Below are 55781 nucleotides of genomic sequence, written 5' to 3'. Positions count from 1 at the left end.
CCTTCCTGGGCCGCGGCTTCGCACTCAAGAAGAACCTCCGCTACTTCGAACGCACCATCCCGGTCCAGCGCCAGGAGCTGGGCGCCCTCGGCCAGCTCGGCGGCCGCGTCCTGGCCCGCGACCTGTGGGAAAACGTGGCCGGCATGCGCAAGGAAAAGGAACTGCTCGAACGCCGCCTGGTGCTTCCGCTCGCCGAAGCGGACCTGGCTGATGAATTCGGCGTGGTGCCGCCGCGCGCCGTCGTCCTGTTCGGCCCGCCCGGCACGGGTAAGACCACCTTCGCCAAGGCCATCGCGTCCCGGCTCGAATGGCCGTTCGTGGAAGTGTTCCCCTCCCGGCTGGCCGGCGATCCCCAGGGGCTTGCCGGCGCGCTCCGCGAAACCTTCCTGGAGATCGCCGAGCTGGAGCACGCCGTGGTGTTCATCGACGAGGTGGAGGAGATCGCGTCCCAGCGGGCCGGGGATCCGCCGTCGCCGCTGCAGGGCGTCACCAACGAGCTGCTGAAGATCATCCCCGCGTTCCGCGAACAGCCCGGCAGGCTCCTGGTCTGCGCCACGAACTTCATCCGCGCCCTGGACTCGGCGTTCCTGCGCCACGGCCGGTTCGACTACGTCATTCCCATTGGGCTGCCGGACCGGCAGGCGCGGGAGGCGATGTGGCAGCGGTTCATTCCCGCGGCCGTGGTGGACGCCGTTGACGTGGAGCTCCTGGTGGAACGCACGGAGGGCTTTTCGCCGGCGGACATTGAGTATGCCGCCCGCAGCGCGTCCCAGCGGGCCCTGGAGAAAGCAGTGTACGACGACGGCGGGCTGGCCTCGGGAGGCGACGTTTCGGTCCGGGAGGCGGTCCGGAAGGGTCCCTCAACCCAGGACTACCTCGACGCCATTGGTGATACCCGGACGACCGTGAGCGCCGAGGTGCAGGCGGACTTCCTGGAGGACATCGAAGCCCTGGGACGGGTGTAGCCTGCCGGCCTTCCGGCCGGGGCGTGGGGGACCTTTGCCTCTTTGCCCGGCTGCTGCGCACCGCCAAAGTGGTGCCCATGGCAAAGATCCTGATCCCGTACGGAACCTCGGAGGGCCAGACGGCCCGCATCGCCGACTACATCTCCGACGTGCTGCAGGCCCATGGCCACCAGGCCGACACACTGGACCTCAAGCACGCAGACCACGACCTCCCGGACGGCTATGACGCCGTCATGGTGGGCGCCTCGGTCCATGCCGGAAAACACGAAGGCTACGTGGCCGATTTTGTCCGCAGGAACCTGCCCGCCCTGCAGAATATGCCGGACGCCCTGTTCTCGGTCAGCCTCTCAGCCCATGGCGACCCGGAGGACGCGGAAAAGTACGTCGCGGAATTCGAGGACGGCACCGGCTGGCGGCCGGACAAGGTGGCGATGTTCGGCGGTGCACTCCTCTACACCCAGTACGGGTTCCTGAAGCGCACGATGATGAAGAAGATCGTCAGCAGCCAGGGCAGCCCGGATACCGATACCGGCCGGGACTACATCTATACGGAATGGGACGGCGTCCGCCGGTTCGCGGAGGAGTTCCTGGTCTACATGGAGCGGAATCCGGGTCCGGTGTCGTAGCGGAGGTTCTCGTAGTCAGTGTCGTCCGCCTCGTCCAGCTGCGCGTCGAATTCCTCCAGCAGCCAGGGATTGGCCCGCGCCAGGATCTTCCGGACCTCGTCCACCTCCACGGCGGCATAGAGCACGGGCCGGGCATCCCGGTACTTGGTCACCGGAGGCTTGTCCGGCCACTTCGCCGCCAGCGCCTCGACACGCTCAGGCAGCGAGTTATGCGCGTTGTCGGCGATCTTGACCAAGGCGGCGTCATGGTCCTCGGCGATCTCACGGATGCCGGACTGGTAATCGTCGGGGTTGCTGTGCAACCGGTTGGTGACGCGCTCAATGATGTCCACGGAGCGCTCAGGGACGCCCATCTCCAGCAGGGCCTGCCGTGTCATCGGCGTGTCCTCGGCAATGTCGTGAAGGTAGCCCGCGATCCGGATCTCGTCGTCGAAGTCCGCCAGGGCATCTCCGACGGCCAGGACGTGGTCCCGGTAGGGCCGCTTCAGCTTGTCCTTTTGCCGGTTGTGGGCCACCTCGGCGAGGACTTTGGCGGTTTCCACCGTGAATGTTGGCGTCCGGCCCTGGGCCGGAATCTGCTCGTCTGACATCCACCAAGCTTAGCCAGCCGGCGGACGCTCCATCCCTGGCCACACCCAGGGTTCGCGGGGCAACTGTGCCGGGTCGAGGGCGTGCAGGGCCTGGTCCAGTGTTCCGGCGGGCAATCCCAGGGACTCCAGCAGCAGGTTCCGCACCTCCCGGGCTGTTACGCCGGCTTGGCCAAGGTCCGCCAGCGTGACCGCGCCGTCGCGCTTGGCCAGCCGCACGCCGTCGCGGTTCACCACCAAGGGCACATGCACATATTCCGGTACGGGAATATTCAGGAGGGAGGCCAGGTAGGCCTGCCGGGGCGTGGACGGGAGCAGGTCGTCGCCGCGGACCACCTGGTCAATGCCCTGCGCGGCATCATCCACCACAACGGCAAGGTTGTAGGCGGTCACGCCGTCGTTCCGGCGCAGCACGAAATCATCCACGACGCCGGTGAACGTCCCGTGCATGACATCCTGCACCGTGTAGTCATCAACGTCGGCGCGCAGCCGGATGGCCGCCGGCCGGGTGGACCGTTTGTAGTCGAGCTCTGCCCGGTCCAGGTTGCGGCAGGTGCCGGGGTAGGCCCCCTGTGGAGCGTGCGGCGCGGACGGCGCCTCCTGGATTTCACGGCGGGTGCAGAAGCATTCGTAGGTCAGCCCCGCCGCTTGAAGCCGGTTGATCGCCTCGGCGTAAATGGGTCCGCGGCTGGTCTGTCGCACCACCTCCCCGTCCCAGGTGATGCCCACCGCCGCCAGGTCACGCAGCTGCACGGCTTCCGCACCGGCGCGGGCGCGGTCCAGGTCCTCCACCCGCAGCAGGAATCGGCGGCCGGTGGAGCGGGCGAAAAGCCAGGCGAGGATTGCGGTTCGAAGGTTCCCGACATGGAGTTCACCCGATGGGCTGGGGGCAAAGCGGCCGGCGGAAGTCATGGAACAACCCTAGACGGAAGCACACAAGAGCCCCTCAGCTACCGATGACTTCCGGGAACCGGGCGTCGGTAGCTCAGGGGCTCTTGCCGTGTTTGCAGAATGAGCGTGGTGTGAACAAGCCTCAATCAGCGGCAGCCTCCTTGCGGGAAACGGTGTCCAGGGGCCGGGTGGTGTGCCGGGGAACCTGTAGCCTGCGGGGAACCAGCGGTAGCTTTTGCCCTTGTTGCCACTATTTCAGCAGACACCCTACAGTTGGGACAACCACCAGTACTTCAGTTGGTCAGACTGACCAATCCATGGAGTTCCCAGCGACAGGAAATGATCAGATTGCAGGAACTGGACCACACCGACCGGCGCATCCTCAGCGCCCTTGACGAGGATCCCCGGGTTCCCATCATGGTGCTCGCGCAACGCCTGGGCCTTGCCCGGGGAACCGTCCAAAGCCGGCTGGAGCGGATGGCGGCATCCGGAGCCCTCCGCCCCAACAGCAGCCGGGTGCTCCCAGCGGCACTGGGCCGCGGCGTGGCCGCCGCCGTGAGCGCTGAACTGGACCAGAGCCACCTCAACGAGGCCATCGCGGCGCTGCGCGACATCCCGGAAGTGCTGGAATGCCATGCCCCTGCCGGGGACACCGACCTGCTGATCCGCGTGGTGGCCAAGAGCCCGGACGATCTGTACCGGGTGTCCGAGGAGATCCGGCTCTGCCCGGGCATTGTCCGTACCTCCACGAGCATGTTCCTTCGCGAGGTCATCCCATACCGGACCACCGGGCTCCTGAAAGGCCGGCCGGAATAGCCGGCGGCCCACAGGGAACCTCTCCCCATCGCCGCCCGCAGGCTGCCCGGCTAGGCTGGCACGGAAGAGCCAACAGGGGGACAACATGGCGGGGAACTTTTACGGCGCGGATGTGGCGCAGCTGCGGCAACTGGCCAAGGAGCTGTCAGCCGGCGCCAACCGGCTTAATGCCCTGGGGCAGCAGCTCGGCAGCAGCATCGGCTCCGGCCTTTGGAAAGGGCGCGACGGCGACAGGTTCCGCAGCGAGTGGACGGCATCGCACGCGAAACTGCTGAGGTCGGCCACGTCAGGGCTTGAATCAGCAGCCAGGACGCTCCTGGCCAATGCGGACGAACAAGAGAAGGCAAGCACCAGCGGTCCGGGCGGCGCCGGCGGGTCCGGAGCCGGCGGGGCTGGCGGGACCGGCGGGGCAAGCGCGCAGGACCTGACGGATATCCTCACCGCCATGACGCCTGCCGAGCGGCGCGCCTACCTGTAAAGCGACGAGTTCCGCCGGTGGGCCCAGGCAAACCCTGAAGCTGCCAAAGCCGCCATGGATGCCGCCGCGGACTCGGGCCTCATCAGCAAGAGCTCCAAGGGGTACCAGGACTTCCTCAACGACTACTGGAACGGGCAGGCGATGCTGGCGATGGGCATCGATCCAGCCGACTGGGACACGTCCAAGGGCACGGAATACAACTGGGAGACCATCGCCAAGGTCTATGACTTCTACGGCCGCGCCTACCTTGCCAATCCCGATCTGCAGTGGGCAGGCATGGCCAACATGATTGGCCCGTCCTTCGCCGGCGGTTTCCGGGACATGGCCATGCTGCGGGACCTGGCCCAGCAAATCACCGACAACCCCGCCTCTGACATCCCGCTCCCGGTCCTTGACCAGCTGGAACAGCTCGCAGGCATGACGGACGACGAAATCCGTTTTTATGAGACCAGCATGCTGGACATGAACAAGGAAATCTTCCTGGACCAAGCCCGCCAGCGCCAGGCGTACATGGACGGCGGCATCGCGGAGATCAACCGTCTTCGCGACTCGGGCGCCATCGACCAGGCCACGGCCAACGCGTGGGCGCAGATCGATTCCGGCGATCCCAGCCAGGTTCGCGAGGGCAACACCACACTCCTCTACCGCGAACAAAACGAAATCATCGCGGACGACTACGACGCCATGCGCAGCCACCCCGGAGGCGAAGCGGTTACGTACATGGTCACGCTCGCCGGGGAACCATCCATCCCGGGAGCCAGGAGCTACCCCGAGGTGTTTCCCTACACCTTCAGCGTGGAAAGCCCGGGGCCGGAAAACATCCCCTTCACCAGCTGGGACAATCCCGCCCAGTTCCGCACCGACTTCACCACCGGCTTCCCGGACGGAAACATCGCCAACGCGGACCAGCGCTGGAACCTCATCAGGCAGGACACCCTCCCCGCCTACCAGCACCTTCTGGCCACGGACCCCGAGGGTGCTGCACAGATTATCGGTTCCGATTTCAACGGGAGGGTGGCCCAATACCGGCCCACCAACAATATTCCCGGTATCATGGACCGGTTCCTTGACGGCTTCGACGCGGAGGTCCACCAGTGACTGCCACCCACCGCATCGCCGCACCCGGGCGGTGTGCCGCCGTCGCCAGTGCCCTGATGTCCCTCCTTGTCCTGACCGGCTGCCAGGCCGCCGCGCCGGCTCCGGCCGATCCCACCACCGCCACTTCATCTTCTGCAGGGAGCACCGTGAAAACCTCTTCGTTCTCCACACTTGACGCCGCCGGTGTGGAAAGCATCCGCAACAGCCGGACGGCCCGCCTGGACATGAGTTCGGGGCGCCTTGAGAAGGAGGCAGTGCGGGTCACCAAGGACAGCTACGGCCCGGAGATCAACACCCGGGACTTAGGCAAGATCAGCCTCAGCATCCTGGCGCCCAGCGGTGAGATCACGGCCGAAACGGACCGGATCCGTTTCAACACCACGGACTCGCGCACGGATTTCAGCGAGGTGACCTACTTCCTCACCGCCGGCTCACCCGAGGAGTACTTCGAGCTGATCAGGGACGGCGTGCAGCGGTACGGGATAGCTGCGGATGCGGCCGAGGAATGGATCAGCAGCACCCAGGCGGACCCCGGCTCCAAGAGCGACTTCTCCATCACGCCCGGGACCGGCACCGGGCTGGTGGTGAACTACGATCTCCGCTACGACGGCAGCAAGGACACCCAGGTGATCATCGTCCACGTCCTCCCCGCACCCTGACCCGCCGGGCCACGCCTAGACCGGCGGTCCGGCGTTGGACTTCAGGTTCTTCATGACGAGTGTTGAAGTCAGCCGCTCGACGCCGGGCAGCGATGTGAGTTCGGTGTCATAGAAGCGCTGGTAGGCGGGCAGGTCCGCCGCGATGACCTTGAGCAGGTAGTCCGGGGATCCGAACAGCCGCTGGGCCTCCACGATGTTCGGGTTGTCCGCCACCCGGTTCTCGAAGATCTCCATCGTGGGCCGGTCCACCTGCCGGAGCGTGACGAAGACGATTGCCTCAAATCCCAGGCCCACCGCGGCGGGGTCAACGTCCGCCTTATACCCGCGGATGACTCCGGACTGCTCCAGGTCCCGCAGCCGCCGATGGCAGGGCGCCACGGTCAGGCCCACCTTCGAGGCGAGGGCGGTGGCGGTCATCCGGCCATCTTCCTGAAGGTGTCGCAAAATATTTCTGTCGATGTTGTCCAGCACGCAATAAACATACTGCCTCTGCTGCGAGGCGGGCGAAAAAGGGACAGCACTTTTGGTGCCATTCTTCCTATGGTTGCTCCTGAGAGACGTTCGACAGGAGAAACCGATGAATCCGCAGCTGTTCCTGGCCTTCCTGGTGGTGGCCGCAGCCCTGGCCTGCACGCCTGGAGTGGACTGGGCGTACACCATCGCGGCCGGACTCCGGCAGCGCAGTTTCGTGCCCGCGGTGGCCGGGCTCTGCGGCGGCTACGTCCTGCACACCGCCCTGCTCGTGGCCGGCCTGGCCGCCGTGCTGGCCGGCATGCCCGGCGTCCTTGGCTGGATAACCCTGGCCGGCGCGGGGTACCTGCTGTGGCTCGGGGTGGGAACCCTGCGCTCCTGGCGCGGTGCGAGCTTCAGTGCGGATGCCGCCGTCGGGCCGGGAACCCAGCTGCGCACCTTCCTGCAGGGCATGGGCACCAGCGGTATCAACCCCAAGGGCCTGCTCTTCTATGTGGCCCTCATTCCGCAGTTCGTCAGCGCCGATGCGTCGCTGCCCGTGCCGGTGCAGTCGGGCCTCCTGGGCATGACGTTCGTGGCGCTGGCGGGCCTGGTCTATACGGTGGTGGCCCTGCTGTCGCGCACGCTGCTGCAGAGCAGGCCCGGCGCAGCGCGCGCGGTAACCCTGGCCAGCGGCATCATCATGGTGGTCCTGGGGACTGTGCTGCTCGGCGAGCAACTGTTGCCCTTCCTGGCCAACCACTCATAGGCCAACGGGTCCTAATCCCCGCTGAGTTCCCTCCAGTCCTGCTCCCAGATCCGGCGCATTTCCTCATCCTTGCGGATGGGCGCCGGAGCCTCCAGCTCCCGCTGGGGTTCAGGGTCACCGCGCCGGCGTCCCCAGTCGCGCGGATTCAGCGAGCGTCGGCTCGATTCCAAGACCAGCAGCGCCCGGTCCGTCAAGGCGTCATTGCGCAGCGCAAGGTGCGTCTTGCGGCGGCGCAGGACCTCGGCGATCGCCTGGTGGGCCGCGTCCAGCCGGCCTTCCCTCCGCAGGGCACGGGCACGGACCAGCAGCAGGGCAGCGGAGAGGTCGTCCGCGTTCAGCAGTCCCTCCGTCCAGTCGATGACCGTGCGGCTTCGGCCCAGGCTGAGGGCAAGGGAGCAGCGGGCCAGGGCCATGGGAAGCGACGGCGGCAGCCCGGTCAGCGAGTCGAGCGCAGCCTCGGTGCGGCCGGTCTCGCGCAGCGAGTGGGCCAGGGCCAGGAACACCGATTCCTCGCTGAACAGGACGGGGATCTCCACCCGCTCAGCCAGCTCGATCCGCGTGACGATCCTGGTGAGGTAGGTGGAGGAGTACCTGTTGGCTTCATCGTCGTTCCTGGTGGTGAGCCCCCGCTGAAGGAGCTCGGAAGCACGCAGATAGCCGCCGTGTTTGTACACCAGCAGCCCGGCCATCAGGTAGCAGAGCCCGGCCCATCCGGGGTAGGCGCGCGCCAGGGTGATCAGCCGTTCCGGCTCGCGGCTGGTGAAGACGGCTTCGTGGACCGCTTTGGCAGGCTTGGGCATCAGCCGCTTGAGCCGGGGCACCTCGCCGTCGATGGACAGCAATGCGGGGTTCCGCCCACCCAGGACACCGGTCAGCAGGCCACCCACTCCCCCGGCGAGATCACGGACCGGAGTGCGCAGCTGTGCCTGTCCGAAAGGGGTGAGATCGCGGCTGTCCCAGTAGATCGGTGCAGTCTCCCCGGCGCTCATCCTTAAATGCTAACCGTGAGTTCAGAGCCCCCTCCCCAGTCCGGGCCCCAGGGCAGTCAGTTCCTGGCCATGAACCATTCGGTAAAGGCGGAGGCCCGGCCGGACCCGTCAAACCTGATGACCCACAGGTTGTCATACGTGGGGCGGCCGCCCGAGTAGGCGGTGACGCCCTGGACAAAGGCGGTGTTGCCGTCGCATCCGAGCAGCTCCCAGCTGAATGTCCAGTCGGCCGGCTCGTCGCGTGCGGCGAGCCAGCCTTCGACGATCCCCTCGTCGCCCCGCCAGGGTTCCGGATCGTGGGGACGGGTTTCATAGACCGCGTCAGGGGTGAACAGGGCGCGGATGTCATCGGCGCTGTTGCTGTTCCAGGCCGACTGGTACTTTTCCATCCAGGCGTGGACAAGATCCTCTGCCGACGCACGGCCTTTTGCTGAAGCTGGCTGGGTCATACCTAGGTTGTACCCGCGCCGCAGTGCCCGCGCAACGGCGTCACCCGTTGGCGGCTGCTATCCACACGCCGATCACCCAGGTGCTGGCAGCAAGGCAGGCGAGCCCGAATTCAGCGAGCATACCCACGCCGGTGGCCTTCAGGGCGGCCCAGCTGGACCTCGCCGCCGTCGTAAAGTTCCGCGTGCGGAGGAACTCGCTGGCCAGCAGGCCGGCAGCAAAGCCCACGAAGAGCCCCACCACGGGGATGATGAACATCCCCACGACTCCCGCAACCAAGGCCACCACGATGCTGCGGCTGGGAATGGCGTGCTGCTTGAGTTTCCTGCCGGTCAGGACGGCACCTGCCGTCATTCCCGCGGCGACGAAAATCATGGCCACCGCAAACACCACCCAGCCCGCCGTCCCGGCACCGCCCCAGATGGCCCACGCCAGCAGGCTGACACCGATCAGCACGCTCCCGGGCAGGACGGGAATGATCGTGCCGGCCACCCCCACCAGGATCGCCAGGCCGCACAGGATGGTCACCACGGTCTCGGAGCTCATGATGCCCAGTCTAGGTGGCCCGGTTCAGCGCCTTAACGCCCGACGGCGGTGCCTCCTTCGGGGAAGGAGGCACCGCCGTCGTGGTTCCGGAGGAAAGGAGTCCTACTCCGCTTCCACCGCTGCGGCGACGGCGGCGGTAACCGCCGGGGCCACGCGCGGGTCCAGCGGGCTGGGGACGATGTAGTCCGCCGACAGGTCCTCGGCGGCAAGCTCGGCAATGGCACGGGCCGCGGCCAGCTTCATGGCCGGCGTGATGCGGCGGGCCCCTGCGTCGAGCGCACCGCGGAAGATGCCCGGGAACGCCAGGACGTTGTTGATCTGGTTGGGGAAGTCGCTGCGGCCCGTGGCCACGACGGCGGCGTACTTCACGGCAACCTCGGGCAGGACTTCGGGGTCCGGGTTGGAGAGGGCGAAGACGATGGCGTCCTGGTTCATGGTGGCCAGGTGTGCCTCGTCCAGCTTGGAGGAGGAGACGCCGATGAACACGTCGGCTCCAGCGAGGGCTTCGGCGGGGCCGCCGGTGATGCCGCGGGGGTTGCTGCGGCCGGCGATGTCCGCCTTCTTGCTTCCGGGGCTGGCGGCCAGGTCCTCCCGGCCGCTGTTGATGACGCCCCGGGAGTCCAGCAGGACCACGTCGGTGATACCGGCTGCGAGGAGGATTTCGGCGACGGCGATTCCTGCCGCGCCGGCGCCGGACACCACAACCTTCAGCCCTTCCAGGCCGCGGCCGGTCACCTTGGCTGCGTTGGTGAGCGCGGCAAGGGCAACGACGGCGGTGCCGTGCTGGTCATCATGCATGACCGGGCAGTCCAGGGCTTCGATCAGCTTTTCCTCAAGCTCGAAGCAGCGCGGAGCCGAGATGTCTTCAAGGTTGACGGCGCCGAAGCTGGGGCGCAGGCGGACCAGCGTTTCGACGATCTCGTCCACGTCGGTGGTGTTGAGGACCAGCGGGATGGAGTCAAGGTCGCCAAAGGTCTTGAACAGGGCGGACTTGCCTTCCATGACGGGCAGCGAGGCGCTGGCACCGATGTTGCCCAGGCCCAGGACGGCCGTGCCGTCGCTGACAACGACCACCAGGCGCTCGGCCCAGGTCAGCGTGCGGGCGAGTTCGGGCTTGGCGTGGATGGCGCGGCTGACCTCGGCGACACCCGGGGTGTAGGCGATGGACAGGTCCCGCTTGTTGGACAGCGGAACAGTGCTGGTGACGGACAGCTTGCCGCCCTGGTGGGCGCTGAAGATCTCGTCTTCGGTCAGGGCAGTGGCTGCTGAGTTGTCGGCGGCGGTAATTGCGTCAATGGACACGTCGTTGTCTCCTGGTGCTTGCCGTGGGCGCACGGCACATGGGACTGGAACCCGGCAGCGGGCCCAGCAGGGAAAAGTAGTGCGACAGGAAACCCAGGGGTGGCGGGTCCGTGGGAACGCCGGGGATGTTTCCGCCCTGCCGCTCCTGTGCCTCCATGGTAGGCAGTCCCGAACTGCCCGGATGGCACCTCTTGACAGCCCCGGCGTCTGAAAAAACGTTTTGGCAGCGGTTTATGTGGTCCGCATCACGTAATTATGGCGGATTTAATCAGGTTTTGGTCTAGACCAGTTACGCCGATCGATTCACTGTTAACGCGGCCTCGGCTCCCGGGGACAGCCGTCCGCAGGCCTTTTTGAGGTCTTCCTCCGCTTCAAAGAGCGACAGGCGGCGGTTCCGCACGGACTGGACCAGACCAGTGACCGTCAGGAGGAGGACCCGTGCTCCCACGGCGTCACCGCAGGCGCCCGCCACGAGCTTTTCGCTGAGTGCGTCGATCTCGCGCAGGAGGTCCGTGGTGTCTTTGTCCGGCAGGTACACGCCCCTGCTGAGGCATTGCTCCACCGCGGGCTGCATGACGCGCATATGGAAGATTTCCATCAGCAGGCCGGAAAGAGCGCGGCCCCGGAAGCGCGGGGACGAGCCGCGTGAACCTGCCTGCAGCTCGTCCAGCTGCTGCCGGTACAGCGCCAGCATCAGATGGGTGGGGGACGGAAAGTAGCGGTAGAGCGTGCCCAGCGGCACGTCTGCTTTTTCTGCGACCTGGGAGAGTTCCACGGCATCAAGCCCCGTGCGGGCAAACCCGGCAGCGGTATCAAGGATCCGTGCGTAGCGGAGGCGCTGGCGTGGAGCGGAAGGCCTGGCGGCCATGGGCGGATGGTCTGAAAAAGTCTCGGGCATCAGCATTCCGGGGTTGTGTCGTAGGGACTGCGGCCAGGAGCGCCCCCACTTCCGTACCGCCCTGCAGCCCGGTTCAACTATACGGCACAGGCACGTGACCTAATTAGTCAGCGGCCTTATCTTCAGGCCCCCAAGGGGTCAGTCGACGCCCCGGATCTTCACCACAAAGACCGCGCCCAGCAGTCCAATTGCCGCAGCGGTGAGGAACAGTGTGCGGTAGCCGCCCCAGTAGTTCACGGCCAGGAGCGCCAAAGCCGGAGCAACCACCTGCGGCAGCGAGTTGGCCACGTTGATGACGCCCATATCCTTGCCCCGGCTGACGGCGAAGGGCAGGACCTGGGTCAGCAGGGCAAAGTCCACGGCCAGGTAGGCGCCAAACCCGATGCCCAGGACCGCGGCACCGGCCAGCGCACCGGGCCACACGGGAAAGAACGCCATGATGGCACCGGCCATGGCGATGGTGGCGGAGGATCCGATGACGAAGGGCTTCCGCCGCCCCGCCCTGTCACTCCAGGGCCCCGCGACGACGGCGGTGATCATCACCATCACGGCATAGATGCCGGTCAGGACCAGCACCCCCATGGCGGGATCCCCATAGTGGATGACGTCGCGAAGGAAGAAGAGGAGGTAGACGATGGTCAGCTGGTTGCCCACATTGACCAGAAAACGGGTGAGCCAGGCCCACGCGAAGTCCGGATAGCGCCGGGGGCTGATCCAGAAGCCCTTGAGGAAAACGCGGGGCCGGAAGGACTCCAGCTCCGACTTCGGCAAGGCCGGGTCGTTCCGGTGGAAGAGGTACGGCAGGACGGAGAGCAGCAGCGCACCCGCGCAGAGCCAGTAGCCCACCATGAAGTTCCCGGAGACCACGGCGCCGAAGACCGCCCCCGTGAGGATGCCGAGGGTCTGGCCCATGGCCGCGAGTCCGCCCACTCCCCCGCGCTGGACCACGGGTACCCGGTCCGGGACGGCGGCGGTGATGGCGGCGTAGGCGGCGTTTGCGCCCAGCTGCACCAGGCACCAGAAGAGAACCATGAGCGCCACGGCACCCGAGAAGGACATGGCCAGCAGCGCCGCGGTGGCAAGCACTGCCCCGGCCAGCACCCACGGCGCCCGCCGGCCGAACCGTGAGGTGGTCCGGTCCGACAGCGCACCGAAGAGGGGGTTGGCCACCAGCGACACGGCGGCCCCGCAGGCCGTGACCAGGGACAGGATGGCTTCCTTGGCAGGCGCATCGATGCTGATGGCCTGCTGGCCGATGAAGACGTTGATGGGGCCGAAGAAGGCGGCGTTGATCCCCACGTTCACCAGCACCAGCCCGGTCACCCAGCGGGCAGTGACCCGCTCAACCGGTTCAGCGAGCGCTGCCGCCGGGGTTTGGGCAGCGAAGGTGCCGTCCGGCGCGGGCGTATTGGACACACTCATTGGTTTGGCTCCCCCTGAAACGGCCGGTTGGCGGTGGGATCAGACTATCGTGGGCGGTAACGCGCCGCCCTCTGCCGGGCGCCGAAATGTGCACAATCCACCATTACGCGAGGAGAGCCACGTGACCACACCAGCAGGAGACGGATCCGCTCCGGCCATGAACACTGCCGATCTCTATGATGAGCGCGGCGACGCACTGGCATCGGTGTCCCTGCAGTTCCAGTCCCTGGGCGGCCGGTCCCATTTCAGCGGTCCGGTCCGGACCATCCGCTGCTTCCAGGACAACGCCCTGGTGAAGTCCACGCTCGGCTCGCCAGGGAACGGTGCGGTCCTGGTGGTGGACGGCGGCGGCTCGCTGGGCACCGCCCTGATGGGGGACATGATCGCCGAAAGCGCCGTGGCCAACGGCTGGGCCGGCGTCGTCATCAATGGCGCCATCCGCGACCGGCTGGCAATCGCTGAACTGGACCTCGGCGTCAAGGCCCTCGGAAGCAACCCCAGGAAGAGCCAGAAGGCCGGAGCCGGCGAGGTCGACGTGGACGTGGTGATCGACGGCGTGACGTTCCGCCCCGGAGCCACCGTTTGGTGCGATCCCGACGGCATCCTCGTGGAACCGTAGGGCGGTTGGGCAAAAGCTTCAGCAACAAAATACGCACGGCGGGGAATAGAAAGAGCCGGTAAGATAGTTACTGGAAGCAACTATCACTGCTTATATCCTTTTTTCTTCCCTTGGAGCACCCATGTCCAAAGCCACTGCCGCGCCAGGCGCCGGAGAAACCCTGACGCGACGCCAGATCGTCACCGTAATGGTGGGCCTGATGCTGGGCATGTTCCTGGCATCCCTTGACCAGACCATCGTCTCCACGTCCATCTACACCATCGCCAACGACCTGGACGGGCTCTCCCTGCAGGCGTGGGCCACCACCGCCTACCTGATCACGTCCACGGTCAGCACCCCGCTCTACGGCAAGCTGAGCGACATCTTCGGGCGCCGCCCGCTGTACCTGACCGCCATCGCCGTCTTCCTGGTGGGCTCGCTTTACGCGGGGTCCGTGCACTCGATGACTGAACTGGCCATTGCCCGCGGCATCCAGGGCCTGGGCGCCGGCGGCCTGCTGGCCCTGGCGCTGACCATCATCGGCGACATCGTCTCGCTCAAGGACCGCGCCAAGTTCCAGGGCTACTTCATGTCCGTGTTCGGAATCTCCTCGGTCCTGGGTCCGGTGGTGGGCGGCGCGTTCGCCGGTTCCGCCAACATCCTGGGCTTTGACGGCTGGCGCTGGGTGTTCTTCATCAACATTCCCATCGGGTTGGCGGCCCTGACGGTGGTGTTCCTGTTCCTGCACCTTCCCGCCAAGCACCTCAAGCAGAAGATCGATTACTGGGGCGCGGCAGCGATCACCGTCGCCATCGTTCCCCTCCTCCTGGTGGCCGAACAGGGCCGCACCTGGGGCTGGACCTCGCTGAACTCCTTCCTCTGCTACGGCCTGGGCGTGGTGGGCATTGCCTGGTTCCTGCTGGCGGAAAAACGCGCCGGCGACTACGCACTCATCCCGCTGCGGCTGTTCCACAACGTCACGTTCGGCCTGTCCTCGCTGCTGAACTTCATCATCGGCATCGGCATGTTCGGCGCCATCGCAATGCTCCCGATGTACCTCCAGCTCGTAAAGGGCCTCACCCCCACCGAAGCCGGCCTGATGATGATCACCTTCACGGTGGGCATCCTGTTCGGATCCATCACGGCCGGCCGCACCATCTCCGCCTCCGGAACGTTCCGCATCTTTCCCATCATGGGTACCGGAATCCTGACCGCGGCGGCCCTGGTGATGGGCTTCTCGCTGGGCGTGGACACGGACCTGTGGGTGCCGGGCCTGATTGCGGTGTTCTTCGGAGTGGGACTGGGCTTCTGCATGCAGCCGCTCACGCTGGCCATGCAGACCTCGGTTCCGCCGCGGGACATGGGCGTGGGCACCTCCTCGGCAGCGTTCTTCCGCTCCATGGGCGGTGCCGTGGGAACCGCCGTCTTCATCTCCATGCTGTTCAGCCTGGCTGCCAGCCGGATCGCCGACAGCATGAAGGCCGCCGCCACGGATCCCGCCTACCTGGCCGTACTCAAGGACCCCGCCGTCGCGTCGGACCCGGCCAACGCCAAGCTGTACGACTTCTTCAAGAACGGTGCATCCAACGATTCCCTGAACGACACCAGCTGGCTGCACACCGCCAACAGCACCCTGACCAGGCCCATCACCGAAGGGTTCGCCACGTCCATTGACACGGTGATGCTGACGGCGGCAGCCCTGACCGGCCTGGCGTTCCTCATCAGCTTCGCCCTCCCCCGGAAGAAGCTAACCGACCAAAAAGCATCCCCGCAGGACAGGGACAGCATGGAGATTCCGGCGCACTAGCAGGTGCCCCGGCCCGGGGAGCGCACTGAACGGACGACGACGGCGGCACGGGCCGCCGTCGTCGTCCGGCGTTTAAGGGGACAGTCGCTCAAGGGGACAGGGGCGCCAAGTGGAACCTAAGGCGGTGACGTGCCACACTGTTTAGCGCGTGTGCGCCGGCCCCTTTGGCCGGTACCGCAGCCGACGACGTCCGCACCGCATCCATAAACCCCCCAACCCAGGGAGAACCATGCCCACTGCACAGGAGCAGACCACCACCGGGATTCCGCGGCGGGTGATCTGGCTGGCGCTCGCGGGGGCGGTGGGCGGATTCCTCTTCGGCTTTGACTCGTCCGTGGTCAACGGGGCCGTGGATGCCCTGAAGGGCGAATTCGCGCTCTCCGAGGCCGTGACAGGCTTCGCCGTGGCCATTGCCCTCCTGGGCTGCGCGGCCGGCGCCTTCCTGGCCGGCAAGGTGGCGGACCGGCACGGCCGCATACCCGCCATGAAACTCGGCGCGCTGCTGTTCCTGGTCAGCGCCCTGGGCACCGGGTTCGCCTTCGGCGTCTGGGACCTGGTGTTCTGGCGCCTGGTGGGCGGGCTGGGCATCGGCCTGGCATCGGTCATCGCCCCGGCCTACATTTCCGAGATTTCGCCGCGGCAGGTGCGCGGCCGCCTGGCCTCGCTGCAGCAGCTGGCCATCACCACCGGTATCTTCGCCGCCCTGCTGTCCGACGCGCTCCTGGCCACCACTGCCGGCGGCGCGGACCAGCGCTTCTGGCTGGGCATTGAGGCATGGCGGTGGATGTTCCTCGCTGCCGCCGTCCCGGCCGTGGTCTACGGCTGGATTGCCTTCACCCTGCCCGAGTCCCCGCGGTTCCTCGTGTTCAAGGGCAAGGAGGAGGAAGCCCGGAAGGTCTTCGCCTCGATCGCCCCCGCCGAGGATACCGACCGGCACATCCGCGAGATCCAGGACGCCATCGAGGAAGACAAGGTGGCCGGCCAGAAGGGCTCGCTGCGCGGCAAGACCCTGGGCCTGCAGGCAGTGGTCTGGGTGGGCATCGTCCTGTCCGTGCTGCAGCAGTTCGTGGGGATCAACGTGATCTTCTACTACTCCACCACCTTGTGGAAGGCTGTGGGCTTCCAGGAGAAGGACTCCCTGGCCATCTCGGTGGCAACGTCCATCACCAACATCCTGGTCACCCTGGTGGCCATTGCCTTGGTTGACCGCGTGGGCCGCCGGCCCATCCTGCTGGCCGGCTCCGTGGGAATGGCCGTGTCCCTGGGCGCCATGGCCCTGGCGTTCTCCTCTGCCACCGGCTCCGGCGAGAACATCACCCTCCCGGGTGCGTGGGGGCCGGTGGCCCTGGTTGCGGCCAACGTGTTCGTGGTCAGCTTCGGCGCCTCCTGGGGACCCCTGGTGTGGGTGCTCCTGGGCGAGATCTTCCCGTCCCGGATCCGCGCCCGGGCCCTGGGCCTGGCCGCGGCCGCGCAGTGGGTGGCCAACTTCATCATCACCCTCAGCTTCCCGGTCATGGCGTCCGCGTCCCTGCCGCTGACCTATGCCATGTACGCCCTGTTCGCCGCCGCATCCTTCTTCTTCGTCATGTTCAAGGTGCCGGAGACCAACGGCATGTCCCTGGAGCAGGCGGAGACGCTGTTCGTACCGAAGGGTTCGGCGAAGGCCAAGTAACGCCCCATCACATTCGGCAACTTTTCCGGCCACGCCCCATCAGCTTCCGCCGGAAAAAAGCAAACCCTCCATCACCTGGCGTGATGGAGGGTTTGCTGTTTACTGCCTGAAGTGTGCGGCGGTTACACGACGTGCGGTTCGTGCGAGGACAGGTAGGACCGGCCGCCGACCGCGACCAGGATGGCAACCGCCATGGCCACGGCGCCGGCGAAGAACGGGACCTGCGGGCCGAAGTGCTCGCCGAGCTGGGCCGCTGCGAACGGGGCCAGCGCGCCGCCCATCCAGCGGACGAAGTTGTAACCGGAGGATGCCACCGGCCGGGGCGAATCCGAGACACCCATGGCCAGTTCGGTGTAGATGGTGTTGTTGACGCCCAGCAGTGCACCGGCACCGATCACCAGCACGACGACGGCGGGAACCGAGTGCCCGGCAGCCAGCCCCAGCCCGGCCAGGTCCAGCATGAGCAGGAACAGCGTGCCCGTCAGGACCTTCACCGCGCCGAAGCGGGCCTGCAGCGGCGGGGCCACGAAGACCGAGAACACCGCCACGGCCACGCCCCACCCGAAGAAGACTCCGCCAATGCCGTACGCGTCCATGCCCAGGATGAACGGGGTGAAAGCCAGGATGGTGAAGAAGCCGTAGTTGTAGAACAGGCCGCTCGCCGCCGTCGTCCGCAGTCCCTTGTGTCCCAGCGCCAGCAGCGGGTCGCGGAGGCGCACCTTGCGCTCAGGCAGCGGGGTCTTGGGCAGCAGGGCGATCAGGGCGATGAAGGCGGCAGCCATGAGGACGGCGGTGCCGAAGAAGGGTGCGCGCCACTGCCAGCCGCCCAGGAGGGCGCCGAGCAGCGGGCCGAGGGAGATGCCCAGGCCCAGGGCGGCTTCGTAGAGGATGATGGCGGTCCCGGCGCCGCCGCTGGCCACGCCTACGATCACGGCGAGGGCGGTGGCCACGAAGAGGGCGTTGCCCAGTCCCCAGCCGGCGCGGAAGCCCACCAGCTCACCGACGCTGGCGGACATGCCGGACAGCGAGGAGAAGACGACAATGACGGCCAGGCCGATCAGCAGGGTCTTCTTGCCGCCGATCCGCGAGGACACAAAACCCGTGATCAGCATGGCCAGCGCCGTGACCAGGAAGTAGCTGGTGAAGAGCAGCGATACCTCGCTGGGGCTGGCGTCCAGGTTGGTGGCGATGGCCGGGAGGATGGGATCCACCAGCCCGATGCCCATGAAGGCGAACACTGCGGCGAGGGCGGTGGCCCACACCGCCTTGGGCTGCTTCAGGAATGAGGCCTTTTCGGCCTGCAGGGTTGATTCTGGTGCCGGCAGGGTTTCTGCGAGCTGGCCGTCCATGGAGGGTACTCCTAAGTTCGTGGCTAATTCAGTGTGGGTGGCTGGTTCAGTTCTGGAGGGATGCATTGATCTTGTCGATGACCGGCAGGGCCTCCGACAGGGCTTTACGGTCCTGGTCGGTGAGGGTGCTGAGGATGTCGGCCATCACCTGGTTGCGCCGCGTGTTTGCGGCGTCGACGGCGGCACGGCCTTCGGGGGTGAGGATCACCCGGACGGCGCGGGAGTCTGCCGGGTCGGGCTCGCGCCGGGCCAGGCCCGCGCGTTCGAGCTTGATGATCTGCTCGGTGGCGCTGGGCACGCGGACCCCGAGGTTCCGGGCAATTTCACCGACGCGCTGGCCTTCGCCGAGCAGCATCTTGAGCGTGCTGAGCTGGGCGGCGCTGAGTTCACCGTCCGCGTCGAGGCGCCGGACCAGGTAGACACTGTGGCGGAGGGCTTCGCGGAACCCGCTGGCGAGTTCCTGGAGCTGGGGATCGTTGGTATCCATCGTTAGGTACCCTAACATTTAGGGTACCTAACGGTCAAGATTAGAGGGCCAGCTTCATGCCGACGTGGCTGGCCTCGAAGCCCAGCTGCTGGTAGAACCGCTGGGCTGCCGTGCGGCTTTGATGGGTGGTCAGCTGCATCAGGCTGCAGCCGCGCCTGCGGGACTCCCCGGCCGCCCAGCCCACCATCAGCTTCCCGAGCCCCTGGCCGCGGAGGGACGCGTCCACCCGGACGCCCTCGAGCTGCGAGCGCCAGGCACCCTTCCGCGAGATGCCTGGCAGGAAACTCAGCTGGAAGGTGGCAACTGCCGCGCCTGCGGCCTCGCCGTGAGGCACCAGTTCGCCCACCACCAGCAGATGGTTCCGGTCAGCCGCTATCGCGTCGAAGGCGTGCTCGTAAGGTTCCATGTCCTGCGCGGTTTCCCGCCCGGCAGCCAGGGCATCATCGGCCAGCAGCCGCACCATGGCGGGCAGGTCGGCACGGGTGGCGTGGCGGAGGCGGAACGTGCCGCCGTCGACGTCGGCAGTGAACAGGGCAGGAACGGCATCTTGGGCAGGGATCACCTGCCCAGCCTTGCACAGGAAGACCACGACGCCGGCACCCGCATGGGTGCCGGCGTCGTGATGATGCCGCGTTGCCGGAAATCCGGCAGGATCTGATGGAGCGTTGCGTCAGGGGGTGCAGGAAGTGATGGCGCGTCCCGGGATGGGTCAGGCCGGGGTGCTGGCCAGCTCCGCCTGCCGCTCCTCCACCAGGGTGGCAACGGCGTTGAACAACGGATGGTCCTTCTCGAGCCCGGTGATTTTCGCCGTGGCATCGGCCGGGCCCGCGGAGGCCAGGATGGCTGCCAGCTCGGTAGCCTCGGCATCCGCGGGATCAGTGAAGCGCAGGGCGGCCGCGATGGCACCCAGCAGGGCCTCCGGCACGACGCCGCGTTCCGCCAGTTCCGCCGCCGGGCCGATGAAACGTTCGTGCCGGCTCAGCTTCCGCAGCGGGGCGCGGCCCACCCGGTTCACAGTGTCCGGAAGGTACGGGTTGGAGAACCGGACCAGGATCTTCTGGACGTAGGCCTCCTGCTCGTCGTTGCTGAACCCGTGCTTGGCCACCAGGAGCTGCTTGGTTTCCTCCAGCACCGCCCGTACGTCCTCGGCCACATCCTGGTCCGCCATGGCGTCCGAGATCTTCTCCACGCCCGCTTCGAAGCCGAGGTAGGCGGCAGAGGCATGCCCGGTGTTCACGGTGAACAGCTTCCGCTCGATGTAGGGCGAGAGGTCATCCACGAAGGTGGCTCCCGGAATCACCGGAACTGAATTGCCGAAGGCGGTGCGGTCGATGACCCACTCGTAGAAGGTTTCCACCGTCACGTCCAGGCCCTGCCCGGCCTCCTGGTTGGGCACGATCCGGTCCACGGCGGTGTTGGCGAAGACCGCCTTGCCGTCGAGAACTGCGGCGGTGACCCCGGGCTGCGAGGCAACCTCCTTGGCCAGGATGTCCGTGGCATTGATGGCGTTCTCGCAGGCCATCACCTGGAGGGGCGCGAGCCCCGGTTCCCTGGCGACGATGCCCTTGGCGATCACGGGCGCCACGAACTTCAGGATGTGCGGGCCCACCGCCGTGGTGACGATGTCCGCCGTCGAGATTTCCTGGACCAGCTCTGCTTCCTGGGCGTTGGAGTTCAGCGCCCGGAAGTTGTCCACGGTGCGTACGGCGGGGTTCTCCCCCACCTCGTGCACCGCATAGCTGTCCGCCTGCGAGAGCCGGGTGATGAGTTCCTCCGCGACGTCCGCGAACACCACCTCGTAGCCTGCGTCATGCAGGAGCAGGCCCACGAAGCCGCGGCCGATGTTGCCGGCACCGAAATGTACTGCCTTCACTATGCGTTGACCTTTCCGAAGAGCTCCAGGACTTCGTCCTCGGACGTGGCAGCCTCCAGCCGGGCCACCTGCTCCTTGTTGGTGAACACCTTGGCGATGGAGGACAGGATGTGCAGGTGTTCGTTGTTGATACCTGCCACGCCCACCACGAACTTCACTTCCTTGCCGTTCCAGTCGATGCCCTCCGGGTAGCGGATGACGGACACCGCGGACTTGCGGATGTGGTCCTTGGCGGCGTTGGTGCCGTGCGGGATGGCCAGGAAGCTGCCCATGTAGGTGGACACGGATTCCTCGCGCTCGTGCATGGCGGCGATGTAGCCCTCATCCACGGCGCCCCGGGCCAGCAGGAGCCGTCCGGCCTCGTCGATGGCGGCGTCGCGGGTGGTGGCCTTACCGGTCAGCACCACGCTCTCGCGGGCCAGGATCTCGGAGGTTCCGGTGGCGGCTTCTGCGCCGCCTGCCGTCGCTCCCGCGGCAGCGGGGGCTGCGTCCACCGGGGCATCGGCGGCGTGGGCACCGTGGGAGGTGCCGGCGTCGGCCGTTCCGCCCTCGGTGTTGCTGTCCCGGACCAGCTCGACGATCTCGTCGTATCGGGGGCTGTTCATGAAGTTGTCCACCGAGTAGTGGACGGCACTGGAGGTGACCGGCTTGGCGCGTTCGGTCAGGTCCTGGTGGGTGACCACAACGTCGTAGGTGTCGCTGAGGTTGGCGATGGAGGCGTTGGTGACCTTGACGTCAGGGAAGCCCGCCGCCTTGATCTTGTTCCGCAGCACCGAGGCGCCCATGGCGCTGGAGCCCATGCCGGCGTCGCACGCAAACACGATGTTCCGCACCGGGCCGGCGAGCACGCCCACTCCGCCGTGGCCGGCGGCCGCACCAGCGGCAGTTCCCGCCCCGGCACCGGTCAGGGTGGAGGCAACCGAGCTCTTCTTGCCCTTCATGGCCTCCATGCGGGAGGTGGCATCGCCAAGGTCCGCCTCGTCACTGTGCTTGGTGGTCTTAAGGATGACCGAGGACACCAGGAAGGAAACGGCAGCCGCGAGCACCACGGAGAGGATCACGCCGAAGTAGCTGTCGCGGGAGGTCTGCGCCAGGACGGCGAAGATGGAGCCAGGCGCGGCCGGGGCCACGAGGCCGGAGTTGGTGATGGCCAGGGTGGCGATGCCGGTCATGCCGCCGGCGATGGTGCCCAGGATCAGCAGCGGGCGCATCAGGACGTACGGGAAGTAGATCTCGTGGATGCCGCCCAGGAACTGGATGATCGCAGCGCCGGGGGCGGAGGCCTTGGCGGCGCCGCGGCCAAAGAACGCGTACGCGAGCAGGAGGCCCAGGCCGGGACCGGGGTTGGCCTCCAGCAGGAACAGGATGGACTTGCCCTGCTCCAGGGACTGCTGGACGCCCAGTGGGGTGAGCACGCCGTGGTTGATGGCGTTGTTCAGGAACAGGACCTTGGCGGGTTCGATGAAGATGCTGGTCAGCGGCAGGAGGCCGTTCTGCACCAGGAACTGGACAAAGTTGCCGGCGGCCGTGCTGAAGGCGGTGACCAGCGGCGAGATGCCGTAGAAGCCCAGCAGTGCCAGCAGGGCACCCCAGATGCCGGCGGAGAAGTTGTTGACCAGCATCTCGAAGCCCGGGCGGATCTTGCCGTCCCAGATGGAGTCGATCTTCTTCATGGTCCAGCCGCCCAGGGGGCCCATGATCATGGCGCCGATGAACATCGGGATGCCGGCGCCCACAATCACGCCCATGGTGCCGATGGCCCCCACCACGCCGCCGCGGACGTCGTAGACCATCTTGCCGCCGGTGTAGCCGATCAGCAGCGGCAGGAGGTAGGTGATCATGGGGCCGACCAGGCCAATGTTGGGCTTCCCGCCGGTCTCACCGAAACCACCGAGCTGCGGAACGGGCAGCCACCCCTTCTCGATGAAGAGGGCGGTGATGATGCCCCAGGCGATGAATGCGCCAATGTTGGGCATGATCATGCCGGACAGGAATGTCCCGAACTTTTGGACGTGCACGCGCGCGCTGGTGCGGGGTTTTGCAACTGTCTCTGTTGCCATGTGATTTCCTAACCGTCATTCCTGCTGCTCCGCAGGATTGGTCCGATGATTACGACGACGTACTGCTGGGTAATGCGGGGTTGTGGGGCTATCCGGCCGGGCTGGTGGAGATCCGGTGGAGCCATTCGAGGAAAAGCTTGAGTTCCGAGCTGGAAAGCTGGTCAGAGTGCGAAGCCTGAAGTGCGGCGTTCAGGGCGATCGCTGCCACCACCACCGAGGACTTCCCGGTGCCGCCCGGGGCCGGGCCGCTGGCGGGCTCGGCGGACACCGCGAAAATCATGGCGTCCCGGGTCATGGTGGACAGTTCGAGGTTGCGTTCGGTGGCGGGCTCCGCAATCAGCATCAGCGTCACGCCCACGTTGGCCGCCAGGATGGACCTGGCCGCTTCCCGGGGCTGGACGTTCAGCTGGCCCGCCGCCGCTGCCTTGTTCAGCATCTCTTCCATCAGCGCCTCGGCATCCGCCACGATGGCAGGACGGCTTTCCGGACGGATGTTGCCGAACATGACCAGGTACAGCTCGGGCTGGTTCAGGCCGAACTGGACGTGGTTGTCCCACATTCTCCGGATGTCCTCAAGGGGCTGTCCGGAGGGGGCGAAATCCCTTTCGCCCGCGACATATTCCTCAAACCCTGCGGCGACGACGGCGTCGAACAGACCTTCCTTGTCACCGAAGTGGTGGTACAGGGTGGGAGCCGAAACCCCTGCCAGTTGGGTGATCTGGCGGGTGGAGACCGGAGCTCCCGCGGATTTTGCCAGCAGTTCCGCGGCAGCACGGAGCAGCCGCATTTTGGGGGGAAGCTGGCCATCCAAACTCATAACCGCTACCCTAGCACCTATAGCGTTGCTATATGAACTGAATCACATACAATTTTTTCAGGCACGTTTCCCGCCCCTGGACGTAGCAGTCCTCCGGCGGACCCGGCACGGCGCCGGAGAACTTGGCGGGCCTGTCTACCGGCAGAGAATGAGGACCTTCAGTGCAGAACTTCCCAGGAGTAGGCGTCAGCCCAGGCCGCGTCATCGGCACCATCCGGCAGATGCCCAAACCCATCAGTGAGCCTCCCGCCGGTGAACAGCTGGCTCCGGACACCACTGCCGAGGAAGCCACCGCAGCGCTGAAGGCAGCTTCCCAGGCGGTGCACGACGAACTGAAGGAGCGCGCCGCGCACGCCATCGGTGACGGCAAGGCTGTCCTGGAGGCCACTGCACTGATGGCCAAGGACACCATGCTGATCAAGGGGGCGGCCAAGCTGGTGGCCCGGGGCGTTTCTGCCGAACGCGCCATCTGGGAATCCGGCTCCTCCGTGTCCGAGATGCTGCACAACCTGGGCGGCTACATGGCCGAGCGGGCCACCGACGTCCTGGATGTCCGTGCCCGGATTGTCGCCGCGCTGCGGGGCGTCCCCGCACCCGGCATCCCCGCCTCCAACACCCCGTTCGTGCTGGTGGCAGAGGACCTTGCCCCCGCGGACACGGCAACCCTTGACCCGAACAAGGTCCTGGCGCTGGTCACCGCCGGCGGTGGCCCCCAGTCCCACACGGCGATCATCGCCCGCTCCCTCGGCCTGCCCGCCGTGGTTGCCGCCGTGGGCGTCGACGAGCTCCCGGACGGCACCGAGGTCTACGTGGACGGCGCAGCCGGCAGCATCACCGCCGAACCTGACGAGACCCTCCGTGCCACGGCGGAAGCCTGGGCAGCCACGGCGTCGCTGCTGGCTGAGTTCACCGGCACGGGTACGACGGCGGATGGCCACCAGGTGCCGCTGCTCGCCAACGTGGGTGGCGGCAAGGACGCCGAAGCTGCCGCCAAGCTCGGAGCCCAGGGCGTAGGCCTTTTCCGCACCGAGTTCTGCTTCCTGGAGCGGGACACCGAACCTTCCGTTGAGGAGCAGGCGGCTGCCTACAAGAGCGTTTTCGATGCCTTCCCCGGCAAGAAGGTGGTGCTCCGCACGCTGGATGCTGGTGCGGACAAGCCCCTGCCCTTCCTGACCGATTCCACGGAGCCCAACCCTGCCCTCGGCGTCCGCGGCTACCGCACGGACTTCACCACCCCCGGCGTCCTGGACCGGCAGCTCGAAGCCATCGCCCTGGCCCAGCAGCAGTCCCAGGCCGACGTCTGGGTCATGGCCCCCATGATCTCCACCGCGGAGGAAGCCTCGCGGTTCGCCTCGATGTGCGCAGACGCCGGCATCAAGACCCCCGGCGTCATGGTGGAGGTCCCCTCCGCGGCCCTGACCGCCGAGGCCATTCTCCGCGAAGTCAGCTTCGCCAGCCTGGGCACCAACGACCTCACGCAGTACGCCATGGCTGCCGACCGCCAGCTCGGCCCGCTGGCCAACCTGAACACCCCCTGGCAGCCCGCGGTCCTGCGCCTCGTGGGACTGACCGTCGAGGGGTCCCGCGCGGAGGGGCACGACAAACCCGTGGGCGTCTGTGGTGAGGCTGCCGCCGATCCTGCCCTCGCCGTCGTCCTTACCGGCCTTGGCGTCAGCACCCTGTCCATGACCGCCCGGTCCCTTGCCGCGGTGGCCGCGGTCCTGAAGACCGTGACCCTGTCCGAAGCCCAGGAACTGGCCAAGCTGGCCCTGTCCGCGCCGAGCGCCACCGAAGCCCGCGCCTGGGTGCGGGAAAAGCTGCCGGTCCTGGAGGAACTGGGGCTCTGACGCCCGCGGGCATGCCGGCCACACCCGGGATAGGCTACGTCCATGGCACTGATAGCCCCCCGCGTCACGGCCGGCCTGCCCGCCGGCGAGGCCCGCAGCCTGACGCGCGCCCTCGAAGACAGCAATGACATCACCGTGTTCGTGGACGGAACGGTCCACCGGCTGCCCGGACAGGCGAGGGACGCCGTCGTGGATCTCCTCGCCAGGCTGGGCCGCGGCGAAACGGTGACCGTGAGCAGCGTGGAGGAGATGCTGACCACCTCCCAGGCGGCCGAACTGGCCGGGATCTCGCACACCTACCTGCGCAACATGACGGACCGCGGCGAGATCCCGGTGGAGTACCGCGGATCGCACCGCCGGATCCGGACGGCCGACATCATGACGTGGCTCGGGAAGCAGAAGCTTGCGGAGCAAAAGCGCAAGCACGAAAAGGACGCCGGCGATCACGCCGGCACGGCCGGGTAGTGCGGCCCCGCATGGCGTGGCCGCGGCGACGGAAAGACGTTTCGCTTCACTCTGCCGACGTGGAAGCAAACGGCTTACAGGGCCGCATCTTCTGGGCTGACGGGACGCCGCCTCCCGGACCGGACGCTGCCGGAGCCCCCGCGGCGCCCGCCTATGTCCTCATCCACGGCATCGGCGTCTCCCACCGCTACCTTCGCCGCCTCCACGGCGAACTCTCCGCCGGTGCCCCCACGTATTCGCTGGACCTGCCGGGCTTCGCCGGGACGCCCAGGCCGGAGCGGCAGCTGTCCATTGCAGACTACGGCGCCTTCATCGCCCAGGCCCTGAAGGCAAGCGGCATTGGCTCCTACATCCTGGTGGGACATTCCATGGGCGTGCAGTTCGCCATCGAAGCCGCCCTCTACGCCCCGGGGCAGGCCCACCGGCTGGTGCTCATGGGGCCGGTGGTGGACGCCCGGTACCGGAGCGTGCAGCGGCAAGGGCTGGCGCTTTTCCTGGACGCCCTCCTCCGCGAAAACGCGTCCTCCAACTGGCTCGTCTTCTCGGACTACTTCCGCTGCGGACCGCGCTGGTACTTCACCGAGCTCCCCGTCATGATGGCCTACCCCACGGAGCGGCGGCTGGCCGGCATCAATGTGCCCGTCCTGGTGCTGCGCGGCAACCACGACCAGGTGGCCGGCGCCGACTGGTCGCTCCGGCTCTCGCAGGTGGTGCCGGAGGGAAGTTTCGTGGAGATCCAACGCGCCGGACATGTGGCCCAGCACCTGCGTCCGCGGCAGGTGGCGGAGGCCATCAAATCCTGGGCCGCGCCGCCCACCGCCGCATCTTGAGGGCGGCGTGCAGTTCCAGCCGGGGCATCCCCTTCAGCGGGTCCACCCCCAGCAGCTGCCGGATCCGCCCCAGCCTGTTGTAGATGCTGCTGCGGTGCAGGTGGAGCTTGGTGGCCACATCCTGGACTGAGCCGTCATTGTCATAGAGCAGCTCCAGGACCGGAATCAGCTCGCCGTTGCGGTCGTGGTCCTCAAGCATCCGGAAGTACACCGACCCGGAATCAGCCCACGCCCCCACCCCTCCCCCGGCGGACGCGAGCAGCTGGTACACGCCGGTGGCCCTGCAGTCCACCAGCTCGCCCAGCTGGGGATCCACCGCGGCGGCCTGGGCTGCCATCCGTGACTGCCGGTATGCCTCGGAGAGCTGGCGGGTCTTGGCGAAGCCTTCACTGATCCCCAGGATGATCCGGTGCACCGGGCGGCCGGAGCGCTTGGCCAGCTCCAGCTGGTAGTGCACCAGGACCTGGGCATGGTTGGCCCGGCCGGTCGATTCGCGGAAAAGCACCACCGAATGCGTCTCCGTGCCGGCACTGAAGAGGGCGGCGTCCACCCCCACCGTGGCCTGGAGTGCGGTGGACCGGTGGATCAGGGTGGAGGCGATGGGGTCCGGGCCGCTGGCCCAGCCGTCCGCGTCCAGCACCGTGACCATCTGCCATGGACCCCTGCCCTGGACTTCCTTCCACCCGGCCACGGCTGCCACGGCATTGGGTTCTCCGGCACAGGCGGCCAGGAATTCCCGCTCACGGCCCCGCCGGAATTCGGATTCGGCCGTGTTCGAGTCGAGCAGGAGCCCGGACAGCAGCTCCAGCTCGTGGTTGACGCCGGGCAGTTGGGTGAGGATCGCCGTCGGGCTTTCCTCCGCCGAGTCCTGCTGCACCCAGAGGTAACCCACCCGGAAGCCGCGCACCATCAGCGGGACGCACACCCGGCCCAGCATGCCCAGGTCCGGGTTGGCCGGAACCACCACGGGCCGCACGGCAGTGGCAATTCCATGGGAGAGCTGCCACGCGCTCACGTCCGCCGGAACCTTCTTGCTCAACAGGAAGTTCACCCGCACGCGGTCGGCATGGGACTGGTTGGAGCTGTAGGCGAGCAGCAGTCCGTCCAGGTCCTCAAGGGAAAGGCCACGGCCCAGCTTCTGCGCCACCTGTTCGACGAGCTGTTCCACACCCTGCTGCTGCATGGGCCAACAGTACTGCCCAGGTGGCCCCTCGGACGAACGGACACGAGGCGACACCTGACGCTTCAGGACTCGACACGTGTCGAGGCAAAGGATTCAAAATCCGCGGAATGGCGCGGTTGGGTGTGCAGCGTCCGATGCAGTTCATGTCGCCTGGCTCACAGCGGGATTTATCGTTGAAACACGAAAATCCTTCCGCCTTTTCGGCCTACCGGCCCCAAAAACTGGAGCAGACGATGATCATCGGCGTCCCCAAAGAAATCAAGAACAACGAATTCCGCGTGGCCATCACCGCGGCAGGCGTCCACGAGTTCCTCACCCACGGGCACACCGTGCTGGTGGAACGCGGGGCCGGCCTGGGCTCGGGCATCACCGACGAGGAATACTCGATCGCCGGCGCCGAGATCGTCAACGAGGCCGATGACGTCTGGGCCCGCGCCGACATGGTGATGAAGGTCAAGGAACCCATCAAGGCCGAGTACCACCGCTTCCGCAAGGGCCTGATCCTCTTCACCTACCTGCACCTGGCTGCCGAGCCGGAGCTCACCACGGAGCTCATCAACTCCGGCGTCACCGCCATCGCCTACGAAACCGTCCAGGAAGGCCGGTCCCTCCCCCTGCTGGCACCGATGTCCGAAGTTGCCGGCCGCCTCTCCGTCCAGGTCGGCGCCACCTCCCTGATGGCCCCCGCCGGCGGCAAGGGCGTCCTGATGGGCGGCGTGCCCGGCGTCCGTCCCGCCAAGGTGGTTGTCCTGGGCGCCGGTGTTGCCGGCACCAACGCCGCAGCCATGGCCCTGGGCCTGGGCGCCGACGTCACCATCCTGGACATCAACATCAACCGCCTGCGCGAACTGGACGCCCAGTACCAGGGCCGGTTGAAGACCGTTGCCTCCAACACGTACGAGATCGAAAAGTCTGTGGTGGACGCTGACCTGGTGATCGGTTCCGTCCTCATCCCCGGCGCCAAGGCCCCCAAGCTGGTCACGAACGACCTCGTGGCCCGGATGAAGCCCGGCTCCGTCCTGGTGGACATCGCCGTGGACCAGGGCGGCTGCTTCGAGGACACCCACCCCACCACGCACCAGGAACCCACGTACAAGGTGCACAACACCATCTTCTACTGCGTGGCCAACATGCCTGGCGCCGTACCCAACACCTCCACGTACGCGCTGACGAACGTCACCCTGCGCTACGCGGTGTCACTGGCAAACCTGGGCGTCAAGGCCGCCTTCGACCGCGACCCCGCCCTGGCTGCGGGCCTCAACATCGCCGCGGGCCACGTGGCACACCACTCCGTGTCCGAGGCTCACAACCTGCCCCTCGTCGCTGACTGGCACGAGCTCGTCTCCGCCTAAGGCCCTCCCTTCATCGATTGCTCCGTACTTGTCGTTTTGGACCCCCGGAACGACAACTACGGAGCAATCGATGAGTCATTTAACCCCAAGCTCCCTGGCCCTCTCGATGATTTTGAGGACCTCGACGGCGTCTTCCGGGTTGACCGGGAGGGGCAGGGACGACTGTGCGCCGCCGTCGAGGATCCTGGCTGCCAGCAGGCGGTAGAACTCCGGGTAGTTCCCGCGTTCGGTGGGCAGACGGTCCAGGTGTCCGTCGCGGCCCAGGAGCCCGGCCCACTCAGGCGCCTCCACGCCGTAGTCCCCGTCCAGCGGGCTGCCACCCGCCACGATGTAGGGCTCCTGCGGGTCCACGCCGTTCTTGGTGAAGCCGCCGATCGAACCCAGCACCCGGAAGCGCGGCCCCTGCTGGGCGCACAGCACGTTCATGGCCAGGTGGCTGATCACTCCCGACTGGTGTTGCAGGACCAGGAAGACGTCGTCGTCAGCCCGCTCATCGGACCGCCGCGCCTGCAGTTCCGCGTGGAGGACGGTGGCCGGGCCGAACAGCTGCAGTGCCTGGTCGATCAGGTGGCTGCCCAGGTCGAACAGAACGCCTCCGCCGTCGGAAGCGGTGGCCCGCGCTTTCCAGGCTTTGGCGATGGCCGGGGACCACCGCTCGAACCGCGACTCGAACCGGGTCACCCGGCCCAGGGCCTCGGCCGCCAGCAGCTTTTGGAGGGTCAGGAAATCCCCGTCCCACCGGCGGTTGTGGAACACGGTGAGCACCCGGCCCAGATGCCCCGCCAACGCAATGAGTTCCTCGCCCTGCGCGCTGGTGACCGCGAACGGCTTGTCCACCACCACGTCCAGCCCCGCCTCCAACGCGGCCTTTGCCAGGGGGAAATGGGTCATGGGCGGCGTCGCCAGGACCACCAGGTCAAGGTCCGCTGCCCGCCTGACGACGTCAGCGCCGTCGCGCACCACCTCCACCCCGGGAAGCCGGGACGAGGCACTTGCCTGCCGCCCGGCGTCGGACGTTGCAACGACGTCCAGCGAGTAGCTGGTGTTGGCTGCCAGCAGCGGCGCGTGGAAGACGCTGCCGGCAAGCCCGTAGCCGACGACGGCGGTGCGGATGGTGCGGGGGGCGCCTTCAGTTCCGGTCATGGAAGCAACGCTACCCCCGGTCCCGCGTGGTTAAAACGCCTGGTTAAAAGAAGCCGGCACCCCTGGAAGACCAGGGGTGCCGGCTTGTCGATCGGGCTGCGGGGGGTTACTTCTTGACCCAGCCGATGGTGGTCCAGTCCGGGACCTGCGAGGTGCTCTGGAAGAGGGACGGACCGTAGTTGGCCAGTCCGGTGCGGACGAAGGAGATCTGCGGGCCGTTGAAGACCACGCCCATGGAGTAGTACTTGGCCATGTGCTCCTTCTCCACGTCCATGGCTGCCTTGTTGCGGGCTGCGTTGTCCTCGATGGAGGCGAGGTCGGCGATCTTCTTGTCCAGCTCGGCGTCGCCCAGCTTGTTCTCGTTGACCTTGGAGTCGTAGTACTGCTTGACGGCGTCGGTGGCATCCGGGCCCACGGTGTAGCCGGAGATGCTCAGGTCGAACTCGCGGCTGCCCAGCACCTTGCCGAAGTCGGCGGAGGCGCGCTGGTCAATGCCCACATCCATGCCGCCGGCCTGGAGCTGCTTCTGCAGGGTCTGTGCCACGGCCAGGGTGGTGGGGTCGTCGCCGAAGTTGCTGATCTTGAAGGCAGCGGGCTTGCCGTCCTTCTCCATGATGCCGTTGGCGTTGGCCGTGTAGCCGGCGTCAGTGAGGACCTTCTTGGCGGCATCGGCACCGGTTTCCTTGACCGGGTAGTTGTCCTGGTAGTACTCCGAGAACGGCAGGAGCATCATGGAACCGCTGCTGGGCTCCTCCCAGTTCAGGCCGTTGAAGCGGACCTTACGGAGGGCTTCGCGGTCCACGGCAGCGAAGATGGCCTTGCGGACGTTGACGTCGGTGATGCGCTGGGCATTCAGGTTCAGGCCGCCGGCGAAGAGGCGCTGGCCGCGGCGGATGTCCGCATCCTTGGTGCCGTCCAGCTGCTTGTAGAGCGAGATGGTGTTGGCGGACATGGCATCGATCTCACCGTTCTTGAAGGCGGCGATCTGTGCGCTGGTTTCCAGCTGGCGGAAGGTCACGTTGGCCAGGACCGGCTTCTGGCCCCACCACTTGTCGTTCGGAACCATGGTGACCGTCTTGGCGGCGGTGTCGTACTGGTCCAGCTTGAAGGGGCCGGCCATCCACTCCGGGTGCATGTTGCCGTTGAAGCCCTCGTTGAAGATCTCCGGGGTGTTGACGGCCGGGTGGATGAGTCCGAAGAAGAGCGAATCCACGGGGAAGACCGGGCGGCTGGTCTTGACGATGACTTCCTTGTCGCTGCTGCCCGCCTCGACGGAGTCAACGAACTCATAGGCGCCCGAGCTGACGATGTCGTAGCCGGCATCCGGGCTCTTGAGGATGTTCCAGGTGTTCTTGAAGGCCTTGACGTCAATGGGCGTGCCGTCGTTGTAGGTGGCCTTGGGGTTCACCTTGATGGTGATGGTCTGCTTGCCGTCCTTGACCACGCTGTCCACCGACTCGCAGAAGTCCGTGTTGGGCGTGACCTTGCCCTTGAAGTCAACCTTCCAGCAGCCGCCGATGCCGCCGCTGTTCATGGCGATCGGGTTCATGGGGATCTGCAGGGCGGAGTTGTCCGCGCTGTTGCCGTTGTTGGAGAATCCGTTGAAGTCCGGGCCGATGTTGCCCAGCGGAAGGGTGACCTTGCCGCCCTGCTGGAGGTCGGACGCCGGCTTCTCGTTGATGCTGATCAGCTTGGACAGGTCGCTTCCGGATTCCTGTCCTTTGGCTGTTTCGGGGCCGCTGGCACCGCCACCGCCGCAGGCCGTCAGCGCCAGGGCCGCAGCAACGGCTGCAGCTCCGCCGATCCTGTTCAGTTTCCTCATGGTTTTCCCTTCATTGGTGCGAGTGGTGGTGCTTTGGGGTCGAAAAATCCTAGGGCGCATGGTGGTCTACCGGTTCGTGGACCACCAGCATGTCCTCGTCCAGCTCCCCGTCCGGGAAGAAGCAGGCGAACTGCTGGTCCGTGGCGGAGGACGCCGTTTCCAGGGGCGGTTCAAGGGTGAGGCACTTCTCCTGCTTGGCCGGCGGGAGTGCGGCGAAGACGGGACAGCGGGTGGCAAAATTGCAGCCCTTCGGTGCCTGCAGCGGCGAGGGCAGGTCGCCCTGGAGGATGATGCGTTCGCGGGTGCGTTCCAGCTGGGGGTCCGGCACGGGGATCGCGGAGAGGAGGGCGCGGGTGTAGGGGTGGCGGGGGTTGTCGAACACCCGTTCCACGGCGCCGATCTCCACGATCTTTCCCAGGTACATGACGGCCACCCGGTTGGAGATGTGGCGGACCACCGAGAGATCGTGCGCCACGAGCAGGTAGCTCAGGCCCAGTTCGGCGCGCAGGTGGTCCAGCAAGTTAATGACACCGGCCTGGACGGAGACATCAAGGGCCGAGACGGGCTCGTCCAGGACCACCAGCTTGGGGTTCACGGCCAGTGCGCGGGCTATCCCGATCCGCTGGCGCTGGCCGCCGGAGAACTGGTTGGGGAAGCGGTTGACGTGGTCCGGCTGCAGGCCCACGAGCTTCATCAGCTCCATGATCCGCTTCCTGATCGCGGCCCGGTCCATGCCCGCGTTCTGCAGGGGCTCGGCAAGGACTTCGTACACCGTGAACCGCGGATCCAGTGCGCCCGTGGGGTCCTGGAACACCATCTGGAGTTCGCGCCGCATTTTGGCTTTGGTCCGGGCATCGGCCGCCTGCTTGTTGCTCAGGCCGCCAATGACCACCTCGCCGTCCTGGTCCGGGTGGAACTCCATGATTTCCAGGAGCGTGGTGGTCTTCCCCGAACCCGATTCGCCCACGATGGAGAAACATTCGCCTTCGCGGATATCGAAGCTCAGGCCGTCCACGGCCTTAACCGTGCCGATCCTCCGCTTGATCAGGGCGCCCCTGGTCAGCGGGAAGTGTTTCCGCACGTCCGTGAGCTGTAGGACGGTGGACCGCTCCTCCCTGGGAATGGCGTCGAAGCGGGACACCGGCACGGGCGGCGCAGCGAATACGTCGTGCACATCCACGGTTCCGCCGAGTGAGCCGGACTTGATGCACGCCGCGCGGTGCCGGGCGCCGTCGTCAACGGGTGCCAGGGCGGGCTCACCGTCCAGGCACGCCTCCGAGGCCAGGGGGCAGCGGGCAGCGAACGAGCAGCCGGTGGGGGCGTGCAGCAGGTTGGGCGGCATGCCCTCGATGGGAACGAGCGAGGATTTCTCTGCCACATCCACGCGGGGCACCGCGCCCAGCAGGCCCATGGTGTAGGGCATCCGCGGGTTGTAGTAGATGTCATCCACGGCACCGGTTTCCACCGGCCTGCCTGCGTACATGACCATGATGTCGTCTGCCATCCCGGCCACCACGCCAAGATCGTGCGTGATCATGACGACGGCGGCGCCGGTCTCCTCCTGCGCCGTGTGGAGCACCTCCAGGACCTGGGCCTGGATGGTGACGTCCAGGGCCGTGGTGGGCTCATCGGCGATCAGGACCCGGGGGTTGTTGGCTATGGCGATGGCGATCATCACGCGCTGGCGCATGCCGCCGGAAAATTCGTGCGGGAAGGCCTTCAGCCTGTCCTTGGGGCTGGGAATCCCCACCATGGCCAGAAGTTCGACGGCGCGGGCTTCCTTGGCCGTCCTGCTCATGGTGGGGTGGTGGATGGTGAGCGCTTCGATGATCTGGGTGCCCACGGTGAACACCGGGGTGAGGGATGACAGCGGGTCCTGGAAGACCATGGCGAGGTCGTTGCCGCGGTACTTGCACATGTCCTTGTCGCTGAGGCCCAGCAGTTCCCGGCCCTTGAGCCGGACGGAGCCGGAGACCTGGGCCGTGGGCGCGAGGAGCCCCATGATGGCCAGGGACGTCACGGACTTGCCGGACCCCGATTCGCCGACGATCCCGAGCGTCTTGCCCGGCATCAAATCGAAGTCCACGCCCCGGACGGCGTGTACGACACCGTTCTCGGTGTTGAAGCGGACGTTCAGGTCGCGGACGGACAAGACGGCGTCGCCGGGGGCGTGGAGCCCTGCCACGTGCAGGCGCTCCACGGCTGGACGCGATGGGTCCGTGGCTCCGGTGGTGGTTTCGCTGCTCATGCCGCCTTCTTTTCCGCGGTAATTTTCCGGGTTTTGGCTTTCTTTGCCTTGCCGCTGGAAGTGGAGGTGGGGTCAAAGGCGTCGCGCAGGCCGTCGTTCATCATGGCCAGGGAGCCGGTCAGCAGGAACATCACGGTGAGCGGCACCCAGAACATCCAGGGGAAGGTCTGCACCTGGGAGGTGGCCTGGCCGATCAGCACGCCCAGGCTCACGTCCGGGACCTTGATGCCGATGCCGATGAAGGAGAAGGCGACCTCGGCCAGGATGGCTGCGGTGACGCCGCGGGTGATGTCCAGGATCAGCAGCGAGCCGATGTTCGGGACCAGGTGCCGCCAGACGATCCGGCGCGGCGGGACACCCATGTACTGGGCCGCCTTGACGAAGTCACGCTGCATCAGCGACATGGACATGGAGCGGATCAGGCGGGCGGTGCCCATCCAGCTGAACACCAGCAGGACGATGATGAGCAGAAGCCACGAGGGCAGGTCGCGTTTCAGGCCGGCACCGCCGCCGCTGGTGGCTACAGCAACCACCAGGAGCGCCGGCATCATGATCAGCGCTTCCAGGATGAACAACATGACCTTGTCCACCTTGCCGCCGAAGTAGGCCATGGTGCAGCCGTAGACCGCGGCGATCAGGACCGACACCAGGCCCACCACCAGGCCGATCAGGATGGAAATCCTGGTGCCCTCCACGGTCATGGCGTACAGGTCGATCCCTGCCTGCGACGTCCCGAGGTAGTGGTCGGCCGACGGGGGCATGCCGATGTTGAAGGGGTCGATGGTCTCCTTGTCCCATTGGGTGAAGAAACCGCCGATGAACGAGAAAACGGTCAGGGCCAGGAAGATGGCCAATCCGGCCACTGCGGTCTTGTTGCGCAGGAAGCGGCGGAAGATGATGGTGGTTTTGCCAATGACGACGTCGGCGCTTTCCAGGTGCGCGTCCTGCGCCACTGCTGCCGGGTCAACGGCGTTCAGGTTGGTCATGGCTACTGCACCCGCACTCTCGGGTCGACAAGCGTGGTGGCGAAGTCCGCGAGGATGGCGCCCAGGGCGAAGATCACGGAGCCGTATGCCAAGGTGGCCGTGGCCGCGTTGACGTCCTGCAGCGAGATGGCGTCGATGCTCCAGGACCCCACACCCGGCCAGGCGAAGATCTTTTCCGCGAAGAAGCCGCCGGCGAAGATGGCCGGGATGGTGAAGGCGATGCTCTGGGCCACCGGAATGAAGGAGACGCGCAGTGCGTGCCGGGCAATGGCCTGGTTGCGGGTCAGCCCCTTGGCGCGTGCGGTGCGGACAAAGTCGGCGTTCACGTTGTCCAGCAGGTATTGCCGCTGGGCAATCTGGTACGCGCCCCACCCCACAAGGGTGATGGCAACCGTGGGGACTGCATAGTGGGCCAGCATGTCCACGAACTGGGCCCAGCCCGGCGCGATGCCGGGGGTGGAGATGCCGGTGACGAAGAAGATCCGGTCGCCCACGGATTCGTTGATGTTGATGGCGCCCAGCTGCACCAGGAAGTAGGCGATGGGCGCCGGCACGATGTACGCGAGGTAGCTGTAGGACGTGATGACCCGGTCCTGGAACTTGTACTGGCGTGCCGCCGAATAGACGCCGAGCGCGACGCCGATGACCAGGGTCAGGATGATCGATGCCAGGAAGAGCCGGGTGGAAATCCAGACCCGGTCCCCGAACTCGGCGTTGATGTAGGCGCCGTTGGGGCTGCGGCCCCAGTCCCAGCGGGTGACGATTCCGGTGAGCCAGTCAACGTAGCGCTCCCACGGGCTGAGGTCCGGGTCCAGGCCCTTCAGCCGCATGGAATTGGCCACCTGCTCCGGGGTGGGCCGGGGGATCCGTTCCTGCTCGAGCAGCGCCGGCTTAAGCGAGCTGACGGCCAGGAAGTAGCCGGCGGACGTGGTGAGGAAGATCATCACCACATACGTGATGCCGCGCTTGGCGAGGTACTTGAGCATGGGCGCTGCTGGATCCTTCCGTCTTCCCCGGACAAGCACGGGTTGTGCCGCCTCACCGGGTCCTGCACCAGCGGGTAGCTGGCCTCCCGCAGCCCTTAGGGCAGGTCCTGGTGGACTATGTCGCGGGTCACATTCCAGAGGAAACTATCACAAGCCCCAACCCGAAAAGTGCGGGAATCCCCGGAAATCGGACGCGCCGTATCAGATCGTTATGAATAGTTCTGTGAAGCCCGCGTGACTGGACGCGGGGGAACGCCATCGCGTAACCTACGCGCCCGTGACAACCCGTGTCACAAGGTCGCGCCAGGATGTTGCCAGCCGTTCGCGTGTGACGCCGTGTTCACGGATCAGTTGCAGGAGCCGCTCGGGATCGAGGGTGGCGTTGAGGGATCCGGCCATCAGCCAGGGTTCCGGGGATTCCACCCCGCCTTCCCGCAGCAGCATCTCCACATGCCGGTCCCAGAGGGCGGCGGCAGGTACTTCGAACTTTCCCCTGGAAGCATTTCCGGCAGCAAGCACCAGGTCCCCGTATTCCACCACGTAGGCGATCCGCTCGGTTCCGAAGGCGATCAGCCGGTCGAGCGGCGGAGCACCTGGCCCCAGTGGCGGCGGTCCGAACAGGAACCGGGCTTGAAACGCGGCCTCGGAGTCGTTCAGCAAGGTCAGCATCAATCCGGCCCGGCTGCCGAAGCGGCGGAAGACGGTGCCCTTGCCCACGCCGGCCTGTTCGGCAAGCCGGTCCATGGTGAGCGCAGCGGCTCCACCCTGCTCGATCAGTTCCCGGGCAGCCAGCAGGAGGCGTCCCCGGTTGCGGGCAGCATCACTGCGTTCCGCGGCCGTTACCGGGGTCATTCCCGGCCGCACTGGGATGGAACTCACACAGATAGTGTAAGCATGGGGAATATAAACGGACTACGGTCCGTTTAGTCTGGTGAAGGCTCCGCGAGCCTGAAGTTTGACCGATAGCGGCCCCCGCCGCTCCCCTAGCCAGGAGTTCCCATGACCAAGAGCACAGTACTTACCCTTGTCGGCAGCCTCCGCGCCGAGTCCACCAACCAGAAGCTGGCCGAAGCCATCCAGCTCAACGCCCCGGAGCAGGTGGACGTGGTGATCCACGAGAGCCTGGGCAACATCCCGTTCTACAACGAGGACATCGACGTCGAGGGCCGGGTCCCTGCCGCCGCCGCAGCCCTGCGCGCCGCGGCCGAGGAAGCCGACACCGTCCTGCTGGTCACCCCCGAGCACAACGGCACGGTTCCCGCCGCCCTGAAGAACGCCATCGACTGGCTGTCCCGCCCCTTCGGCGCCGGCGCCCTGGCCGGCAAGCCCACCGCCGTCGTCGGCACCGCGTTTGGCCAGTACGGCGGCGTCTGGGCCCAGGATGAGGCCCGCAAGGCTGCCGGCATTGCAGGTGCCCGGATCCTGGAGGACGTCAAGCTCGCCGTCCCCGGTTCCATGGTGCGCTTCGCCGAAGTCCACCCCAAGGACGACGCCGAGGTTGTAGAGCAGATCAAGGGCATCTTCGACACCCTTGCCGCAGCAGCTCCCGCCGCATAATCCCCCTGGCGCAGCGCCCGGCACGCAGCCCGCGTGCCGGGCGCTGCTGCATCCGGTATTGCCGTGACCAACTCTTGTCCCAAACGGTACCGTGCGGACATCTCCGCCGGCCGGCGCCGCCGTAGCGTTAATCCCCTGGACCTACCGGATCGGATTGCGGTGCCGCATGGCAAAAAGATGGAGCGGGGACGGGCGTGGGCGCGGTGCCCTGGCTGCGGTCGCCGGCTGCCTGGCGCTTCTCCTCTCCGGCTGCACGCCCAGCGGGGGCAGTGCCGGATCCAGCGGGGCCCCGCTGGCCCTCCTTCCCGCCACGGTGGCGGCCGACCCTTCCACCGGTACGGCCGGAGCGGCGCGGGAAAAACCGGACAGTCCCACGGCCCCTCCAGCCCCCGGCACCAACGCCGGGCCCGCGGCTCCCCCGGTGACGGCATATTTCGTGATGGTGGACGACGGCGGCAGGCACGGTGTCCGCTTCGGCTGCAATGACAGCCTGGTTGGCTCCGCCCAGCCGGGAGGCTCCGGGGACGCCCGGCTCAAGGCGGCAATCGGCGCCCTGCTGGGTGGCGGCCGCCCGCCCGCGAACGCCTACAACGCACTGGGCTTTTCCCGGCTGACGTTCCTCTCCGGGAGCTTCGACGGAACCACCGTCACCGTTTACCTTTCGGGAACGCTGAACCAGGGCGGAACATGCGACCTTCCCAGGATCGAGGCCCAGCTGACCCAGACCGCCCTCGAAGCCGTGGGTGCCATCAGGGCCGACATCTACATCAACGGCGAAAGCCTGTCGGACTATCTGAGCCTTGATTAGCACGCCGCCCGCCGTAAACCGCGCATAAACAGATGTTGCCTCGGAAGCAACAACGGGCTGTATCCTGACTCTGTGACCCACGAAACACTTGACGCCCCGGCCGGAACGCTGCCCGCCGAAGCCATCGATGCGATCGAGCGCGCGGCCACGTCCGCCCACCGCCACGAGGGACTGTTTTCCGAGCGGGCGGCCAACATCCGCCAGTCGGCCGTCCGGGATGTTTTCGACATCTCGATGCGGCCGGGACTGGTTTCCCTGGCGGGCGGAAGCCCGTACCTGCAGTCACTTCCCCTGGACCGCCTGGCAGCGACGGCGGCAAAAATCATTGCCGACGACGGACTCACGGCCCTTCAGTACGGCGCCGGGCAGGGTACCGCGGAGCTCCGGGCACAGATCTGCGAGGTCATGGCCGCCGAGGGAATCCTGGATGCCCTGCCGCAGAACGTGGTGATCACGGCAGGCTCACAGTCGGCCCAGGACGTGGCCACCAAGCTCTTCTGCAATCCGGGAGACGTGGTCCTGGTGGAGGATCCCACCTACGTGGGGGCGCTGAACACCTTTGAGGCCTACCAGGTGCGGGTGGAGACCGTGGAGATGGACCAGTACGGCCTGGTCCCGGAGCTTCTGGAGGCGCGGATCGCGGCCCTGCAGCTTGCGGGCAAAAGCATCAAGTTCCTCTACACCATCCCCAACTTCAACAATCCTTCCGGGATCACGCTGGCCAGGGAACGGCGCCAGCAGATGGTCGATATATGCCGCAGGGCGAATATCCTGGTCCTGGAGGACAACCCCTACGGACTGCTGCGCTTTGAAGGTGAGACTTTGCCTCCCCTGCGCGCCGCCAACCCGGACGACGTCATCTACCTCGGCTCCTTCTCCAAGATCTTCGCCCCCGGCCTCCGCATCGGCTGGGCCCTGGTGCCTGAACACCTGCAGCGCCGGTATTACCTCGCCGCGGAATCGGTGACGCTCTGTCCGCCGGCCCTGAACCAGATGCTGGTCTCCGCCTACCTGCGCGACTACGACTGGAAAGGCCAGATCGAAACCTACCGCGGACTGTATGCCGAACGCTGCCGCGCCATGCTGGCAGCGCTCAAGGAGTACATGCCGGCGGGGACCACCTGGACCAGCCCGCAGGGGGGCTTCTTCGTCTGGGTGACCCTGCCCGAAGGCGTTGACACCTACCCGCTGCTGCACAAGGCGATCGATGCCGGCGTCGTGTTCATCCCCGGCGCCGCCTTCACGCCGTCGGACGAACCGTCCAACAAGCTGCGGCTCGCGTTCAGCGCCGTTCCCCCCGACGCCATCGCCGAGGGTGTGCGCAGATTGGCGCCGGTGCTGCAGGAAGCCATGGCGGCGCTGTAGCGTAAGCCACACGAACGCCGAAAGCCGAGCAAAGGAGCATGCATATGGGTGGAATCATCGTCGTAGGGGTTGACGGCAGCGAGACCGCGAAGAGGGCGGCGGAGTCGGCCAGGAACCTGGCTGCAGGACTGGGCGCTTCACTGCACGTCGTGTCAGCCTTCGACAGCGACCGGACCGAGGTCTTCGGCAGCGGCAGCGACCGGTGGATCGTGTCCGATGCCGACGCCGCAGAGCAGGTGGCACGGACCGTGGCTGAGTCGCTGGGCCGCGACGTCCCGGTCACCTATTCCGCAGCCCGGGGACGGCCCGCAGACGCCCTCATCAAGGAAGCCGTCCGCATGGATGCCCGCGTGATCGTCGTGGGAAACCGGCGCATGCACGGCATCGGCCGGGTCCTTGGCAGCGTGGCCAACAGCGTGGCCCACAACGCCCCGTGCGACGTGTACATCGCCAACACCTACGACGCCGACTAGCGCGGGGAAGCCCTCCTGGGGTAACGCAGGACACCCCCCGTGGTGGCGGATATCGCTGCGGGGGGTGTCCGTTCTCACCGCCATATCACCGATTCAGCTGCTGGCGCAACGATAAAATTGGATGGGCCCCAAAGGCGTGGACACTGCCGAATCCACCCCACAGCGAAGGGCTCCCCTTGATCACCTTGCAGCGCCGCCAGCTTGTTGGCCACGACATCCTCCTGGCCCGCCACGGCAACCACATCAGCTCCATGCGGGTGGACCGCAGCAATGACCGGGTGGTTGCGCTCCTTGATGACGGCAGCCTGGACAGCGCACCGAACCTCATCACCCCCGGGCTCCAGCTTCCGCAGACCGTGCGCAGCGTCCTGCGCGAGGACTGGAAGCTCCTGAGCGCCTGGGCCGGCATGGCCGCGCTCATGGGCGGCCTGATGACCGCTGCCGCTGTTGTGCTGGGAACCACCGCGGATCCGGCCATGCTCGAGGCTTTCACCGCATACGCCGCCTACTAAGCCCGGTTGGGAGCCTGAACGTTCAGGCCACCAGCCAGCCCTGCAGCAGCCACCAGATCCCGGCCATGACCAGCCCGCCGAAGAGCGATCCGGCCACCACCTGGGCCAGGGAATGGGCCCGCAGCACCACCCGTGACCAGCTGACTGCCGGGATCAGGAGCAGCAGCGGTGCCCACGCGGCGCCGAGCATCAGCACTGATACGACGGCGGCGCAGGATACGGCAGCGGCGTGGCCGCTCATCTTCCAAAACGGACTGACCACCGCCAGTACCGCCACGCCGCCCACCACCGCCAGGACCATCGCAAAGACGCTCTCCGGCGCATCCACGGCGCCCAGTACCAGCAGCCCCACGGCGATGCAGCCCAGCGCCATCAGCAGCACGGGTGCACGCTGCTTCCGGTCGCTTACATGGTGGTCCGTGACCTTGCCCAGCCTGACCAGGACCAGCAGCACCATCAGCGGGAGCACGCACACGAAGAGGGCCGCCAGCGCGCCGTAGCCGATGGTTCCCGGGAAACCCGGCTGGGCCAGCGGGCTGATCAGCAGCTGCAGGGAAACCACCACCGGAGGCTGGAAGACCTCCGTCAGCCACCTGGCTGTGCGGTTCCTGACCCGGATTGCCCCGTTGTCTATTGCCACGTCCTGACCCGGCGCCCTAGTCCAGGAGGAGCGCGGGCTCCTCCAGGATGGCTGCGACGTCGGCCATGAAGCGGGCGGACAGGTCACCATCCACCACGCGGTGGTCGAAGGATCCCCCGAGGGTGGTGATCCAGCGGGGAATCACCTCTCCGTCCAGGACCCAGGGCTTCTGCTTGATGGTTCCGAAGGCAACGATGGCCACCTCGCCCGGATTGATGATGGGCGTCCCGGTGTCGATGCCCAGGGCGCCGATGTTGGTGATGGTCAGCGTCCCGCCCTGCATCTGCGCCGGCTGGGTCTTCCCCGCCCTGGCCGTGGTGGCCAGGTCGTTCAGCGCCAGGGCCAGCTCCTTCAGTGACAGGTCCTGCGCATTCTTGATGTTGGGCACCATGAGGCCGCGCGGAGTGGCCGCGGCAATGCCCAGGTTCATGAAGTGCTTGACCTGGATCTCGGCGCTGCCGTCCTCGTTGTCCACCCAGGCTGCGTTCACGCTGGGGTTCCTTGCGGCGGCCCAGATGACGGCCTTGGCAAGGATGAGCAGCGGCGAGACCTTGATGCCCTCGAAGTCCCGGGAGGCCTTGAGTCGCTTAACGAATTCCATGGTGCGGCTGGCGTCGACGTCCACGAAGATGCTGACGTGCGGTGCCGCGAACGCCGATTCCACCATCGCCTTTGCCGTGGCCTTGCGGACGCCCTTGACCGGAATGCTTTCCACGCGCTGGTCCTGCGGCTTCCCGGCCTTGCCCCAGAAACCGTCCGCCTTGTCCAGTTCGGCGTCGCGCTGCGCCTGGTAGCTCACCAGGTCCTCGCGCGTCACCTCTCCGCGGGAACCGGTGGCAACAACGTCGGCGAGATCGATGCCGAGGTCGCGGGCAATTTTGCGGACCGGGGGCTTGGCCAGCACCCGGTTGACCAGGCCCGTGATGGTGCCGCCAAGGGTTGGCCGGGTGTCGACGGCGGCGGGTTCCGCGGCGGAAACCTCGGCGGGCGTGCGGGGCTGGACAGGTTCAACCTCGGGGGCGTTGACCGTCACGGCAGCCGCCGGTGCAGTCTTCCGCGGGCGCCGCTTGACGGCGTCGGCCTTGGGTCCTGAACCCACCAGGGGAGCGGCGGACGGGGTACCGGCACTCCCGGTCTCCCCCGCATCCGCTGACAGCTTGCCGTAGAGCGGCTGGGCAGGAAATTCAGCGGGAGTAACGGCGGCGGGGACAGCCTGGGGCGCGCGGACGTCGGCGGGGGTCGGGTCCCCGGAAACTTCGTCGCTGACGCTGATGATGGCGGTCCCGACGTCGACAGTCACCCCTTCCTTCACCAGCAGTTCGGTGACTGTTCCGGCGAAGGGGGACGGCAGCTCCACGATCGACTTTGCGGTTTCGATCTCGCAGATGACGTCATTGACGGCGACGGTGTCGCCGGGCTTGACCTTCCAGGAGACGACTTCCGCCTCGGTGAGGCCCTCGCCGACGTCGGGCAGGTTGAACTTGTTCAGGGTCATGGTGTCCTCAGTAGGAGAGGGCGCGGTCCAGCGCCTCCAGGATGCGGTCGATGTCCGGAAGGTAGTCTTCCTCCACCTTGGCAACGGGGTAGGGCATGTGGAACCCGCCGACGCGGATCACGGGCGCCTCAAGGGAGTGGAACGCCCGCTCGCTGATCCGGGCTGCGATCTCGCCGCCGATTCCGCCGAACGTGGGAGCCTCGTGCGTGACGATCAGCCGCCCGGTCTTTTGGACGGAGGCGGTGACGGTGTCGAAATCGATCGGGGAGATTGACCGGAGGTCGATGACCTCGATGCTCCTGCCGTCCTCCTCCGCTGCGTTCGCGGCTGCCAGCGCCACGGGCACCAGGGGGCCGTAGGCCACCACGGTGGCGTCGGTGCCCTCACGAAGGACGTGGGCCTTGAACGGATCCTCCGACGGCCCGGGTGCCTCGACATCAACGTCGCCCTTGAGCCAGTAGCGGCGCTTGGGTTCGAAGACGATCACCGGGTCCTGGCATTCAACGGCCTGCTGGATCATCCAGTAGGCGTCATGCGGATTTGACGGGGTGATGATGCGCAGGCCCGCCGTGTGGGCGAACAGTGCCTCCGGGGATTCGGAGTGGTGTTCAATGGAGCCGATGCCCCCGCCGTATGGAATCCGGATGACCACGGGCACGCTGAGGTTGCCGTTGCTGCGCGAATGGATTTTGGCGAGCTGGGTGGTGATCTGGTTGAAGCCGGGGAAGACGAAGCCGTCGAACTGGATCTCGCAGACCGGGCTGTATCCCCGGAGGGCCAGGCCGATGGCGGTGCCGATGATCCCGGACTCGGCCAGCGGGGTGTCCACCACGCGGTCCGGGCCGAACTCACCGATCAGCCCGTCCGTGACCCGGTAGACGCCGCCGAGCGGACCGATGTCCTCGCCCATCAGCAGTGATTTGGGGTGTGCGGCCAAAGTGGCGCGAAGGCCTTCGTTGATGGCCTTCGCGATGGTCATGGTGGTCATCAGTGGCCTGCCTTTGCTGCCTGCCCGGCGGACTCTTCCTCGCCGGCGAATCCTGCGCTGTATTCCTCGAACCACGCCAGTTCCTCGGCGACCAGCGGGTGGGCCTCCCTGTAGACGTTGGCGAAGGCCTGCCGGATATCCGGGTTTTCGAGGTCGTGGGCGGTACGCCGGACGTATGCGGCCAGTTCGTCGCCGTCGGCCTTGACCTTGGCGAAGTAGGCGTCGTCTGCAAGGCCCTCGGCACGCAGGTACTTCTCCAGGCGCGCAAGCGGGTCCTTGGCGCGCCAGGCGTCTTCCTCCGCCGACTGCCGGTACTTGGTGGGATCGTCTGCCGTGGTGTGCGCCCCGACCCTGTAGGTGAAGGCTTCGATGAGGACCGGCCCCTTGCCCTGGCGGGCGTGCTCCAGGGCCCACTCGGTAACTGCGTGCACGGCGATTACGTCATTTCCGTCGACCCGGATGCCGGGGAACCCGTAGCCCTTTGCCCGGTTGGACAGCGGAACCCGGGTCTGGACGTTGGTGGGCACGGAGATGGCCCAGTGGTTGTTCTGGCAGAAGAACACCACGGGGGCCTTGTAGGAGGAAGCGAACACCATGGACTCATGGACGTCGCCTTCCGAGCTGGCGCCATCGCCGAAGTACGCGATGACGGCGGCATCCGGCTCCCGGCCTGCCGCGTTCGATGCGGCGGCAAGCTTCTGGTCACGCTGGATCCCCATCGCGTAGCCCACGGCGTGGAGGGTCTGCGCAGCCAGGACCAGCGTGTACAGGTGGAAGTTGGTGTCCTTTGGGTTCCAGCCGCCGTTGGAAACACCGCGGAACTGGCGCAGGAGTTCGGCCAGGTCCACGTTGCGCGTGAGGGCCACGCCGTGCTCGCGGTAGGTGGGGAAGATGTAGTCCTGCGGCTGGCTGGCCCTGCCCGATCCGATCTGTGCTGCCTCCTGGCCGGTCAGCGGGACCCACAGCGCCAGCTGGCCCTGGCGCTGGAGGGCGGTCGCTTCGACGTCGAACCGGCGGATCGCGGCCATGTCGGCGTACAGGCCGCGGAGGGCCTCAGGGGTGAGCTTGTCCGCGTAGTCGCTGAAGACCGGATCGGTGCCCAGTTTCCCGTCGGGGCCGAGCAGCTGCACCATCTGGGCCGCGGGCTCGCCCATCACGGCTTCAGCATCGGCTTCCCGCTGGTCGTCTACCGCTGTTCCGTCGAACTCGGTGGAAGGCAGATGAGTGCCCATACCGTCTCCTTGCTTGCCGCATCCGGATGCAATGCAATGTCGCTGGGATATATGCCGTACGGGGAATACATTCCCGGCACGGCATATACATTGGCTTACTGATCCTAACTTTATCTTCGGTAAGTAGCGGGAGGGCTACTTGTTAAGTGCTAGGAAGTTGCCGGTGCCTTTGTATAGTCGGCACACAACTGGAGGAATCGGGTATTCGCTTCGGGTTCTCCGATGCTGACCCGCACGCCCTCTCCGGCGAATGCCCGGACGGACAGGGCGCGTGTCCCCGCCAGCTCTGCGAAAGCAGTACTTTCGGCGCCAAGCGCGAGCCAGACGAAGTTTCCCTGGGCATCCGGGACCGCCCAGCCCAGGTCCCGGAGACCCTCGGTTACCCGGGTCCGCTCATCCACGAGTTTTTGTACCCTTTCCACAACCTGGGCGTAGTTCTCAAGGGAAACGATTGCTGCCTTTTCGGCTATCTGGGATACCGCGAAAGGTGTTGCGGCGACCCTGAGGTACTGGGTCAGTCCGGGGTGGGAGACGCTGTAGCCAACGCGCAGCCCGGCCAGGCCGTGTGCCTTGGAGAAGGTACGGAGCACTACGACGTTGGGATATTTCCGGTAAAGGTCGATCCCGTCCACGGCGTCCTCCGCCCTGACGAACTCCTGATAGGCCTCATCGATGACCACCACCACGTCTGCCGGGATGGAGCGGATGAACGCTTCGGTTTCGACTGAAGTAAGGGCAGGGCCGGTGGGGTTGTTGGGCGTGCAGAGCAGGATGACTTTGGTGCGGGCGCTCACCGCGGCCGCCATGGCCTCGAGGTCATGCCGTCCCTCGGCGGTCACCGGAATGCGTACGCTCTCTGCGCCTGCCAGGCCCACGCTGATGGGGTACGCCTCAAAGGACCGCCACGCATAGATGACCTCGTCCGCTTTGCCGTCCTCGTTCTGGCCGGCAAAAGCAGCCAGGATCTGGTTCAGGGCACCCAGGCTTCCCGCTCCAGTGACGATGTCCTCCGCCGGTACGCCCAGGAAATCCGCGAGCGCCGCGCGGAGCTTGCTGCTCAGCGGGTCCGGGTACCGGTTGAAGTCCGTCTGGCCGGCGATGGCCTCGAGGACGGCCGGGATGGGCGGCAGCGGGTTTTCGTTGGAGGACAGCTTGTAGCTGGCAAGACCGCTGACGGCGGCCGGCGGTTTTCCTGCCGCGTAGCGGGGCAGCCGGTCCAGCACCGGGCGGGGGGCGATGCCGCCCGCCCTGGTATCAGATGAAGTCATGGCTCCTAGCCTACGTCCAAGGTCCCGTGGGAATCCGGGGGGCCAGCCCCCGAAAAATCGGGGCACGCCGCGATCCTCCCCCATGGGACGGTATGGAAGCATGGTGCCATGGCTTCATTCATCCTTCGGGTCATCGTCAATGCCGCAGCCCTGTGGGTGGCCAGCTGGCTGCTGCCGGGAATGGACATCTCCAGCACGGCGGCATCTGATGCCGTAGCCAGGACCGGCATTTCGCAGGACACCGGGACGATCGGCATTGTCCTGGCCTACCTGTTCATCGGCCTTATCTTTGGCGTGGTCAACGCCTTCGTGCGGCCGCTGGTGCGGCTCCTCGCGCTTCCCATCACCATCCTGACCCTTGGCTTGTTCGCCATCGTCATCAATGCAGCCATGCTGTACCTGACGGCCTGGATCAGCAGTTACACGCCGGTGCACCTCACGATCGATTCCTTCTTCTGGACTGCGCTGCTGGCCGCGGTCATCATCTCGCTGGTGTCCCTGGTGGCGGGTTTGCTGCCGGGCGGCCGACGCTGACTCCCCGGCGCATCGCCCCTCTTTCGAAGAGCCCCTCCCCCGGGAAGCCCTGCCCTCCCGAGTAGGAGGACGGCGGAGAACAGGTACCCCCTAGGTACCGCTCCCCGGAACAGCAGGAAAAACTCCAGTACCTGCCACCCATGACCCCCACGGGACCAGCCGCCTAGGCTGCAAACCGGGCCCCAAGAGGCCCGTTGCTGTCAGTTCCGGAAAATGGGGGCCCACCATGAAGCCCATAAGGTTGCTGCTCGCTGCCTGCCTGCTTATGACATGGCAGGCCGGCCCCGCCCATGCAGAATCTGACCCTGCCCTGCAGGGCGGCGGCCCTTTGGGCAATGACATCTCCTGGCCGCAGTGCGGCTCTGATCTTCCGGCGCCCCCGGCATTTGCGATCGTGGGCGTGAACGGCGGCCGCCCGGACACGGTCAACCCGTGCCTGGATGCCCAGCTGGCGTGGGCGGACCAGAGCGCGGAGTCGGCCGGTGGAACGCCGGCGGCGGTGTATGTGAACACGGCCGCGACCGGGCCCGCGGAGGGGTTATGGTGGCCCGCAGACAACACCTACGGTGGCGCCGCCGTCAGCAACCCGTATGGATTGTGTGACGGCACCGCGTCCCCGGCCTGCGCTTATGTTCACGGCTACGCCATGGCTGCCGTTGATGCCGCAATCCTGAAGGGGGTGGACGGCGGCGGGGTACGCCGGCTGTGGTGGCTGGATGTTGAAACCGGAAACAGCTGGTTATGGGACAAGGCAGCCAATGCAGCTGAGCTGGAAGGCATGACCGCCTACCTGCAGGGGACCGGCGCGGATGTGGGGATCTATTCCACTTCCTACCAGTTCGGCGAGATTGTGGGCGGGGTAAGTCCTGGCAGCAACCTGTACGCGCTCCGGAACTGGTTGGCCGGCCCCGATTCGGCCTGGTCCGCCAGGGAATATTGCGCGTCCGACCCCCTGACCCCGGGCGGGACCGTCACCACAACCCAGTTCACCGAGAACAACCTGGACTACAACTACCGCTGCCCGGGCGCCCCTCCGGCACCCGCTCCGGCGCCCGTTCCAGCACCCCCTCCACAGCCTGCCCCGCAGCCCTCCCCACCTGCCCCGCAACCCGAACAGCCCCGCTCCACCCGGTACGTGGAATTGCACGCCGCCCAGATTTCGTAAGGGCGGCAACAGCCAGGAGAATCAACACCTACCTGGCCCCCGGCTGCGGCCGCCCGGAAAAGGGATCCCTCCGGTCCATGGGCGGAGCGGGCGGCGGAGGCTTCGACAAGGAAAAACGGGTGGCAGTGGCCGCCCCGCCGGCGCCCAGTACCCCGCCCAGTACCGCGGTGGACTGGACCAGCGACGGATCCTTGCTGGCGCCCACAAGCTCCGCCGCCTCCTCGTAGCCGGTCAGCCGGTGCCCGGGCCCCAGGCCGGCGTCTTCTCCGCCGCGCACGTACAGGTCATTGGTTACGGTCACGGTGACCTGGTTCCGGGCGTCCCGGTTGGGCAGGCCATCAGTGCCCGGCACCCAGTCCGTGCGGTGTTCGAGGTGAAGCGTGCTGACCTCCGGCGGGGGCGCGATGCGGGCAACGGGAGATCCGGCAGTCAGGACGTACTTCATGCGGTACTCCCTGAGGACGTCCTCGTCCGCCGCCAGGTTCATGGCATGGATGCCGCCCTGGCTGTATCCCACCGCCACCACATCAGCTCCCGGTTGCGCACCGGCGGCCCGAAGTGCCTGGAGGACAGCGGCATTCACCTGTTCCGAGTTGCCGCCCATCCCGTCGACAATGCCGGAAAGATCGAAAGGATTGGTGCCGTGGTCGGCGTCGTTCATCTGTGTCCCGGGAACCACCACGACGTAGGCCTTTCCGCCGCCGGTATCCACCTCGATAACTTCGATGTAGCCGCTGCCGCGCTCCTCAATCAGCCTGACCCGCTCAAGCAGCCCGGCGGGGGTGGCGTCAAGGTCGATGCGCAGGCGCTCTTCCTGCCTGACTGTTACAGGGCCTGGGCGCAGCGACGGGACGAGCCAGCCAACCGCCGGCTTGATGCCGGGAAGGACCGTCACGGCGTTCGCCAGCACTGATTCAGTGGCATCACCGTTCAGGAAGCCTGTCCGCCAGAAATCCACGTGCTTCTGCAGTTCCACGTCCGGTTCCGACAGACCCAGCATCCACTGCATATGGGCAGTGGATTCGGCCATTTCGTAATCCCACCTGCAGCTGCGCACCTGTCCACTGATCCGCTGCAGTTCCAGGCGGACTTTCAGGACCGCATCCCGCGCCTCCCCCACCGCGATCAGCGCCGCAGAGCCTGTGGCGCGGGGCTGATCCTGGTAAGGACAAAGCTCCTGCCAGGCCCCGAAAAGCTCTGCCTCAACAGCGGTGAGCCCCCTGGCGAGCCCATCCAGCTTCGCGGCCCCCGCCTCCAGTTCCTCCAGCTGCACCGTAATGCCGCCCACGCCTCCGGATATTGTCAGGATTCCGTCCGGAGGAGGCGGCGAAACATGAAGGGGACCGCCTGAGCCGGAGGGAGTTGCGTCCGCCATCAGAACCGTCCGTCAGCTGGACAATCGGCTGTCAGGGCTGCCTGGGCATGGACGGCCACCGCGGCAGAAGCCTCCCGGATCCGGTCCAGGGCCCGCCGTACTGCCACCGCCTGAAGGCTCACGGAATCCCGGTATGCCTGTCCGGCCGGCGACTGCCAGTCCTCCAGCTGGATCTGGTGAAATCCCGACAGCACCTCTTCGGTCCGGTCCGAAGACCGGGCCACCTTCCTGCCTACTTCCTGGACTGCGAGGCTGATGCCCAGCCCGCCACCCCATATCCCGTCCACCAAACCGTCCCCCCGTCCCAGCTTCCTGCCCGCCGTCCGTCCCGGCCTCCCCGGCCGGACAATCCGCCCCAACCGCGCTGCTCCCAACGCTAGGCACGCGCCGCTGCCCACGTAAGCGCCGCCGTCGGCTATGTGCACAAGTAACGTGGACGATCCGCTTAAGGCGCTGCCGGACTTCATGAAAGAATCAGCACATGCCTGAAACTGCCGCCACAGCTGATACCCGTACGCCCTCAGGACGCCTGGCCCTCGCCGCGTCATCGGAAAAAATCGCTCTCGGACCCCTGGACGGCCGTTACCAGTCCGCCGTCGCGCCCCTCGTGGACTACCTGTCTGAGGCCGCCCTGAACCGGGACCGCGTGGCCGTGGAAGTTGAGTGGCTCATCCACCTGACCAGCAACAACGTCCTTCCCGGCGCCGGACCCCTGAGCGCCGAACAGCAGGACCGGCTCCGCGCCATCGTCACCGAATTCGATGCAGCGTCGGTGCAGGAGCTCGCCGACATCGAAGCCGTGACCGTGCACGACGTGAAGGCCGTGGAGTACTACATCGGCCGCCGCCTCCCTGCAATTGGCATTGAAAACCTGACCGCCATGGTCCACTTCGGCTGCACCTCCGAGGACATCAACAACCTCTCCTACGCGCTCGGCGTCAAGGGTGCTGTGGAGGACGTGTGGCTCCCGGCAGCCCGCGCCCTGGTGGCACAGATCAGCAGGATGGCGGAGGACAACCGGGCGGTCCCCATGCTGTCCCGCACCCATGGCCAGCCGGCCACCCCCACCACGCTGGGCAAGGAACTGGCCGTCATCGCGCACCGCCTGACCCGCCAGCTGGACCGGATCGCGAAGACCGAATACCTGGGCAAGATCAACGGTGCCACCGGCACCTACGCCGCCCATGTGGCCTCCGTCCCCGGCGCCGACTGGCAGCAGGTCTCCAAGTCGTTCGTGGAAGGCCTGGGCCTCACCTGGAACCCCCTCACCACCCAGATCGAAAGCCACGACTGGCAGGCGGAGCTCTACGCCGACGTGGCCCGCTTCAACCGCATCCTGCACAACGTCTGCACCGATCTCTGGAGCTACATCTCCATTGGCTACTTCGCGCAGATCCCGGTGGCCGGGGCAACCGGCTCGTCCACCATGCCGCACAAGGTCAACCCCATCCGCTTCGAGAACGCTGAGGCCAACCTCGAGATCTCCAACGGCCTGCTGGACACCTTGGCCGCCACCCTGGTGACCTCCCGCTGGCAGCGCGACCTCACAGACTCCTCCAGCCAGCGCAACATCGGCGTCGCATTCGGGCACTCCCTTTTGGCCATTTCCAACGTGGCCAAGGGCCTGGAGCGCCTGGATGTTGCCGAGGACGTCCTGGCAGCGGACCTGGACACCAACTGGGAGGTCCTGGGCGAGGCAATCCAGATGGTGATGCGGGCCGAGGCGATCGCCGGCGTCGAAGGCATGGAAAACCCCTACGAGCGGCTCAAGGACCTCACCCGCGGCCAGCGCGTGGATGCCGCCCGCATGCAGGAGTTCGTGCAGGGCCTGGGCCTTTCCCCGGAGGCCGAGGCACGCCTCCTGGCTCTCACCCCCGGCCGGTACACCGGCATCGCGGACCAGCTGGTGGACCACCTGAAGTAGGCACTGCGCCAGCAGGGCTGCCGGAAGGGCAGGAATTTACGACGGCGGCGCCGGGCTCATGTGGGCCCGGCGCCTTCGTTGTGGAGCGGCAGCGCCACGGACAGTTCCGCTTTGCGCCTGCAACCAGCCGGGGGTGGGAAACTGGGAACATGAAGTTGCTCCTGATCCGCCACGGCGAAACCCCCGGCAACGTGCTGGGCCAGTTGGACACCGACCATCCCGGCCCCGGGTTGACCGAACTCGGCGAACGGCAGGCAGAAGCCATGGCGCGGGCCCTTGCCAACGAACGCATCGGAGCGCTGTACGCGTCCACGTTGATCAGGACGCAGATAACGGCCGCGCCGTTGGCACGCCTGCACACCCTTGACGTTGAGGTGCTTGAAGGGCTGCACGAAATCGAGGCCGGATCACTGGAGAAGCTCACCGACCACGAATCCCATAAGCGCTACATGGGCACCGTGATCTCCTGGGCTGCGGGCGACCTGGACCGGCGCATGCCCGCGGGGCCCGACGGCCACGCCTTCTTCGACAGGTTCGATGCTGCCATCGCGCTGGTGGCCGGGCGGGCGGAACGCCAGCAGCACGGCACCGTTGCAGTGGTCAGCCACGGCGCCGCCATCCGTACCTGGGCGGGGCTGCGGGCCGAGGGCGCAGACCACGAGTTCGCTGCCCGCCATGTCCTGGCCAACACCGGAATCGTGGCACTCGAAGGCAGCCTGGCGACCGGCTGGACCCTGCTCCACTGGGACGGAAGCCCCGTGGGCGGCCTTGCCCTGGCAGACCCGACCGCGGAGGACCCGACAGGTCGGGACGTAGCCGCCCCCTAGGCCTGCTGCCGGTGGCGCCGGGATGGACGTGCCCGCAGCGCGGGACACGGACGGGCGTCGATCCCGCCGGGCAGGCTCCCGCGGACCCCTTGAACGCTTGGGCTGCGGGACGGCACCCCGGGCACAAGCCGGGCTGCCATCGCTGCGGCATCTGCCGCCGCCGGCCGTTCCCGGGGATCCATGGCGGTAACGGACCGCAGCAGGGGCACCCAGCCGCCGAGGTGGCCTGGGACGTCCGGGGACCGCAGGGTCCGGGCCACGAGGGATTCGATGGCGGTGCCGGGAAACGCCTTGGTGCCTGTGAGGAGCTCCAACAGGACCAGCCCCATGGCGTACACGTCCCATGACGGAGCCGCTGCCCCGCCGGATGCCTGCTCGGGACTCATATAGTGCACTGTGCCGGACGAAATTCCGGGCTCGGGCGCCGAGCCGGTGGCCGTGGCAATTCCGAAATCGATGATCCGGACAGGACTTCTCCGCAGGCCGCTCAGCATCAGGTTTGCGGGCTTGATATCACGGTGCACAAGACCGTTGGAGTGAAGGTACGCGAGCGCACCGAACAGGCCGCGGGCCCAGAGGGCCACATCAGCGGGCGTGGGGCTTTCCAGCCGTAGGGTTTCGGACAGGGTTGCCCCCAGGGCCAGCTCCTCCACAAGATAGGGCCGTCCCGCATGGGTCCCGCCGCCGCCCACCACGCCTTGACCCAGCAGCCTCACGATGGATGGGTGGGTGAGGCCGGCGAGGACGGAAGCTTCGTTCCGGATCCGCTGATGCTGCTTCCGGCCGCTGGCTGCCGCGATCTTCACGGCCACCTCCGGACCGCCCTCAAGGTCCACCGCCCGAAAGACTTCGGCAGCTGCTCCCCTGCCCAGGCGTTCCCTCAGCTGGTAGCGGCCTGCCAGCGGCCCAGCGGCATTCAGCGACGAATGCGGCAGCGCCGGCGCTGCCGTCCCCGTGGCGCTCATGCGGGAAAGGCTGCGGTATGGTGGGCGCCCCTGGAATCAGTTGTCCATGCATCGAGCTGGAACCCGCAGGCGCAACGCCACACAGGCGGAAGTTCGGTACTTCCGGCACTGGTTGGGGCGAAGGTGTAGCTGGCGCGCTCCCACCCGAGTGCCGGGGTCACCAGCTGCATCGGTGAACCGCAATGGACGGCGGCCTTTCCCTGCGACGCTGTGGTGCCGTCCAGGGTGGATCGCGTCAGGTCCAGGAGCCCATCAGGGGTGGTCGCAGCCATGCCGGGCTCACGCGGTGAAACTTCGGTGGAAGAAACCAACACACTCACGACTCCGTTGGGAAGCAACTTTGGGAACAATCGTAAGCTTACATATAACTAGCCGAACTAGCTAGTCAGGCTAGTGAACTTTTAATTCCGCACTTTCGGCCGCCTGGAGCGATTCGGTCATGCGCTGGAGGAAGTCGACCACAGTTCGGGCCTCCTCTGCGGTCAAGCCTTCCGCAACCGCCATCATCCGGCGATGCATGGCACCGAGGGTCTCCCGGACCTCCTTGTCCGACTCCACCGTGGGGACCACCACCACGGAGCGGCGGTCGGAGGGGTGCGCCTCCCGGCGGACATGCCCGCTGGCCACCAGGCGGTCAATCAGCGAGGTGGTGGAAGCGCTAGTAATATTGAGGAACCGGCTGAGATCCTTGGGGACAACCTGCTTGCCGGACGCCTGGACCCTCAGCAGGTACCGCAGGGCAAGGATGTCCGTCTCACCCATGCCCATGGAATCCCTGGTGCTGCGGCGGATTTCGGTCTCGGCCGCCCGGTAGTCCCGGAGGGCCTTGAGTACCGCCGCACTGTAGTCCAGTTGCCCGTCGGGTCCGTACCAGTAGCCGGATCCCTCGTTGCCCATAGAAGCCATGGGATCATTTTAGACCAACTGGTAACTAGACCGCCAAGTAACTTCCCTTCACGGCTGCTCCTGGCGTTATCCAGGTGCTAACCGCCAGGAAACACCTGCGTAACTCCCCGCACCTAGCCTTGTCAGGCATACCCCTCCGGCGAATCGAGGCAGATATGCAGACCAACCCCAGGCTCAACATCCGGCAGGTCTCCTGGTCCAATCCCGTTGGCGCGGACCTTCGCCGCGCGCAGCAGGCCGAACTCGACGCCCGCTTTGGCCGGCCCGACCACGAGCCCGGGCCGCCGCCGTCGGGAGCAGACTGCGCTGTCTTCCTGGTGGCATACGACAAAGGATCGGGGCAACCGGTGGGCTGCGGCGGGCTCCGGCTCCTGGATGGAACAACGGCCGAAATCAAGCGGCTCTACGTGCTGCCGTACACCCGGGGCTCCGGCGTTGCCAGCTCCATCCTCGCGGCACTGGAAGCAGAAGCATTCAGCCAGGGAATCACCAGGATCAAAGCCGAAGCCGGATCGGCACAGCCTGACGGCCGGAACTTCTACGAGAATTCGGGGTTCGAACCCATCCCGAACTTCGGGCCCTATATCGGCGTGGAGCACTCGCACTGTTACGCCAAGCGCATCAACGCCCACAGTGCCGCCCAGACCGCCATGGCCTAGCACCCGGTCCGTCACACTCGGATTGCGGGCAGTGGCTTCGGCTAATCTCGGCCTATGGAAACAGCAGACATCACCTTCCGGACCCGCAAATGGGTCCGGCCCGAGGACCTCAACGCCAACGGGACCCTCTTTGGCGGCAGCCTGCTGAAATGGATCGACGAAGAAGCCGCCATCTACGCCATCCTCCAGCTGGGAAACGGCCGCGCAGTCACCAAGTACATTTCGGAGATCAACTTCGTCAGCTCCGCGGTCCAGGGCGACCTGATCGAAATGGGACTGACAGCCACGCGGTTTGGCCGGACCTCACTGACCATGCGCGCCGAGGTCCGCAACATGATCACCCGGCAGAGCATCCTCACCATCGAGGAGATCGTTTTCGTGAACCTGAACCAGGAGGGCAAGCCCGAGCCGCACGGCTATACGGAAATCACCTACGACAGGGACAGGATCCCCACCCACCACCTCAGTGTGACCGCCGTCAAGGACTGACGCCGCCCACGGCCAAGGTTTTCCCCCGGTTCACGCCGAGGGCCCCGGCCGTTTCCCCGACTGGACCAAAGTGAGCAGCCGGGCTGTTTATCGAATCGATAGCTATAACAGCCCGGTTTTTGTCATGCCCG

General features: G+C 66.6%; 57 protein-coding genes (1 of these 57 only partly in view). 25 read left to right on the top strand and 32 right to left on the bottom strand.

The window, feature by feature from the left end:
* Both AB0280_RS12325 and AB0280_RS12320 read left to right on the top strand, forming a co-directional pair.
* Positions 1-965, top strand: partial view of an ATP-binding protein gene (locus AB0280_RS12325; RefSeq protein ID WP_275181996.1) — the 3' portion only. 352 nt of this gene lie to the left of the window's left edge; 965 of the gene's 1317 nt are visible here — the last part of the coding sequence; the start codon falls outside the window, past its left edge; it ends in the stop codon at positions 963-965.
* 77 nt (positions 966-1042) lie between these two features.
* Entirely contained in the window at positions 1043-1591 is a 549-nt protein-coding gene (locus AB0280_RS12320; RefSeq protein WP_366367374.1) for a flavodoxin domain-containing protein, read from the top strand.
* On the opposite strand, the gene AB0280_RS12315 is transcribed toward AB0280_RS12320, so the two are convergent.
* Together AB0280_RS12315 and gluQRS are read right to left on the bottom strand one after the other, a co-directional pair.
* Positions 1558-2181 (bottom strand): HD domain-containing protein, encoded by a 624-nt coding sequence (locus AB0280_RS12315; RefSeq protein WP_307490986.1) that lies wholly within the window; start codon positions 2179-2181, stop codon positions 1558-1560. The two genes, AB0280_RS12320 and AB0280_RS12315, sit on opposite strands and share 34 nt — an antisense overlap.
* A 9-nt stretch (positions 2182-2190) precedes the next feature.
* Entirely contained in the window at positions 2191-3090 is a 900-nt protein-coding gene (gene gluQRS / locus AB0280_RS12310) for a tRNA glutamyl-Q(34) synthetase GluQRS (protein ID WP_275181994.1), read from the bottom strand.
* A 318-nt stretch (positions 3091-3408) separates the two neighbouring features.
* Between gluQRS and AB0280_RS12305 the strand changes: the two genes are divergently transcribed.
* The 4 genes from AB0280_RS12305 (at position 3409) to AB0280_RS12290 (ending at position 6120) form a co-directional block, all read left to right on the top strand.
* On the top strand, positions 3409-3885 hold the full coding sequence (locus tag AB0280_RS12305; RefSeq protein WP_307490983.1) for an Lrp/AsnC family transcriptional regulator: 477 nt from the start codon (positions 3409-3411) through the stop codon (positions 3883-3885).
* An 85-nt stretch (positions 3886-3970) separates the two neighbouring features.
* Positions 3971-4363: a hypothetical protein gene (locus tag AB0280_RS12300; RefSeq protein ID WP_366367373.1), complete on the top strand. Its 393-nt coding sequence runs from the start codon at positions 3971-3973 to the stop codon at positions 4361-4363.
* Positions 4364-4417: 54 nt separating this feature from the next.
* Complete coding sequence (locus tag AB0280_RS12295; protein ID WP_366367372.1) at positions 4418-5461, top strand: WXG100 family type VII secretion target; 1044 nt, start codon at positions 4418-4420, stop codon at positions 5459-5461.
* A complete protein-coding gene (locus AB0280_RS12290; RefSeq protein WP_374114976.1) occupies positions 5458-6120 on the top strand; it encodes a hypothetical protein in 663 nt (220 codons plus the stop codon). Before AB0280_RS12295 ends, AB0280_RS12290 begins: the two co-directional genes overlap by 4 nt.
* Positions 6121-6135: 15 nt before the next feature.
* Here the strand turns inward: AB0280_RS12290 and AB0280_RS12285 are convergent, their stop codons facing one another.
* Positions 6136-6591, bottom strand: coding sequence for an Lrp/AsnC family transcriptional regulator (locus AB0280_RS12285; protein WP_082006995.1), 456 nt, complete (start codon positions 6589-6591; stop codon positions 6136-6138).
* Between the two features lie 106 nt (positions 6592-6697).
* Here AB0280_RS12285 and AB0280_RS12280 point away from each other — a divergent pair, with 106 nt between their 5' ends.
* Entirely contained in the window at positions 6698-7339 is a 642-nt protein-coding gene (locus tag AB0280_RS12280; protein ID WP_255173671.1) for a LysE family translocator, read from the top strand.
* Between the two features lie 11 nt (positions 7340-7350).
* Here the strand turns inward: AB0280_RS12280 and AB0280_RS12275 are convergent, their stop codons facing one another.
* From AB0280_RS12275 to AB0280_RS12250, 6 genes are all read right to left on the bottom strand, one after another.
* Positions 7351-8328 (bottom strand): hypothetical protein, encoded by a 978-nt coding sequence (locus tag AB0280_RS12275; RefSeq protein ID WP_275181991.1) that lies wholly within the window; start codon positions 8326-8328, stop codon positions 7351-7353.
* 56 nt (positions 8329-8384) lie between these two features.
* A complete protein-coding gene (locus AB0280_RS12270) occupies positions 8385-8777 on the bottom strand; it encodes a nuclear transport factor 2 family protein (RefSeq protein ID WP_366367370.1) in 393 nt (130 codons plus the stop codon).
* 40 nt (positions 8778-8817) lie between these two features.
* Positions 8818-9321, bottom strand: a complete 504-nt coding sequence (locus AB0280_RS12265; protein ID WP_275181989.1) for a DUF456 domain-containing protein — start codon at positions 9319-9321, stop codon at positions 8818-8820.
* Positions 9322-9423: 102 nt separating this feature from the next.
* Complete coding sequence (locus AB0280_RS12260; protein WP_159629689.1) at positions 9424-10623, bottom strand: NAD(P)-dependent malic enzyme; 1200 nt, start codon at positions 10621-10623, stop codon at positions 9424-9426.
* Positions 10624-10912: 289 nt separating this feature from the next.
* Positions 10913-11521, bottom strand: a complete 609-nt coding sequence (locus AB0280_RS12255) for a TetR/AcrR family transcriptional regulator (RefSeq protein WP_307490975.1) — start codon at positions 11519-11521, stop codon at positions 10913-10915.
* Between the two features lie 138 nt (positions 11522-11659).
* Entirely contained in the window at positions 11660-12943 is a 1284-nt protein-coding gene (locus tag AB0280_RS12250; RefSeq protein WP_307490973.1) for an MFS transporter, read from the bottom strand.
* Positions 12944-13100: 157 nt separating this feature from the next.
* Here AB0280_RS12250 and rraA point away from each other — a divergent pair, with 157 nt between their 5' ends.
* The 3 genes from rraA to AB0280_RS12235 all read left to right on the top strand — a co-directional run bounded on the left by rraA (position 13101) and on the right by AB0280_RS12235 (position 17020).
* On the top strand, positions 13101-13562 hold the full coding sequence (gene rraA, locus AB0280_RS12245; protein WP_224027236.1) for a ribonuclease E activity regulator RraA: 462 nt from the start codon (positions 13101-13103) through the stop codon (positions 13560-13562).
* 121 nt (positions 13563-13683) lie between these two features.
* On the top strand, positions 13684-15348 hold the full coding sequence (locus tag AB0280_RS12240) for an MDR family MFS transporter (RefSeq protein WP_224023719.1): 1665 nt from the start codon (positions 13684-13686) through the stop codon (positions 15346-15348).
* A gap of 229 nt (positions 15349-15577) precedes the next feature.
* Positions 15578-17020 (top strand): sugar porter family MFS transporter, encoded by a 1443-nt coding sequence (locus tag AB0280_RS12235; RefSeq protein ID WP_307490970.1) that lies wholly within the window; start codon positions 15578-15580, stop codon positions 17018-17020.
* A 122-nt stretch (positions 17021-17142) separates the two neighbouring features.
* Here the strand turns inward: AB0280_RS12235 and AB0280_RS12230 are convergent, their stop codons facing one another.
* The 6 genes from AB0280_RS12230 to AB0280_RS12205 form a co-directional block, all read right to left on the bottom strand.
* Complete coding sequence (locus AB0280_RS12230) at positions 17143-18369, bottom strand: MFS transporter (RefSeq protein ID WP_307490968.1); 1227 nt, start codon at positions 18367-18369, stop codon at positions 17143-17145.
* A 46-nt stretch (positions 18370-18415) separates the two neighbouring features.
* Entirely contained in the window at positions 18416-18856 is a 441-nt protein-coding gene (locus AB0280_RS12225) for a MarR family winged helix-turn-helix transcriptional regulator (RefSeq protein ID WP_275181983.1), read from the bottom strand.
* Between the two features lie 40 nt (positions 18857-18896).
* Positions 18897-19388, bottom strand: a complete 492-nt coding sequence (locus AB0280_RS12220; protein ID WP_307491060.1) for a GNAT family N-acetyltransferase — start codon at positions 19386-19388, stop codon at positions 18897-18899.
* A 177-nt stretch (positions 19389-19565) separates the two neighbouring features.
* Positions 19566-20729: a mannitol-1-phosphate 5-dehydrogenase gene (locus tag AB0280_RS12215; RefSeq protein WP_307490964.1), complete on the bottom strand. Its 1164-nt coding sequence runs from the start codon at positions 20727-20729 to the stop codon at positions 19566-19568.
* Positions 20729-22789: a PTS mannitol transporter subunit IICBA gene (locus AB0280_RS12210; RefSeq protein ID WP_307490962.1), complete on the bottom strand. Its 2061-nt coding sequence runs from the start codon at positions 22787-22789 to the stop codon at positions 20729-20731. The genes AB0280_RS12215 and AB0280_RS12210 overlap by 1 nt, the downstream gene beginning before the upstream one ends.
* An 88-nt stretch (positions 22790-22877) precedes the next feature.
* A complete protein-coding gene (locus AB0280_RS12205) occupies positions 22878-23606 on the bottom strand; it encodes a TetR/AcrR family transcriptional regulator (RefSeq protein WP_307490960.1) in 729 nt (242 codons plus the stop codon).
* Between the two features lie 161 nt (positions 23607-23767).
* Here AB0280_RS12205 and ptsP point away from each other — a divergent pair, with 161 nt between their 5' ends.
* Genes ptsP through AB0280_RS12190 form a run of 3 tightly spaced genes read left to right on the top strand, consistent with a single transcriptional unit; the run spans position 23768 to position 26748 of the window.
* Positions 23768-25453, top strand: coding sequence for a phosphoenolpyruvate--protein phosphotransferase (gene ptsP, locus AB0280_RS12200; protein ID WP_159629671.1), 1686 nt, complete (start codon positions 23768-23770; stop codon positions 25451-25453).
* A 42-nt stretch (positions 25454-25495) separates the two neighbouring features.
* Positions 25496-25918 (top strand): helix-turn-helix domain-containing protein, encoded by a 423-nt coding sequence (locus AB0280_RS12195; protein WP_224023726.1) that lies wholly within the window; start codon positions 25496-25498, stop codon positions 25916-25918.
* A gap of 11 nt (positions 25919-25929) precedes the next feature.
* The gene (locus tag AB0280_RS12190; protein WP_307490955.1) at positions 25930-26748 is read left to right on the top strand and encodes an alpha/beta fold hydrolase; all 819 of its coding nucleotides are present in this window, start codon (positions 25930-25932) and stop codon (positions 26746-26748) included.
* Here AB0280_RS12190 and AB0280_RS12185 read toward each other — a convergent pair.
* A complete protein-coding gene (locus AB0280_RS12185) occupies positions 26711-27931 on the bottom strand; it encodes a PucR family transcriptional regulator (protein WP_159629666.1) in 1221 nt (406 codons plus the stop codon). The two genes, AB0280_RS12190 and AB0280_RS12185, sit on opposite strands and share 38 nt — an antisense overlap.
* Positions 27932-28164: 233 nt before the next feature.
* On the opposite strand from AB0280_RS12185, the gene ald reads away from it, so the two are divergent.
* The gene (ald, locus tag AB0280_RS12180) at positions 28165-29283 is read left to right on the top strand and encodes an alanine dehydrogenase (RefSeq protein WP_275182015.1); all 1119 of its coding nucleotides are present in this window, start codon (positions 28165-28167) and stop codon (positions 29281-29283) included.
* 75 nt (positions 29284-29358) lie between these two features.
* Here the strand turns inward: ald and AB0280_RS12175 are convergent, their stop codons facing one another.
* The 6 genes from AB0280_RS12175 to AB0280_RS12150 form a co-directional block, all read right to left on the bottom strand.
* The gene (locus AB0280_RS12175; protein WP_366367366.1) at positions 29359-30426 is read right to left on the bottom strand and encodes a Gfo/Idh/MocA family protein; all 1068 of its coding nucleotides are present in this window, start codon (positions 30424-30426) and stop codon (positions 29359-29361) included.
* Between the two features lie 106 nt (positions 30427-30532).
* Positions 30533-32248 (bottom strand): ABC transporter family substrate-binding protein, encoded by a 1716-nt coding sequence (locus AB0280_RS12170; protein WP_224023733.1) that lies wholly within the window; start codon positions 32246-32248, stop codon positions 30533-30535.
* A 49-nt stretch (positions 32249-32297) separates the two neighbouring features.
* Positions 32298-34496, bottom strand: coding sequence for an ABC transporter ATP-binding protein (locus AB0280_RS12165; protein ID WP_366367365.1), 2199 nt, complete (start codon positions 34494-34496; stop codon positions 32298-32300).
* On the bottom strand, positions 34493-35482 hold the full coding sequence (locus tag AB0280_RS12160) for an ABC transporter permease (RefSeq protein ID WP_366367363.1): 990 nt from the start codon (positions 35480-35482) through the stop codon (positions 34493-34495). The genes AB0280_RS12165 and AB0280_RS12160 overlap by 4 nt, the downstream gene beginning before the upstream one ends.
* A gap of 2 nt (positions 35483-35484) precedes the next feature.
* Entirely contained in the window at positions 35485-36468 is a 984-nt protein-coding gene (locus tag AB0280_RS12155) for an ABC transporter permease (RefSeq protein WP_224023739.1), read from the bottom strand.
* Positions 36469-36735: 267 nt separating this feature from the next.
* The gene (locus AB0280_RS12150) at positions 36736-37347 is read right to left on the bottom strand and encodes a TetR/AcrR family transcriptional regulator (protein WP_425328604.1); all 612 of its coding nucleotides are present in this window, start codon (positions 37345-37347) and stop codon (positions 36736-36738) included.
* A 120-nt stretch (positions 37348-37467) separates the two neighbouring features.
* Between AB0280_RS12150 and AB0280_RS12145 the strand changes: the two genes are divergently transcribed.
* From AB0280_RS12145 to AB0280_RS12125, 5 genes are all read left to right on the top strand, one after another.
* Complete coding sequence (locus AB0280_RS12145) at positions 37468-38025, top strand: NAD(P)H-dependent oxidoreductase (protein ID WP_366367361.1); 558 nt, start codon at positions 37468-37470, stop codon at positions 38023-38025.
* 166 nt (positions 38026-38191) lie between these two features.
* Positions 38192-38833 (top strand): GerMN domain-containing protein, encoded by a 642-nt coding sequence (locus tag AB0280_RS12140; protein ID WP_366367360.1) that lies wholly within the window; start codon positions 38192-38194, stop codon positions 38831-38833.
* A 72-nt stretch (positions 38834-38905) separates the two neighbouring features.
* Complete coding sequence (locus AB0280_RS12135; RefSeq protein WP_366367358.1) at positions 38906-40198, top strand: PLP-dependent aminotransferase family protein; 1293 nt, start codon at positions 38906-38908, stop codon at positions 40196-40198.
* A gap of 44 nt (positions 40199-40242) precedes the next feature.
* On the top strand, positions 40243-40671 hold the full coding sequence (locus tag AB0280_RS12130) for a universal stress protein (protein WP_159629650.1): 429 nt from the start codon (positions 40243-40245) through the stop codon (positions 40669-40671).
* 176 nt (positions 40672-40847) lie between these two features.
* A complete protein-coding gene (locus tag AB0280_RS12125) occupies positions 40848-41183 on the top strand; it encodes a hypothetical protein (RefSeq protein WP_159629648.1) in 336 nt (111 codons plus the stop codon).
* Positions 41184-41205: 22 nt separating this feature from the next.
* On the opposite strand, the gene AB0280_RS12120 is transcribed toward AB0280_RS12125, so the two are convergent.
* The 5 genes from AB0280_RS12120 to AB0280_RS12100 all read right to left on the bottom strand — a co-directional run bounded on the left by AB0280_RS12120 (position 41206) and on the right by AB0280_RS12100 (position 46806).
* Entirely contained in the window at positions 41206-41823 is a 618-nt protein-coding gene (locus tag AB0280_RS12120) for a phosphatase PAP2 family protein (protein ID WP_366367356.1), read from the bottom strand.
* 16 nt (positions 41824-41839) lie between these two features.
* The gene (locus AB0280_RS12115) at positions 41840-43318 is read right to left on the bottom strand and encodes a dihydrolipoamide acetyltransferase family protein (protein WP_366367354.1); all 1479 of its coding nucleotides are present in this window, start codon (positions 43316-43318) and stop codon (positions 41840-41842) included.
* Between the two features lie 7 nt (positions 43319-43325).
* Positions 43326-44306, bottom strand: a complete 981-nt coding sequence (locus tag AB0280_RS12110) for an alpha-ketoacid dehydrogenase subunit beta (protein WP_366367353.1) — start codon at positions 44304-44306, stop codon at positions 43326-43328.
* Complete coding sequence (pdhA, locus tag AB0280_RS12105; protein WP_159629640.1) at positions 44306-45538, bottom strand: pyruvate dehydrogenase (acetyl-transferring) E1 component subunit alpha; 1233 nt, start codon at positions 45536-45538, stop codon at positions 44306-44308. The genes AB0280_RS12110 and pdhA overlap by 1 nt, the downstream gene beginning before the upstream one ends.
* 149 nt (positions 45539-45687) lie before the next feature.
* Entirely contained in the window at positions 45688-46806 is a 1119-nt protein-coding gene (locus AB0280_RS12100) for a histidinol-phosphate transaminase (RefSeq protein ID WP_366367352.1), read from the bottom strand.
* Positions 46807-46914: 108 nt separating this feature from the next.
* Here AB0280_RS12100 and AB0280_RS12095 point away from each other — a divergent pair, with 108 nt between their 5' ends.
* Both AB0280_RS12095 and AB0280_RS12090 read left to right on the top strand, forming a co-directional pair.
* Positions 46915-47340 (top strand): phage holin family protein, encoded by a 426-nt coding sequence (locus AB0280_RS12095; RefSeq protein WP_159629638.1) that lies wholly within the window; start codon positions 46915-46917, stop codon positions 47338-47340.
* 226 nt (positions 47341-47566) lie between these two features.
* Positions 47567-48505: a hypothetical protein gene (locus AB0280_RS12090; protein ID WP_366367351.1), complete on the top strand. Its 939-nt coding sequence runs from the start codon at positions 47567-47569 to the stop codon at positions 48503-48505.
* Positions 48506-48533: 28 nt separating this feature from the next.
* On the opposite strand, the gene AB0280_RS12085 is transcribed toward AB0280_RS12090, so the two are convergent.
* Positions 48534-49793 carry a hypothetical protein gene (locus AB0280_RS12085; RefSeq protein ID WP_366367349.1) on the bottom strand — a complete coding sequence of 420 codons (1260 nt, stop codon included), beginning with the start codon at positions 49791-49793 and terminating at the stop codon, positions 48534-48536.
* 86 nt (positions 49794-49879) lie between these two features.
* Complete coding sequence (locus AB0280_RS12080) at positions 49880-50167, bottom strand: hypothetical protein (RefSeq protein WP_224023758.1); 288 nt, start codon at positions 50165-50167, stop codon at positions 49880-49882.
* 194 nt (positions 50168-50361) lie between these two features.
* Here AB0280_RS12080 and purB point away from each other — a divergent pair, with 194 nt between their 5' ends.
* Positions 50362-51804, top strand: coding sequence for an adenylosuccinate lyase (purB, locus tag AB0280_RS12075; RefSeq protein WP_366367347.1), 1443 nt, complete (start codon positions 50362-50364; stop codon positions 51802-51804).
* Between the two features lie 149 nt (positions 51805-51953).
* Positions 51954-52631: a histidine phosphatase family protein gene (locus tag AB0280_RS12070; RefSeq protein ID WP_224023762.1), complete on the top strand. Its 678-nt coding sequence runs from the start codon at positions 51954-51956 to the stop codon at positions 52629-52631.
* Here AB0280_RS12070 and AB0280_RS12065 read toward each other — a convergent pair.
* From AB0280_RS12065 to AB0280_RS12055, 3 genes are all read right to left on the bottom strand, one after another.
* Complete coding sequence (locus AB0280_RS12065) at positions 52628-53596, bottom strand: serine/threonine-protein kinase (protein WP_224023764.1); 969 nt, start codon at positions 53594-53596, stop codon at positions 52628-52630. The two genes, AB0280_RS12070 and AB0280_RS12065, sit on opposite strands and share 4 nt — an antisense overlap.
* Positions 53593-53910 (bottom strand): hypothetical protein, encoded by a 318-nt coding sequence (locus AB0280_RS12060; protein WP_366367346.1) that lies wholly within the window; start codon positions 53908-53910, stop codon positions 53593-53595. Before AB0280_RS12060 ends, AB0280_RS12065 begins: the two co-directional genes overlap by 4 nt.
* 76 nt (positions 53911-53986) lie before the next feature.
* A complete protein-coding gene (locus AB0280_RS12055; protein WP_159629622.1) occupies positions 53987-54502 on the bottom strand; it encodes a MarR family winged helix-turn-helix transcriptional regulator in 516 nt (171 codons plus the stop codon).
* 155 nt (positions 54503-54657) lie between these two features.
* Here AB0280_RS12055 and AB0280_RS12050 point away from each other — a divergent pair, with 155 nt between their 5' ends.
* Positions 54658-55161, top strand: coding sequence for a GNAT family N-acetyltransferase (locus tag AB0280_RS12050; RefSeq protein WP_224023768.1), 504 nt, complete (start codon positions 54658-54660; stop codon positions 55159-55161).
* A gap of 54 nt (positions 55162-55215) precedes the next feature.
* On the top strand, positions 55216-55650 hold the full coding sequence (locus AB0280_RS12045) for an acyl-CoA thioesterase (RefSeq protein ID WP_275181973.1): 435 nt from the start codon (positions 55216-55218) through the stop codon (positions 55648-55650).
* Positions 55651-55781: the final 131 nt, after the last annotated feature.

Source organism: Pseudarthrobacter sp. 902506025 (assembly GCF_040702325.1).
Lineage (GTDB): Bacteria > Actinomycetota > Actinomycetes > Actinomycetales > Micrococcaceae > Arthrobacter.
Note: the sequence above shows the minus strand (reverse complement) of the source record. Positions and strands in the feature narration are given on the sequence as shown.

Coding starts and splice junctions, on each gene's coding strand:
- AB0280_RS12320 (WP_366367374.1), top strand. CDS start 1,043: ATGGCAAAGATCCTGATCCCGTACGGAACCTCGGAGGGCCAGACGGCC.
- AB0280_RS12315 (WP_307490986.1), bottom strand. CDS start 2,181: ATGTCAGACGAGCAGATTCCGGCCCAGGGCCGGACGCCAACATTCACG.
- gluQRS (WP_275181994.1), bottom strand. CDS start 3,090: ATGACTTCCGCCGGCCGCTTTGCCCCCAGCCCATCGGGTGAACTCCAT.
- AB0280_RS12305 (WP_307490983.1), top strand. CDS start 3,409: ATGATCAGATTGCAGGAACTGGACCACACCGACCGGCGCATCCTCAGC.
- AB0280_RS12300 (WP_366367373.1), top strand. CDS start 3,971: ATGGCGGGGAACTTTTACGGCGCGGATGTGGCGCAGCTGCGGCAACTG.
- AB0280_RS12295 (WP_366367372.1), top strand. CDS start 4,418: ATGGATGCCGCCGCGGACTCGGGCCTCATCAGCAAGAGCTCCAAGGGG.
- AB0280_RS12280 (WP_255173671.1), top strand. CDS start 6,698: ATGAATCCGCAGCTGTTCCTGGCCTTCCTGGTGGTGGCCGCAGCCCTG.
- AB0280_RS12275 (WP_275181991.1), bottom strand. CDS start 8,328: ATGAGCGCCGGGGAGACTGCACCGATCTACTGGGACAGCCGCGATCTC.
- AB0280_RS12270 (WP_366367370.1), bottom strand. CDS start 8,777: ATGACCCAGCCAGCTTCAGCAAAAGGCCGTGCGTCGGCAGAGGATCTT.
- AB0280_RS12265 (WP_275181989.1), bottom strand. CDS start 9,321: ATGAGCTCCGAGACCGTGGTGACCATCCTGTGCGGCCTGGCGATCCTG.
- AB0280_RS12255 (WP_307490975.1), bottom strand. CDS start 11,521: ATGCCCGAGACTTTTTCAGACCATCCGCCCATGGCCGCCAGGCCTTCC.
- AB0280_RS12250 (WP_307490973.1), bottom strand. CDS start 12,943: ATGAGTGTGTCCAATACGCCCGCGCCGGACGGCACCTTCGCTGCCCAA.
- rraA (WP_224027236.1), top strand. CDS start 13,101: ATGAACACTGCCGATCTCTATGATGAGCGCGGCGACGCACTGGCATCG.
- AB0280_RS12240 (WP_224023719.1), top strand. CDS start 13,684: ATGTCCAAAGCCACTGCCGCGCCAGGCGCCGGAGAAACCCTGACGCGA.
- AB0280_RS12235 (WP_307490970.1), top strand. CDS start 15,578: ATGCCCACTGCACAGGAGCAGACCACCACCGGGATTCCGCGGCGGGTG.
- AB0280_RS12230 (WP_307490968.1), bottom strand. CDS start 18,369: ATGGACGGCCAGCTCGCAGAAACCCTGCCGGCACCAGAATCAACCCTG.
- AB0280_RS12225 (WP_275181983.1), bottom strand. CDS start 18,856: ATGGATACCAACGATCCCCAGCTCCAGGAACTCGCCAGCGGGTTCCGC.
- AB0280_RS12210 (WP_307490962.1), bottom strand. CDS start 22,789: ATGGCAACAGAGACAGTTGCAAAACCCCGCACCAGCGCGCGCGTGCAC.
- AB0280_RS12205 (WP_307490960.1), bottom strand. CDS start 23,606: ATGAGTTTGGATGGCCAGCTTCCCCCCAAAATGCGGCTGCTCCGTGCT.
- AB0280_RS12195 (WP_224023726.1), top strand. CDS start 25,496: ATGGCACTGATAGCCCCCCGCGTCACGGCCGGCCTGCCCGCCGGCGAG.
- AB0280_RS12190 (WP_307490955.1), top strand. CDS start 25,930: ATGGCGTGGCCGCGGCGACGGAAAGACGTTTCGCTTCACTCTGCCGAC.
- AB0280_RS12185 (WP_159629666.1), bottom strand. CDS start 27,931: ATGCAGCAGCAGGGTGTGGAACAGCTCGTCGAACAGGTGGCGCAGAAG.
- ald (WP_275182015.1), top strand. CDS start 28,165: ATGATCATCGGCGTCCCCAAAGAAATCAAGAACAACGAATTCCGCGTG.
- AB0280_RS12175 (WP_366367366.1), bottom strand. CDS start 30,426: ATGACCGGAACTGAAGGCGCCCCCCGCACCATCCGCACCGCCGTCGTC.
- AB0280_RS12170 (WP_224023733.1), bottom strand. CDS start 32,248: ATGAGGAAACTGAACAGGATCGGCGGAGCTGCAGCCGTTGCTGCGGCC.
- AB0280_RS12165 (WP_366367365.1), bottom strand. CDS start 34,496: ATGAGCAGCGAAACCACCACCGGAGCCACGGACCCATCGCGTCCAGCC.
- AB0280_RS12160 (WP_366367363.1), bottom strand. CDS start 35,482: ATGACCAACCTGAACGCCGTTGACCCGGCAGCAGTGGCGCAGGACGCG.
- AB0280_RS12155 (WP_224023739.1), bottom strand. CDS start 36,468: ATGCTCAAGTACCTCGCCAAGCGCGGCATCACGTATGTGGTGATGATC.
- AB0280_RS12145 (WP_366367361.1), top strand. CDS start 37,468: ATGACCAAGAGCACAGTACTTACCCTTGTCGGCAGCCTCCGCGCCGAG.
- AB0280_RS12140 (WP_366367360.1), top strand. CDS start 38,192: ATGGCAAAAAGATGGAGCGGGGACGGGCGTGGGCGCGGTGCCCTGGCT.
- AB0280_RS12130 (WP_159629650.1), top strand. CDS start 40,243: ATGGGTGGAATCATCGTCGTAGGGGTTGACGGCAGCGAGACCGCGAAG.
- AB0280_RS12115 (WP_366367354.1), bottom strand. CDS start 43,318: ATGACCCTGAACAAGTTCAACCTGCCCGACGTCGGCGAGGGCCTCACC.
- AB0280_RS12110 (WP_366367353.1), bottom strand. CDS start 44,306: ATGACCACCATGACCATCGCGAAGGCCATCAACGAAGGCCTTCGCGCC.
- pdhA (WP_159629640.1), bottom strand. CDS start 45,538: ATGGGCACTCATCTGCCTTCCACCGAGTTCGACGGAACAGCGGTAGAC.
- AB0280_RS12100 (WP_366367352.1), bottom strand. CDS start 46,806: ATGACTTCATCTGATACCAGGGCGGGCGGCATCGCCCCCCGCCCGGTG.
- AB0280_RS12095 (WP_159629638.1), top strand. CDS start 46,915: ATGGCTTCATTCATCCTTCGGGTCATCGTCAATGCCGCAGCCCTGTGG.
- AB0280_RS12090 (WP_366367351.1), top strand. CDS start 47,567: ATGAAGCCCATAAGGTTGCTGCTCGCTGCCTGCCTGCTTATGACATGG.
- purB (WP_366367347.1), top strand. CDS start 50,362: ATGCCTGAAACTGCCGCCACAGCTGATACCCGTACGCCCTCAGGACGC.
- AB0280_RS12070 (WP_224023762.1), top strand. CDS start 51,954: ATGAAGTTGCTCCTGATCCGCCACGGCGAAACCCCCGGCAACGTGCTG.
- AB0280_RS12065 (WP_224023764.1), bottom strand. CDS start 53,596: ATGAGCGCCACGGGGACGGCAGCGCCGGCGCTGCCGCATTCGTCGCTG.
- AB0280_RS12055 (WP_159629622.1), bottom strand. CDS start 54,502: ATGGCTTCTATGGGCAACGAGGGATCCGGCTACTGGTACGGACCCGAC.
- AB0280_RS12050 (WP_224023768.1), top strand. CDS start 54,658: ATGCAGACCAACCCCAGGCTCAACATCCGGCAGGTCTCCTGGTCCAAT.
- AB0280_RS12045 (WP_275181973.1), top strand. CDS start 55,216: ATGGAAACAGCAGACATCACCTTCCGGACCCGCAAATGGGTCCGGCCC.